Origin of the sequence: Streptomyces sp. NPDC091371 (assembly GCF_040684275.1) — a bacterium.
Taxonomy (GTDB): domain Bacteria; phylum Actinomycetota; class Actinomycetes; order Streptomycetales; family Streptomycetaceae; genus Streptomyces.
In genome coordinates, this window is the sequence record NZ_JBFBFP010000038.1 from 1 (window position 1) to 55,059 (window position 55,059).

General features: G+C 72.4%; 54 protein-coding genes (1 of these 54 only partly in view). 18 read left to right on the plus strand and 36 right to left on the minus strand.

Annotated elements, in window-relative coordinates; genetic code table 11:
* The first annotated feature begins 258 nt into the window (after positions 1-258).
* Positions 259-1,065 (plus strand): enoyl-CoA hydratase-related protein, encoded by an 807-nt coding sequence (locus AB0O21_RS30285; protein WP_365176040.1) that lies wholly within the window; start codon positions 259-261, stop codon positions 1,063-1,065.
* 36 nt (positions 1,066-1,101) lie between these two features.
* Here AB0O21_RS30285 and AB0O21_RS30290 read toward each other — a convergent pair whose 3' ends face one another.
* Together AB0O21_RS30290 and AB0O21_RS30295 are read right to left on the minus strand one after the other, a co-directional pair.
* Positions 1,102-1,896: a VOC family protein gene (locus AB0O21_RS30290; RefSeq protein ID WP_365176041.1), complete on the minus strand. Its 795-nt coding sequence runs from the start codon at positions 1,894-1,896 to the stop codon at positions 1,102-1,104.
* Between the two features lie 144 nt (positions 1,897-2,040).
* On the minus strand, positions 2,041-2,940 hold the full coding sequence (locus tag AB0O21_RS30295; RefSeq protein WP_365176042.1) for a hypothetical protein: 900 nt from the start codon (positions 2,938-2,940) through the stop codon (positions 2,041-2,043).
* A 140-nt stretch (positions 2,941-3,080) separates the two neighbouring features.
* Here AB0O21_RS30295 and AB0O21_RS30300 point away from each other — a divergent pair, with 140 nt between their 5' ends.
* Together AB0O21_RS30300 and AB0O21_RS30305 are read left to right on the plus strand one after the other, a co-directional pair.
* Positions 3,081-3,713, plus strand: a complete 633-nt coding sequence (locus tag AB0O21_RS30300) for a flavin reductase family protein (protein ID WP_365176043.1) — start codon at positions 3,081-3,083, stop codon at positions 3,711-3,713.
* 165 nt (positions 3,714-3,878) lie between these two features.
* Positions 3,879-4,811 carry a D-alanyl-D-alanine carboxypeptidase gene (locus AB0O21_RS30305; RefSeq protein ID WP_365176115.1) on the plus strand — a complete coding sequence of 311 codons (933 nt, stop codon included), beginning with the start codon at positions 3,879-3,881 and terminating at the stop codon, positions 4,809-4,811.
* 85 nt (positions 4,812-4,896) lie between these two features.
* Here the strand turns inward: AB0O21_RS30305 and AB0O21_RS30310 are convergent, their stop codons facing one another.
* Genes AB0O21_RS30310 through AB0O21_RS30320 form a run of 3 tightly spaced genes read right to left on the minus strand, consistent with a single transcriptional unit; the run spans position 4,897 to position 8,091 of the window.
* Positions 4,897-5,964 (minus strand): Zn-dependent alcohol dehydrogenase, encoded by a 1,068-nt coding sequence (locus AB0O21_RS30310; RefSeq protein WP_365176044.1) that lies wholly within the window; start codon positions 5,962-5,964, stop codon positions 4,897-4,899.
* Positions 5,961-7,166 (minus strand): acyl-CoA dehydrogenase family protein, encoded by a 1,206-nt coding sequence (locus tag AB0O21_RS30315; protein ID WP_365176045.1) that lies wholly within the window; start codon positions 7,164-7,166, stop codon positions 5,961-5,963. The genes AB0O21_RS30310 and AB0O21_RS30315 overlap by 4 nt, the downstream gene beginning before the upstream one ends.
* Positions 7,167-7,179: 13 nt before the next feature.
* Positions 7,180-8,091 (minus strand): SDR family NAD(P)-dependent oxidoreductase, encoded by a 912-nt coding sequence (locus AB0O21_RS30320; protein WP_365176046.1) that lies wholly within the window; start codon positions 8,089-8,091, stop codon positions 7,180-7,182.
* A gap of 117 nt (positions 8,092-8,208) precedes the next feature.
* Here AB0O21_RS30320 and AB0O21_RS30325 point away from each other — a divergent pair, with 117 nt between their 5' ends.
* The gene (locus tag AB0O21_RS30325) at positions 8,209-9,135 is read left to right on the plus strand and encodes a cyclase family protein (RefSeq protein WP_365176047.1); all 927 of its coding nucleotides are present in this window, start codon (positions 8,209-8,211) and stop codon (positions 9,133-9,135) included.
* 22 nt (positions 9,136-9,157) lie between these two features.
* Here the strand turns inward: AB0O21_RS30325 and AB0O21_RS30330 are convergent, their stop codons facing one another.
* The gene (locus AB0O21_RS30330) at positions 9,158-9,448 is read right to left on the minus strand and encodes a hypothetical protein (protein WP_365176048.1); all 291 of its coding nucleotides are present in this window, start codon (positions 9,446-9,448) and stop codon (positions 9,158-9,160) included.
* Between the two features lie 282 nt (positions 9,449-9,730).
* Here AB0O21_RS30330 and AB0O21_RS30335 point away from each other — a divergent pair, with 282 nt between their 5' ends.
* Entirely contained in the window at positions 9,731-10,438 is a 708-nt protein-coding gene (locus tag AB0O21_RS30335) for a hypothetical protein (protein WP_365176049.1), read from the plus strand.
* A gap of 108 nt (positions 10,439-10,546) precedes the next feature.
* Here AB0O21_RS30335 and AB0O21_RS30340 read toward each other — a convergent pair whose 3' ends face one another.
* The 6 genes from AB0O21_RS30340 to AB0O21_RS30365 form a co-directional block, all read right to left on the minus strand.
* Entirely contained in the window at positions 10,547-11,008 is a 462-nt protein-coding gene (locus tag AB0O21_RS30340; protein ID WP_365176050.1) for a hypothetical protein, read from the minus strand.
* Between the two features lie 86 nt (positions 11,009-11,094).
* Positions 11,095-11,508: a VOC family protein gene (locus AB0O21_RS30345; protein WP_365176051.1), complete on the minus strand. Its 414-nt coding sequence runs from the start codon at positions 11,506-11,508 to the stop codon at positions 11,095-11,097.
* A gap of 282 nt (positions 11,509-11,790) precedes the next feature.
* Entirely contained in the window at positions 11,791-12,267 is a 477-nt protein-coding gene (locus AB0O21_RS30350; protein WP_365176052.1) for an ATP-binding protein, read from the minus strand.
* 326 nt (positions 12,268-12,593) lie between these two features.
* Entirely contained in the window at positions 12,594-13,517 is a 924-nt protein-coding gene (locus AB0O21_RS30355) for an acyl-CoA dehydrogenase family protein (RefSeq protein ID WP_365176053.1), read from the minus strand.
* Positions 13,518-13,522: 5 nt separating this feature from the next.
* Positions 13,523-14,677 carry an acyl-CoA dehydrogenase gene (locus AB0O21_RS30360; RefSeq protein WP_365176054.1) on the minus strand — a complete coding sequence of 385 codons (1,155 nt, stop codon included), beginning with the start codon at positions 14,675-14,677 and terminating at the stop codon, positions 13,523-13,525.
* Entirely contained in the window at positions 14,677-15,885 is a 1,209-nt protein-coding gene (locus AB0O21_RS30365; RefSeq protein ID WP_365176055.1) for an amidohydrolase family protein, read from the minus strand. Before AB0O21_RS30365 ends, AB0O21_RS30360 begins: the two co-directional genes overlap by 1 nt.
* Positions 15,886-16,033: 148 nt before the next feature.
* On the opposite strand from AB0O21_RS30365, the gene AB0O21_RS30370 reads away from it, so the two are divergent.
* On the plus strand, positions 16,034-17,614 hold the full coding sequence (locus AB0O21_RS30370) for an AMP-binding protein (protein ID WP_365176056.1): 1,581 nt from the start codon (positions 16,034-16,036) through the stop codon (positions 17,612-17,614).
* Between the two features lie 685 nt (positions 17,615-18,299).
* Here AB0O21_RS30370 and AB0O21_RS30375 read toward each other — a convergent pair.
* From AB0O21_RS30375 to AB0O21_RS30390, 4 genes are all read right to left on the minus strand, one after another.
* Positions 18,300-18,779, minus strand: coding sequence for a hypothetical protein (locus AB0O21_RS30375; protein ID WP_365176057.1), 480 nt, complete (start codon positions 18,777-18,779; stop codon positions 18,300-18,302).
* 85 nt (positions 18,780-18,864) lie between these two features.
* Positions 18,865-19,512 carry a hypothetical protein gene (locus AB0O21_RS30380; protein WP_365176058.1) on the minus strand — a complete coding sequence of 216 codons (648 nt, stop codon included), beginning with the start codon at positions 19,510-19,512 and terminating at the stop codon, positions 18,865-18,867.
* Positions 19,513-19,605: 93 nt separating this feature from the next.
* Positions 19,606-20,844, minus strand: coding sequence for a helix-turn-helix transcriptional regulator (locus AB0O21_RS30385; RefSeq protein WP_365176059.1), 1,239 nt, complete (start codon positions 20,842-20,844; stop codon positions 19,606-19,608).
* A complete protein-coding gene (locus AB0O21_RS30390) occupies positions 20,841-21,161 on the minus strand; it encodes an antibiotic biosynthesis monooxygenase (RefSeq protein WP_365176060.1) in 321 nt (106 codons plus the stop codon). The genes AB0O21_RS30385 and AB0O21_RS30390 overlap by 4 nt, the downstream gene beginning before the upstream one ends.
* A 161-nt stretch (positions 21,162-21,322) precedes the next feature.
* Here AB0O21_RS30390 and AB0O21_RS30395 point away from each other — a divergent pair, with 161 nt between their 5' ends.
* Positions 21,323-21,490, plus strand: coding sequence for a hypothetical protein (locus tag AB0O21_RS30395; protein ID WP_365176061.1), 168 nt, complete (start codon positions 21,323-21,325; stop codon positions 21,488-21,490).
* Positions 21,483-21,740 (plus strand): hypothetical protein, encoded by a 258-nt coding sequence (locus tag AB0O21_RS30400; protein WP_365176062.1) that lies wholly within the window; start codon positions 21,483-21,485, stop codon positions 21,738-21,740. The genes AB0O21_RS30395 and AB0O21_RS30400 overlap by 8 nt, the downstream gene beginning before the upstream one ends.
* Before the next feature lie 583 nt (positions 21,741-22,323).
* On the opposite strand, the gene AB0O21_RS30405 is transcribed toward AB0O21_RS30400, so the two are convergent.
* Both AB0O21_RS30405 and AB0O21_RS30410 read right to left on the minus strand, forming a co-directional pair.
* A complete protein-coding gene (locus tag AB0O21_RS30405) occupies positions 22,324-23,571 on the minus strand; it encodes a zf-HC2 domain-containing protein (RefSeq protein ID WP_365176063.1) in 1,248 nt (415 codons plus the stop codon).
* On the minus strand, positions 23,568-24,149 hold the full coding sequence (locus AB0O21_RS30410) for a sigma-70 family RNA polymerase sigma factor (RefSeq protein ID WP_365176064.1): 582 nt from the start codon (positions 24,147-24,149) through the stop codon (positions 23,568-23,570). Before AB0O21_RS30410 ends, AB0O21_RS30405 begins: the two co-directional genes overlap by 4 nt.
* Positions 24,150-24,471: 322 nt before the next feature.
* Here AB0O21_RS30410 and AB0O21_RS30415 point away from each other — a divergent pair, with 322 nt between their 5' ends.
* Complete coding sequence (locus AB0O21_RS30415; protein WP_365176065.1) at positions 24,472-24,990, plus strand: EF-hand domain-containing protein; 519 nt, start codon at positions 24,472-24,474, stop codon at positions 24,988-24,990.
* 264 nt (positions 24,991-25,254) lie between these two features.
* Here AB0O21_RS30415 and purU read toward each other — a convergent pair whose 3' ends face one another.
* Positions 25,255-26,163, minus strand: a complete 909-nt coding sequence (gene purU, locus AB0O21_RS30420) for a formyltetrahydrofolate deformylase (RefSeq protein WP_365176066.1) — start codon at positions 26,161-26,163, stop codon at positions 25,255-25,257.
* A 14-nt stretch (positions 26,164-26,177) separates the two neighbouring features.
* Positions 26,178-26,624 carry a hypothetical protein gene (locus tag AB0O21_RS30425; protein ID WP_365176117.1) on the minus strand — a complete coding sequence of 149 codons (447 nt, stop codon included), beginning with the start codon at positions 26,622-26,624 and terminating at the stop codon, positions 26,178-26,180.
* 196 nt (positions 26,625-26,820) lie between these two features.
* Between AB0O21_RS30425 and AB0O21_RS30430 the strand changes: the two genes are divergently transcribed.
* Positions 26,821-28,110 carry an ABC transporter substrate-binding protein gene (locus AB0O21_RS30430; protein ID WP_365176067.1) on the plus strand — a complete coding sequence of 430 codons (1,290 nt, stop codon included), beginning with the start codon at positions 26,821-26,823 and terminating at the stop codon, positions 28,108-28,110.
* Positions 28,111-28,117: 7 nt separating this feature from the next.
* Here the strand turns inward: AB0O21_RS30430 and AB0O21_RS30435 are convergent, their stop codons facing one another.
* The gene (locus AB0O21_RS30435; protein WP_365176068.1) at positions 28,118-29,302 is read right to left on the minus strand and encodes a hypothetical protein; all 1,185 of its coding nucleotides are present in this window, start codon (positions 29,300-29,302) and stop codon (positions 28,118-28,120) included.
* Between the two features lie 231 nt (positions 29,303-29,533).
* Positions 29,534-30,922 (minus strand): transcriptional regulator, encoded by a 1,389-nt coding sequence (locus tag AB0O21_RS30440; RefSeq protein ID WP_365176069.1) that lies wholly within the window; start codon positions 30,920-30,922, stop codon positions 29,534-29,536.
* A 214-nt stretch (positions 30,923-31,136) separates the two neighbouring features.
* Here AB0O21_RS30440 and AB0O21_RS30445 point away from each other — a divergent pair, with 214 nt between their 5' ends.
* From AB0O21_RS30445 to AB0O21_RS30460, 4 genes are all read left to right on the plus strand, one after another.
* The gene (locus AB0O21_RS30445; protein WP_365176070.1) at positions 31,137-31,823 is read left to right on the plus strand and encodes a bifunctional DNA primase/polymerase; all 687 of its coding nucleotides are present in this window, start codon (positions 31,137-31,139) and stop codon (positions 31,821-31,823) included.
* 139 nt (positions 31,824-31,962) lie between these two features.
* On the plus strand, positions 31,963-32,805 hold the full coding sequence (locus AB0O21_RS30450) for an ABC transporter ATP-binding protein (protein ID WP_365176071.1): 843 nt from the start codon (positions 31,963-31,965) through the stop codon (positions 32,803-32,805).
* A complete protein-coding gene (locus tag AB0O21_RS30455) occupies positions 32,802-34,454 on the plus strand; it encodes a transporter (protein ID WP_365176072.1) in 1,653 nt (550 codons plus the stop codon). The genes AB0O21_RS30450 and AB0O21_RS30455 overlap by 4 nt, the downstream gene beginning before the upstream one ends.
* Before the next feature lie 106 nt (positions 34,455-34,560).
* Complete coding sequence (locus tag AB0O21_RS30460) at positions 34,561-35,478, plus strand: hypothetical protein (protein WP_365176073.1); 918 nt, start codon at positions 34,561-34,563, stop codon at positions 35,476-35,478.
* Positions 35,479-35,510: 32 nt separating this feature from the next.
* Here AB0O21_RS30460 and AB0O21_RS30465 read toward each other — a convergent pair whose 3' ends face one another.
* Positions 35,511-36,494 (minus strand): helix-turn-helix domain-containing protein, encoded by a 984-nt coding sequence (locus AB0O21_RS30465; protein ID WP_365176074.1) that lies wholly within the window; start codon positions 36,492-36,494, stop codon positions 35,511-35,513.
* A 111-nt stretch (positions 36,495-36,605) separates the two neighbouring features.
* On the opposite strand from AB0O21_RS30465, the gene AB0O21_RS30470 reads away from it, so the two are divergent.
* The gene (locus AB0O21_RS30470) at positions 36,606-37,559 is read left to right on the plus strand and encodes an NADP-dependent oxidoreductase (RefSeq protein WP_365176075.1); all 954 of its coding nucleotides are present in this window, start codon (positions 36,606-36,608) and stop codon (positions 37,557-37,559) included.
* A 168-nt stretch (positions 37,560-37,727) separates the two neighbouring features.
* On the opposite strand, the gene AB0O21_RS30475 is transcribed toward AB0O21_RS30470, so the two are convergent.
* The 3 genes from AB0O21_RS30475 to AB0O21_RS30485 form a co-directional block, all read right to left on the minus strand.
* Entirely contained in the window at positions 37,728-38,249 is a 522-nt protein-coding gene (locus AB0O21_RS30475; protein WP_365176076.1) for a hypothetical protein, read from the minus strand.
* 120 nt (positions 38,250-38,369) lie between these two features.
* Complete coding sequence (locus AB0O21_RS30480) at positions 38,370-39,248, minus strand: alpha/beta hydrolase (RefSeq protein WP_365176077.1); 879 nt, start codon at positions 39,246-39,248, stop codon at positions 38,370-38,372.
* Between the two features lie 286 nt (positions 39,249-39,534).
* Positions 39,535-40,227 carry a metal-dependent transcriptional regulator gene (locus AB0O21_RS30485; RefSeq protein ID WP_365176078.1) on the minus strand — a complete coding sequence of 231 codons (693 nt, stop codon included), beginning with the start codon at positions 40,225-40,227 and terminating at the stop codon, positions 39,535-39,537.
* 218 nt (positions 40,228-40,445) lie between these two features.
* Between AB0O21_RS30485 and AB0O21_RS30490 the strand changes: the two genes are divergently transcribed.
* Positions 40,446-41,201 carry an SIS domain-containing protein gene (locus tag AB0O21_RS30490; RefSeq protein ID WP_365176079.1) on the plus strand — a complete coding sequence of 252 codons (756 nt, stop codon included), beginning with the start codon at positions 40,446-40,448 and terminating at the stop codon, positions 41,199-41,201.
* A gap of 69 nt (positions 41,202-41,270) precedes the next feature.
* On the opposite strand, the gene AB0O21_RS30495 is transcribed toward AB0O21_RS30490, so the two are convergent.
* Both AB0O21_RS30495 and AB0O21_RS30500 read right to left on the minus strand, forming a co-directional pair.
* Positions 41,271-42,587 carry a PAS domain-containing protein gene (locus AB0O21_RS30495; protein ID WP_365176080.1) on the minus strand — a complete coding sequence of 439 codons (1,317 nt, stop codon included), beginning with the start codon at positions 42,585-42,587 and terminating at the stop codon, positions 41,271-41,273.
* Positions 42,588-42,713: 126 nt separating this feature from the next.
* The gene (locus AB0O21_RS30500; protein ID WP_365176081.1) at positions 42,714-43,316 is read right to left on the minus strand and encodes a PH domain-containing protein; all 603 of its coding nucleotides are present in this window, start codon (positions 43,314-43,316) and stop codon (positions 42,714-42,716) included.
* A 60-nt stretch (positions 43,317-43,376) separates the two neighbouring features.
* On the opposite strand from AB0O21_RS30500, the gene AB0O21_RS30505 reads away from it, so the two are divergent.
* A complete protein-coding gene (locus AB0O21_RS30505) occupies positions 43,377-43,685 on the plus strand; it encodes an RRXRR domain-containing protein (RefSeq protein ID WP_365176119.1) in 309 nt (102 codons plus the stop codon).
* 600 nt (positions 43,686-44,285) lie between these two features.
* On the opposite strand, the gene pdxH is transcribed toward AB0O21_RS30505, so the two are convergent.
* Entirely contained in the window at positions 44,286-44,948 is a 663-nt protein-coding gene (gene pdxH, locus AB0O21_RS30510) for a pyridoxamine 5'-phosphate oxidase (RefSeq protein ID WP_365176082.1), read from the minus strand.
* A gap of 200 nt (positions 44,949-45,148) precedes the next feature.
* Here pdxH and AB0O21_RS30515 point away from each other — a divergent pair, with 200 nt between their 5' ends.
* Positions 45,149-46,255, plus strand: a complete 1,107-nt coding sequence (locus AB0O21_RS30515) for a citrate synthase 2 (protein WP_365176083.1) — start codon at positions 45,149-45,151, stop codon at positions 46,253-46,255.
* A gap of 61 nt (positions 46,256-46,316) precedes the next feature.
* Here the strand turns inward: AB0O21_RS30515 and AB0O21_RS30520 are convergent, their stop codons facing one another.
* From AB0O21_RS30520 to AB0O21_RS30550, 7 genes are all read right to left on the minus strand, one after another.
* Positions 46,317-46,922: a TetR/AcrR family transcriptional regulator gene (locus AB0O21_RS30520; protein ID WP_365176084.1), complete on the minus strand. Its 606-nt coding sequence runs from the start codon at positions 46,920-46,922 to the stop codon at positions 46,317-46,319.
* The gene (locus tag AB0O21_RS30525; protein WP_365176085.1) at positions 46,910-47,650 is read right to left on the minus strand and encodes an enoyl-CoA hydratase family protein; all 741 of its coding nucleotides are present in this window, start codon (positions 47,648-47,650) and stop codon (positions 46,910-46,912) included. Before AB0O21_RS30525 ends, AB0O21_RS30520 begins: the two co-directional genes overlap by 13 nt.
* A gap of 414 nt (positions 47,651-48,064) precedes the next feature.
* Complete coding sequence (locus tag AB0O21_RS30530) at positions 48,065-49,225, minus strand: acyl-CoA dehydrogenase family protein (RefSeq protein WP_365176086.1); 1,161 nt, start codon at positions 49,223-49,225, stop codon at positions 48,065-48,067.
* The gene (locus tag AB0O21_RS30535; protein WP_365176087.1) at positions 49,222-51,141 is read right to left on the minus strand and encodes a biotin carboxylase N-terminal domain-containing protein; all 1,920 of its coding nucleotides are present in this window, start codon (positions 51,139-51,141) and stop codon (positions 49,222-49,224) included. Before AB0O21_RS30535 ends, AB0O21_RS30530 begins: the two co-directional genes overlap by 4 nt.
* A gap of 5 nt (positions 51,142-51,146) precedes the next feature.
* On the minus strand, positions 51,147-52,745 hold the full coding sequence (locus AB0O21_RS30540) for a carboxyl transferase domain-containing protein (protein WP_365176088.1): 1,599 nt from the start codon (positions 52,743-52,745) through the stop codon (positions 51,147-51,149).
* Positions 52,742-54,652, minus strand: a complete 1,911-nt coding sequence (locus tag AB0O21_RS30545; protein WP_365176089.1) for an acyclic terpene utilization AtuA family protein — start codon at positions 54,650-54,652, stop codon at positions 52,742-52,744. The genes AB0O21_RS30540 and AB0O21_RS30545 overlap by 4 nt, the downstream gene beginning before the upstream one ends.
* On the minus strand, positions 54,649-55,059 hold the 3' portion of the coding sequence (locus AB0O21_RS30550; RefSeq protein WP_365176090.1) for a TIGR03084 family metal-binding protein. Its footprint extends 399 nt past the window's final position; 411 of the gene's 810 nt are visible here — the last part of the coding sequence; the start codon falls outside the window, past its right edge — the gene reads right to left on this strand; it ends in the stop codon at positions 54,649-54,651. Before AB0O21_RS30550 ends, AB0O21_RS30545 begins: the two co-directional genes overlap by 4 nt.

Genomic DNA, 55,059 nt, shown 5'->3' on the forward strand with positions numbered 1-55,059 from the left:
AGCAGGAGCAGGGCGAACTCCTCGAGGAGGGAGGGGAGTTCGGTCCGCTCGTTGGGCTGGATTTCGCTGATGCCGCCTGGCGGCATCAGCCCGTCCGGCGTTTGAGGGCGGGGGTACCCCCGGACGGAGTCTGGGGGAGGGTCCGGGCGGAGCCCGGGGAACGGAGGAAGGGCGGGGCGGGGAGCAGCTCCGCGCAGCGGCACCCACCCGCACCCACCACCCCACCGACCACCACCACCCCCGAACGGGAGTTCAGCAATGACCGAGGCCCCGGACACAACGATCCTCCACCGCGTGGACAGCGGCGTCTCCTGGATCACCCTCAACCGCCCCGACGCCATGAACGCCGTCACCTGGGACCAACGCGAACGCGTCATCGCGCTCCTCGCGGACGCCTCCGCCGACCCCGCCGTCCGCGCCGTCGTCATCACCGCCACCGGCAAGGGCTTCTGCGCGGGCGCGGACCTCCGCGGAGCGGCCCCCGCGCAGGCCGGCGAGCGCGTCGCCGGGGACGTGGCCCGCATGATCCGCCTCGGCGCGCAGCGCCTGATCACGGCGGTCCTCGACTGCGAGAAGCCGGTCATCGCCGCCGTCAACGGCACGGCCGCCGGCATCGGCGCCCACCTCGCCCTCGCCTGCGACCTCGTGATCGCCGCGGAGCCGGCCCGCTTCATCGAGGTGTTCGTCCGGCGCGGCCTGGTCCCCGACGGCGGCGGCGCGTACCTCCTGCCCCGCCTCGTCGGCCCGCAGAAGGCGAAGGAGCTGATGTTCTTCGGCGACGCCGTCCCGGCCGCGGAGGCCGAGCGCCTCGGGCTGGTCAACAAGGTGGTGCCGGCCGGGGAGTTGGAGGCCACCGCCCGCGCCTGGGCCGAGCGCCTCGCCCAGGGCCCGACCCGGGCCATCGCCATGACGAAGCAGCTGGTGAACGCCTCCCTGGACGGTGACCGGGCGGCCGCACTGGCCGCCGAGGCCACCGCTCAGGAGATCAACATGACCACCACCGACGCGAACGAGGGCGTGGCGAGCTTCGTGGAGCGCCGCACGCCCAAGTACCTCGGCCGCTGAGGCAGGCAGGCCAGCAATCAGGCAAGCAAGCAGCCCCTACATCTCCGCGCTCGGCTTCAGCAGCGCGAACACCGCCCCCGCCGGGTCCGCGGCCCACGCGATGCGGCCGACGTCCGGCACGTCGGCCGCCGGCATGAGCACGGCACCGCCGTTGCCCTCGATCGCGGTGACGGCGGCGTCCACGTCGCCCACGTTGAAGTACGGCACCCAGCGCGGCAGCATGCCCGACGCCCCGCCCGCGCCCTCACCCTGCGGCGCGATCCCCCCGAAGGACGTCTGCTGCTTGTCGCCGTCGGCCGTGCTCAGCACCCGGTACGTCATGCCGGGCGCTTCCATCTCCTCGTGCCGCCAGCCGAAGAGGTCGTAGTAGAAGGCGATGGCCGCGACGGGGTCGGGGACGTGCAGCTCCGCCCACACCAGGGTGTTCACGGCGGAGGTCAGCTCCAGCCCGGCGGTCTTCCCCGGCTGCCAGCACGCGAACTGGGCGCCCTGCGGGTCGGTGAACTGTCCCATCCAGCCCTCGCCCATCACGTCCATGGGCTCCACGCGCACGGCCCCGCCCTTGTCCCTGACGGCCCGGGCGGTGGCCTGGATGTCGGGGGTCATGAAGTAGTGCATCCACGAGGAGGTCGCGCCCTCCTCGCTGAGCGGCCCGATCGCGGCCACGGTCTTCCCGGCGATCTGGAAGAACCCGTACCCGCCGGCGTCGGGCCCGGCGGAGACGAAGTCCCAGCCGAAGACGGACCGGTAGAAAGCGGCGGCCGCGTCGATGTCGGGGCTGCCGAGGTCGAGCCAGTTGGGTGATCCGGTACGGAAGTCGGTGCCGAGCATGGGCGGGGTCCTCCCTGGAGTACGGCGGTACGGCGATACGGCGATACGGCGGTACACGATGCCGAGACCTGGTGCCGCGGCGGGTGTGCGGCCGCCCTGCCGGGCCGGGGATTCACCCGTCCGGGTGTATCAGCGCGCCGGCTTTCAGGAGGCTCCCTCGCGCGACAGGATCCGCAGCACTCCCGAGTCCGGGTCTCCGACGATGTGGAACAGCTCGGGCCGCCGCACGCTCCCGGCCACTTCCCAGCTCTGCTCCCAGCCCGGGCAGCCGGGTACCTCCAGCTGCACCCCCGCCCGCGTCCGGCTCCCGGCCGGCCGGTACCTCCAGGTGCCGGCGCCGGTGCAGCGGCGCTCCCCGGCCCCGCCGTCCACGTCCACCGACACGCCCTCGACCTCGACCGTGCCGCCCTCCCGGATGCGGACCGTCCCGCCTTCCTCCCCGTGCCAGTCCCCGATGTACGCCGCACGACTCAGCCGGGGCGGCTCGTAGCCCACCACGCCGAGGCCGTCCAGGACGGCCCCGCCCGCCAACGCGACCAGCGCGAGCAGGCCGGCGCCCTTGCCCAGCGCCTTCACGGCGGCCCCGTACCCCCGTCCAGTGCGCAGCGCCCAGCGCGCCAGGAGCAGGGGCGGCAGTCCGATGGCCGCGATGCAGGCCCAGGCGACGGGGAACGAGGTCCCGTCCCGCGCGGTGACCAGGGCGCAGCCGGCCGAGGCGGCCAGCAGCCAGGCCGGTGCGGCCCATTCCCGTCCGGTCCGGCGGGCCAGGGCGAGGGCGGGGCGGGTGACGAGGAGGGCGTGCAGGAGGACGGTGACGAGCATCGCCGGGACGCCGAGCACGACGATGACCGCGAGAAAGAAGCCGCTGAGGGGACCCCATGCGGGCAGGCCGTAGTCATCAGTCGTGTTCAACGAGACGACCAGGGCGGCCAGGAGGAACACCAGCTCCACGGCGACGGCCACTTCCGCCCCCGGCGCCGATGCCCACCAGCCCCGCCGTGCCGGGTCCGCCTCCGGGTCCGCCCCCAGGTCCACCTGCGTCATTTCCGCCCACCGCCCCCTGCTTGAACACGTTCAAGGCCAACTCGGGGCGAGACTACACCCCGACTTGAACATGTTCAATCAATCCCCTGCCCGCACACCTCTTCCTATCTGACGAACCGTCAGCTTCAATCGTTGGTGTGATGGGACATGCAGGGATGGCGGCCACCGTCGTCCGATACCTCAGGTCAGCCGGCTCCCCCACCTCCACCGCGGCGGGAGCCGAAGCCGTCGACGCCCTCCCGCGCCCCGATCTGCGGGCCGTCGGCGAGGACGAGCGCGCCCCCGTGAGTCCCGCCGAGTTCCGGGCCGTGCTCGGGAACTTCGCCAGCGGGGTCACCGTCATCACCGCGCCGTCCGGCGAGGACGAGGACGAGGACGGGCCGGCCGGCTTCGCGTGCCAGTCGTTCGCCTCGCTCTCCCTCGACCCGCCCCTGGTCACCTTCATGGTGGCCCGTACGTCGACCACCTGGCCGCGGATCGCCCGCGCCGGGGTGTTCTGCGTCAACATCCTCGGCGCCGAACAGGGTGAGCTGTGCCGGTCCTTCGCGGTCAGCGGAGCCGACAAGTTCGCCGGGGTGGGCCACAGCCCCGCCCCCGCCACCGGGTCGCCGCAGCTCGACGACGTGCCCGCGTGGATCGACTGCCGGATCCACGCCGTCCACACCGGCGGGGACCACCTCATCGTCGTCGGCCGGGTCGAAGCCATGGGCGCGGCCGGCGAGGACGGACCGCTCCTGTTCCACAAGGGCCGCTTCGGCCGCCTGGCCGACTGACCACGCCGCCCGCCACCCGCCGCCCGACATCCCAGACCGGCGCGACCGGCGCGGCTACTGCTGCGTAAGCTCCCACGGGGGCTGAGACGCCTCGGGATTGTCCCGCCCCCTTCGGACCGTTCGACTTGTCCTGTCTCAGGGGGATTTGACTTGATTTTGAAGATGATGCGCCGCGCCCGCGGCGCAGTCGCCGTCACCGTCGCGACGGGGGCCCTGCTCGTGGTCTCCGCGCCGGCCTCCTCGGCCGCGGCGACGGCCGCGCCCCCCACCACCGCCGCCGGCATGATGCTGATCGACGGCACCACCGGGACCACGCTCGCCAGCAAGTCCCCCGACACCCGGCGCCAGGGGGCCAGCACCACGAAGATCATGACCGCCACGGTCGTGCTCCGAACGCCGGGCCTGGACCTCAACAAGAAGGTCACCGTCAAGCAGGAGTACCTGGACTACGTCGTCCGGGAGGGCGCGAGCTCGGCCCACCTGAAGGCGGGCGCCACCCCGACCGTCCGCCAGCTGCTGTACGGGCTGATGCTGCCGTCGGGCTGCGACGCGGCCTACGCGCTCGCCGACACCTTCGGCAAGGGCACGACCAGCGCGGCACGCACGGCGGACTTCATCGCGCAGATGAACGCCAAGGCGAAGGCGCTGGGCATGAGCAAGACGGTCTACGACTCCTTCGACGGCATCTCGCCGACCGGCAACAACCTCACGACCCCGCGCGACCTCGCGAAGCTCACCAAGTACGCGATGAAGGGTGCGAACTTCTCGAAGATCGTGAAGGCCACGACGTACAGCACCGGCGGCACCTCCACCGACGCGGCCTGGGGCAACAGCAACCTGCTGATCCGGGAGCGCCCCACGGGCTACGCCTACCCGGGTGCGATCGGCGTCAAGACCGGCACCGGCACCGCCGCCGGCAAGTGCCTCGTCTTCTCCGCGACCCGTGACGGCAAGACCGTCATCGGCGTCGTGCTGAACGACGAGGAGCGCTACGCGGACGCGATGAAGCTCATGGACTGGTCGCTCGGCGCGAGCACCGGCTCCGGGGCGGCGATCCAGCGCAGCGACACCGAGCCCGTCCCCGACGTCCTCGACTGACGGTAGCGCCGGACGCCGCGTTCGCGGTGTCCGGCGTCGCCGGGCCCGACCACCCGCCGACGTCGGACACCGCACCGCCCGCCGGTCAGAACGTGAGCACCCCGCGCGCCACCCGCCCGTGGTGGGCGTCGTCCACGGCCTTGGCGAAGTCCTCGACCGGGTAGACCTCCGTGACCAGCTCGTCCAGCAGCAGCTTGCCCTGCCGGTAGAGCTCGGCGTAGAGCGCGATGTCGCGCTGCGGGCGCGAGGACCCGTACCGGCAGCCCATGATGGTCTTGTCCAGGTACATCGAGGAGACCTGGAACGACGCCTCCTCCTGGAAGCCGGGCACGCCGAGCAGGACCGCCTGCCCGTGCCGGTCGAGGAGGTCGATCGCCTGGCGGATCAGCTTGACGTTGCCCACGCACTCGAAGGCGTGGTCGGCCCCCGTCTGGAGGATCTCCTTCACCGCGGCCGAGGAGTCCGCCACCGCGGACGCGTCGATGAAGTGCGTCGCCCCGAACTGCCGGGCCGCCGCCTCCTTCGCCGGGTTCGCGTCGACCGCCACGATGGTGGTGGCGCCCGCGATCCGGGCCCCCTGGAGCACGTTGAGCCCGATCCCGCCGGTGCCGATGACGACCACCGACTCGCCCCGGTCCACCCGGGCCCGGTTCAGCACCGCGCCCACCCCCGTCAGGACCCCGCAGCCGATGAGCGCCGCCGAGGTCAGCGGGATGTCCGCCGGGATCTTCACCGCCTGCACGGCCTTGACGATGGTGCGCTCCGCGAAGGCCGAGTTCGAGGCGAACTGGAACAGCGGCTTCCCGCCCCGGGAGAAGGGCTGTCCCGGCATCCCGATCGCCTTGCGGCACATCGTGGGACGGCCGCGGTCGCAGTCGGCGCAGGCCCCGCAGTTGGCGAGGGTTGACAGCGACACGTGATCGCCCGGCGCGACGTGCATGACACCGGAGCCGACCGCCTCGACCACCCCCGCGCCCTCGTGGCCGAGGACCACCGGCGGCGGGAAGGGGATCGTCCCGTCGATCACCGAGAGGTCGCTGTGGCACAGCCCGGCCGCCGCTATCGCGACCAGCACCTCCCCCGGCCCCGGGTCCCGGATCTCCAGGTCGTCGACCACCTGGGCCTGCTTGCCGTCGAATACGACGCCTCTCACCGCGACTCCTTAGGCAGGCCGAGCACACGCTCGGCGATGATGTTCCGCTGGATCTCGTCCGAGCCGCCGTAGATGGTGTCGGCACGGGTGAACAGGAACAGCCGCTGCTCCTCGTCGAGCCCGAGTTCGTACGGGAGCCCGGGCGCCCAGGCCGTGCCCGCCGGCCCGGCCGTCGCCGCCGCGCCGCGGACCTCGACCGCGAGTTCGCCGAGCCGTTTGTGCCAGCCGCCCCACAGCAGCTTGGCCACGCTCGGAGCGCCCGGGTCCCCCTCGGCGCCCAGGGTGCGCAGGGCGTTCCACCGCATGGTGCGCAGCTCCGCCCACTGGCGCACGAGCCGGTCCCGCAGGACCGGGTCCTCCGCATGCGACGCGGCATACGAGGCCAGGACCCGCTCCAGTTCCGCCGCGAAGCCGATCTGCTGGACCAGCGTCGAGACGCCCCGCTCCAGGGCGAGCAGGCCCATGGCCACGGTCCAGCCCTCGCCCTCCGCGCCGACGACCTCCGCCGCGACCGCCCCGTCGAAGAAGACCTCGTTGAACTCGCTGGTCCCCGACATCTGGCGGATCGGCCGGACCTCGACCCGCCCCGGCTGGTCCATCCGCACAAGGAGGAAGGACAGCCCCCGGTGGCGGCGCGAGCCCGGCTCGGTGCGGGCCAGCACGAAGCACCAGTCCGCGTCCTGGGCGAGGGAGGTCCAGATCTTCTGGCCGGTGACCCGGTACAGCCCGTCGGCCGGGTCCCGGACCGCCGCCGTACGGATCGCGGCGAGGTCGGAGCCGGCGCCCGGCTCGCTGTAGCCCTGGCACCAGAGCTCCTCGCCGCGCGCGATGGCGGGCAGGAAGCGGTCCCGCTGCTCCTGGGACCCGTAGGCGATCAGCGTCGGCGCGAGGAGGTTCTCCCCGATGTGGCCGACCCGGCCGGGCGCGCGCAGCGCCGCGTACTCCTCGGCCCACACCACCTGCCCGGTCAGCGAGAGCCGCTGCTGCCCGTACGCCCCCTCCGGCACCTCCCAGCCCTGCCCGATCCAGCCGCCCCGGCCCAGCTCGCGCTCCCACGCGCGCCGGGCGTCGACGCCCTCGTGCTCGCTGCCCGGCCCGCCGAGGCCGACCGCCTGCGCGTACGGGCCCACGAGGTGCTCCGCCAGCCACGCCCGGGCGCGGCCGCGCAGCTCCTCGTCCTCGGCCCCGAAGCCGAAATCCACGGCGCTCCCCCCGTCAGGCGTTGGGGCGGTCCTTGGCGGCCGCCGCCTTGGCCATGGCCTCCAGCTGGGCCAGCATCGGCATGGGGTCCTTGCCGACGGTCCCGGGCAGGAAGTCGGCGATCTTCTCGGGGGTCCAGGCGCCCTCGGCGTAGCCGGCGCGCAGTTCGCGCGGCTGCGCCCAGACGGCGATCTTGGGGCCGGCGATCGTGTAGACCTGCCCGGTGATGTCCTCGGCCTTGGCGCGGTCGCTGAGCAGGTAGGTGACGAGCGCGGCCACGTCCTCGGGCTCGCCGATCTCCTTGAGCTCCATGGGCACGTTGGCCGACATGCGGGTCCGGGCGACGGGTGCGACGGCGTTGGCGGTGACCCCGTACTTGGCCAGGCCGAGGGCGGCGGAGCGGACCAGCGAGATGATCCCGCCCTTGGCGGCGCTGTAGTTGGCCTGGGCGACGGAGCCCTGGTGGTTGCCGCTGGTGAAGCCGATGAGCGTGCCGGTGCCCTGCTTGCGCATGACGGCGGAGGCGGCGCGGAAGACGGTGAAGGTGCCCTTGAGGTGGGTGGCGACGACGGGGTCCCACTCCTCCTCGGACATGTTGAAGAGCATCCGCTCGCGCAGGATGCCCGCCACGCACACGACCCCGTCGATGCGCCCGTACTGGGCGAGCGCGGTGTCGACGATGCGCTGGCCGCCCGCCATGGTGGAGATGTCGTCCGCGACGGCGACGGCCTCGCCGCCCGCGGCGAGGATCTCCTTCACCACGCTTTCGGCGATCTCGCTCGTGGGCTCGCCGCCCTCGATGCCCACCCCGTAGTCGTTGACGACGACCTTGGCCCCCTCGGCGGCCGCGGCGAGTGCCACGGCCCGCCCGATGCCCCGGCCGGCGCCGGTGACGGCGACGACTTTGCCTGCCAAGAAGTTCCCCACGTCCGGCCCCTTCCCGCGATTTCTGACGGACCGTTAGATTCTAGGGGCACGCCGATGCCGGAGCACAAGCCCTCGTTGCCTTCTCTACGTTCTCTACGCAAGGAGCTGTCGACGCCCATGACCCTGCCCGCCGAGTTCCACGACATCGCCAAGCGCGTCAACAACTGGGGCCGCTGGGGCGCCGAAGACGAGATCGGCACCCTCAACCTCATCACCGACGAGGTCGTCCGGGCCGCCGCGGCGGAGATCCGCACCGGCCGCCGGATACCGCTCGCCCTCCCCCTCAAGGAGGACGGGGTCCAGGCCGGCATGATCCCCGGCCGGATCAACCCGCTGCACACGATGGTGCAGATCAACCAGGAGATCTTCGGCCCGGGCACGGTGGCGTGCAGCGACGACGCCGTGACCATGGGCCTCCAGTCGGCCACCCACTGGGACGCCCTCACGCACGTCTCCCACTCGGGCCGGATCTACAACGGCCGCCCGTCGTCCTCGATCACCGCGCACGGGCGCGCCGAGTTCAGCGGCATCGACAAGGCGGGCCACATCGTCTCGCGCGGGGTGCTCCTCGACGTGGCCCGCGCCAAGGGGCTCGACCGGCTCCCGGGCGGCCACGCCGTCACCCCCGAAGACCTCGCCGAGGCGGAGGAGTTCGGCGGGGTGACGGTCCGCGCCGGCGACATCGTCCTGGTCCGCACCGGCCAGATCCAGGTCTACCTGGCGGGCGACAAGCACGGCTACGGATTCCCGTCCCCCGGGCTGTCGGTCCGTACGCCGGAGTGGTTCCACGCCCGGGACGTCGCGGCGGTCGCCAACGACACCCTGACCTTCGAGATCTTCCCGCCGGAGATCGAGAACCTCTGGCTCCCGGTCCACGCCCTCGACCTCGTCGAGATGGGCATGCACCAGGGCCAGAACTGGAACCTCGAAAAGTTGTCCACAGCCTGTGCAGAGGAAAACCGGTACGCCTTCCTCCTCTCGGCGATGCCGGAACCCTTCGTCGGCGCGGTGGGCACCCCGGTCGCCCCGGTGGCCGTCCTCTGACCCGCGCGCCGGGGCCGCGCGTTCAGCGCGTCGCGCTCCACCCGCTGCGCGCGCACAGCGACCGCTTCTGCTCGCCGGTCAGCGCGACACCCGGATTCGCCCGGTCCAACTTCGCGACACCGGCCACCGAACCGTCCGGCCCGTAGCAGGTGACCGACTCGCTGTCCGCGCCGGCGGCCGTGGGCTGGGCCGCCGGGGCGGGCACGGACGACACCACGGCCGCCGGGGCCGGTGGGGCCGATGCGCCGCCGGCGCACCCGGCGGACAGCGCCGCCAGCACGACCGCCGCCGGCACAACCACGTAACGCCGCATGACGACTCACCTCGGTCCGATCGCTGCGAAGACCGCCGTGCGCCCACGGTGCGGCGGCGGGCTGCCGACCGTAGCCACGCCTCCGCCGGAGCGGCCAGAGGCGGCGCGGCGAGGCGGCCGGATCCCGCCGGGGCAGGGCCGATTCCGGGCGCCCGCTCCCCCAGATGCGTTCAGGGGCCACCGTCATGCGCGCTCCCCGCACCTGGAACCATGAGGTGTCCATGACGCGTCACCGTTCGCGCGTCATACCCCCGGTCCCAACCGCCACCCCCAGGAGGAGCGATGGCAAACCCGTACCAGGCATACCCACCCCCGCCGCCCCCGCCCCCGGCCCGCCGCTCGGGCAACACCGTCGCCACCATCGTGGTCATCGGCCTGATCATCGCCGGCCTCTACGGCGTCTCCAGGCTCTTCGTCTCGGACGGCTCGGACAACAAGCCCTCGGTGTCGGCCTCCAGCCCGGCCATCCCCTCCGCCAAGACCTCCGACCCCGGAAACCCGGAGTCCTCCTCCGACACCTCCAGCGCCTGGAAGGTCGGCGACTGCGGCGGCCCGGACCCGAAGAACCAGCCCGACGGCTACCGGGCGCAGAAGTGCGACGCCGCCGGCGCCACCTTCAAGGCCATCGACATCAAGGACGCCAGCCTCTTCCCCGGGTCGATCCAGTGCCCGGCCGGCACCGACCTGATGATCGAGGTGAGCATCTCCTACAACGGCGGCAAGAGCAGCGGCATCCCCACGAACACCGTCTGCGGCCGCAACCTGTCCGGCGACCACCCCGGCGACGCGGGTGCCGGCGGCGGCCAGCTGGTCCAGGGCGACTGCGTGACCGACCAGGCCCAGGAAGTCCCCTGCGCCGGCGGCGGCAAGAGCTACAAGGTGCTCGGCCTCGTCAAGACGAAGAGCGAGTGCCCGTCGGGCACCACCGAGCCCATGGAGCTGACCATCGCGGTCGGCCGCCCGTACAACGTGATCTGCACCAAGGGCTAGGCCACCGGCACCGGGAGGGGTGGGCAGGGCACGGTTCGGCCGGGCCCTTTCCACCCGGCCCGGCCCGGCCCCGGCCCCGGCCCGAGCGCCGGGGCGTACGAAGCAGCCCTACCGGTCGCCGCCGGTCCCCGACGCCCCTTCGGCGGGCGCCCCGGCGCACCACGCGGCGACCCGGTCCCTGAGATTGATGATCGAGTCATCGAGCTCCGTCCGGACACCGCCACCGGCGCCATCGCCGTCGCCGGCATCAGGCCCGAGGAACACGGCCAGGAACGGCCACGGCCCCTCGATGTGGCACACGTAGGCCTCCGTGTCGTCGGTCAGCACGGCCACGCGCCCGCCGTCCAGGGTGACGACCCAGTACACGACGTCGTCGTCATCGCCACGGAACACCTGTATCCGGTCCGCGGCCACCCCCGCCCTCAGCAGTGCGCCGGCGACCCCGTACCGATGGGCGAGGTCGTAGGGGGTCGGCGTCTCCTCCCAGATCACCCTGACCGCGTCGGACGGAAGGTGCTCCGCCCAGGCGAGCCCCGGGTCGGCGCGGCCGACAGCGTCTCCCACGGGCATGCGGAGGACCTCCTCGTCGCGGATGCACCACAGCGGACCCACCACCCTGCCGTACGGATCGCCCGTCCCGCCAGGGGCCGGGACGCTCAGGCGTCCGCCGCGCCCGTCTCCCCCAGGACCTCCAGGTAGTGCGCGTTGTACATGACGCCCAGGACGTTCCCGAAGGGGTCGACGACCGAAGCGGTGACGAAGCCGGGCCCGCGCTCCACCGGGCCCTCGTACTCCTTCGCCCCCATGGCCAGCAGCTTGTCGAAGGCGGCCTGCACGTCGTCGACGTGCCAGTAGACGACGGCCCCGCCCGGCCCGGCCGCCGCCCCGCCTCCGGCGGGCGCGTACCGGCTGTCGATCAGGCCCAGTTCGTGCTGGTAGTCCCCCAGCCGGAACTCGGCGTACCCCGGGCGCTCGAAGTAGGGCTCGGCGCCGAGTAGTTCGGAGTACCAGCGCTTCGCCGCCGCCAGGTCGGCAGCCCAGAAACTGACGGTGGTGAGTCCTCGCAACATGCCTGCCCGCTCCTTCGCCGCCGTGGAAACACGATCCCGGCCGCGTCGCACGCCCACGGCACGGCCGAGCCCGACTGTAGCCAGCAAGCAGGCCAGGACCTGACCTACTTCAAGCGTGTTGCTCCGTCATGCGGGTGGCGGCGGCGCGCATGCACGCCCCGAGCGCGGCACGGCAGCCGCCACCCCGCGACCCGCACTCGTCAAGGCAGGCCCTTGGCGTCCCCTCGCGTCGAATCGCTCCACACCAGGGTGATCAAGATGTGACAGATCGTCAATATCTCGTTAGAGGTACACGCGCGGTTCCCGCACCGGAGTGTGAATTTCCGACGGTCCGTCCGAAGGCCCGCACGAAGCCCCGTCCGAGGACGCCTTCTCCGCACGGTCGACCTCGCACCAGATCCGCTTGCCCGCGCCCTCGCGCTGCCAGCCCCAGCGGTCCGCCAGGCCGTCCACCAGCTCCAGGCCGCGGCCGTTCGTGTCGTCCCCGGCGGCCTGCCGGCGGTCCGGCGCCCGGTCACTCGCGTCCGCGACCTCGACCCGCACCCCCGGCCCCCCGAACAGCATCCGCAGCACGGCCGGACAGCCCGTGTGCACGACGGCGTTCGTGACCAGCTCGGAGATCAGCAGGATCAGCGTCTCGGCGAGCGGCTCGTCGTCCCCTATGCCCGACCCCGCCAGCCGCGACCGCGCCCACCGGCGGGCCCGGCCGACCTCGGCGGGGTCCGGTCCTACCTCCAGCTGAACCTGAAGCACCTGCACCGCTCACACCATCCGAACCGGCGGCAACTTCGCCTCGCGACAGGATGGGATCACCCACCGTGATCCCCTTGCCGAGCAGCATGGTTGACATACAGTCACCACAACAAGCGCTTCGGGCATATTCCCGCGCGAAGGAGTGGGCGTGGTGCATACTGTGCGGCGCCAGCGCCGCTCAACCGCTCGCATCGTGGGAGCGTACCGGAGCAGGGTCGTGACTCCGGGCCGTAAGAGGGCGGGCGAAGGACACAAACCGATATCAACTCTCTGTAATCGGACATGCGTCCCCCGCCGTCCCACCCGTGCCTTCCGTGACAGCCAGCTACCGGCTACAGCGCCGCGGACGACAGCAGCAGTTCCTCCGCCAGCAGCTCCTCCGCCTCCGCCGCCGTGCGCCACTGCTCCGCCCGCACCCACGCCCGCTTCAGGTGCAGGTGCACGTCCGCCTCCCAGGTGAAGCCCATCCCGCCGTGCACCTGCAGGCAGTCCCGGGCACCCCGCACCGCCGCCTCGTCCGCCAGCAGCTTCGCGGCCGCCACCTCCCCCGGGTCCGCCGTCACCGCCGCCGCGTACACCGCCGTCCGGGCCACCTCAGCCCGTACCAGCATCTGCGCGCACAGGTGCTTCACCGCCTGGAACGCCCCGATCGGCTGCCCGAACTGCTCGCGCTCCTGCGCGTACCGCACCGCCAGCTCCACCGTCCGCAGCGCACTGCCGACCTGGAGCGCCGCCGTGAGCAGCGCTCCCTCCACGGCGTACGAGGTCACGTCCGGGCAGGAAGGGACGTGGTGCAGCGGTGTCAGCGGGTCCGCCGAGCGGACGGCGGTGCCCGAGACCGCCCCCGGGGCGCCCAGCACCGCATCCGCCTCCCGCAGGTACGGAACCAGGCCTCCGCCCAGGTCGCCGGCCGTCACCACCGCCGTCCCCTCCGCCGCCCCCGGGACCGCCCCGGCCGCCAGGTGCGTGGCCACCAGCGGCCCCGGCAGCAGTACCCGCCCGGCCTCCTCGAAGACCATCACCGCCTCCGGCAGCCCGAGGCCGACACCCCCGGCGGACTCCGGGAGGCGGAGCGCGAAGAACCCCGCCTCGCCGAGCTCCCGCCACAGGGCGCGGTCGACCACGGCCGCCCGTGTGTCCGCCGAGTCCGCCGAGTCCACCGACGCCCGCAGCGCCTCGCGCCCGTACCGCCCCTCCAGGAGCTCCCGTACGCCCGCCCGCAGATCGCGCTGGTCCTCGGTCGGCTGGAAGTCCATGCCCCTCACCGGCCCTTCGGGAGGCCGAGGATCCGCTCGGCGACGATGTTCTGCTGGATCTGCGAGGTGCCCGCCGCGATCGTGTAGGAGAGGGAGGAGAGCCGGTCCAGGGTCCACTCCTCCTCCAGGGACAGGGCGAGCGGCCCCAGCACCTCCGCCGCCGCCTCGTACAGCTCCTGCCGCGCGTGCGAGTACGCCAGCTTGAAGACGGAGCCGCCGATCCCGGGGACCCCGCCGGCCCGCTGCGCCTCGCTGACGTTCCACTGCGTGAGCCGCCACAGCGCGCCGAACTCCCCGTACAGCCGGCCCAGCCTGCGCCGCAGCACCGGGTCGTCCCAGCGGCCGTTCGCCTTGGCCGTGCGGGCCAGCTCGCCGAGCGTCCGGCGGCAGGCGACGACTTCACCCACGAAGGCCGTCCCCCGCTCGAAGGACAGCGTCACCATGGTCACCCGCCAGCCGTCGTTCTCCGCGCCGACGCGGTTCGCGACGGGGACCCGTACCTCGTCGAGGAACACCTCCGCGAACTCCGTCGACCCGGCGAGCGTGCGCAGCGGCCGCACCGTCACCCCCGGCGCGTCCATCGGCATGGCCAGCCAGGAGATCCCCCGGTGCTTCGGCGCCGCCGGGTCGGTGCGGACCAGCAGCTCGCACCAGTCGGCGACCTCCGCGTGCGAGGTCCAGATCTTCGACCCCGTGATCACGTACTCGTCGCCGTCGCGGACCGCGCGCGTGCGCAGCGAGGCCAGGTCGGAGCCCGCGTCGGGCTCGCTGAAGCCCTGGCACCACACCTCGTCGCCGCGCAGCACGGGCGGCAGCCAGCGCGCCCGCTGCTCCGCCGTGCCCTCGGCTGCGATGGTCGGGCCGGCGTGCAGCAGCCCGACGAAGTTCGCGCCGACGTACGGGGCTCCCGCGCGCTCGGTCTCCTCCAGGAAGATCAGGTGCTGGGTGGGGGTGGCGCCGCGTCCGCCGGCGTCGGTCGGCCAGTGCAGTCCCGCGTACCCGGCCTCGTACAGCCTGCGCTGCCAGCCGAGGTCGTAGGCGCGCCGGCCCGGCCAGTCGTCGGGGGACGGCTTGGCGGGCAGCTCGGGGAGCACCTTGCCGAGCCATTCGCGCAGCCGCGCCCGGAAGTCCTGCTCCTCCTCGGTGTAGGTCAGGTCCACTACTTGGCCCGGTCCTTGTCGAGGTCGAGGCCGAGCATGCGGATGGCGTTGCCGCGCATCAGCTTGTAGATCGTCTCGTCGTCCAGGCCCTTCACGTGGTCGAGGGCGACCTCCTTGGTGTGCGGGAAGGTCGAGTCGACGTGCGGGTAGTCGGTCTCGAAGGTCGCGTTGTCGCGGCCGACGACGTCCAGCGAGGCGATGCCGTGCTTGTCGCGGAAGAAGCAGCAGAACATCTGCCGGTAGTAGTACGTCGACGGCGGCTCGGGGATCAGGTCGCGCACCCCGCCCCACGCCCGGTGCTCCTGCCAGACGTCGTCCGCGCGCTCCAGGGCGTACGGGATCCAGCCCATCTGCCCCTCGCTGTACGCCAGCTTCAGCGTCGGGAACTTCACCAGCACCCCGCTGAAGAGGAAGTCCATCATCGAGGCCATCGCGTTGTTGAAGCTGAGCGAGGCCTGCACGGCGGGCGGCGCGTCGGGGGAGGCGGCGGGCATCTGGGAGCTGGACCCGATGTGCATGTTGACCACCGTGCCGGTCTCCTGGCAGACGGCGAAGAAGGGGTCCCAGTAGCCCGAGTGGATCGACGGCAGCCCGAGGTAGGTGGGGATCTCGGAGAAGGTCACGGCCCTCACCCCGCGGGCGGCGTTGCGGCGGATCTCGGCGACGGCCAGGTCGATGTCCCAGAGCGGGATGATGCAGAGCGGGATCAGCCGGCCGCCGCTGTCACCGCACCACTCCTCGACCATCCAGTCGTTGTAGGCGCGCACGCAGGCGAGCGCGACCTCCTTGTCGTGGGCCTCGGCGAAGGTCTGCCCGCAGAAGCGCGGGAAGGTCGGGAAGCACAGCGAGGCCTCCACGTGGTTGAGGTCCATGTCCGCGAGCCGGGCCTTGGGGTCCCAGCAGCCGCGCCGCATCTCCTCGCGCGTGATCCCCTCCAGCGTCATGTCGTCGCGGTCGAAGCCGACGGCGGCGATGTTGCGCTTGTACGGGAACTTCAGGTCCTCGTAGATCCACCAGTCGGTGGGCGGGCCGTCGGGGTCCATGGTGATCACGTACTTGCCGCCGGTGTACTCCAGCTCGCCGATGCCGGCGGTGAGGGCCTTGGGTCCTCGGTCGCGGTACTTGGCGGGCAGCCAGACGTCGAAGAGGTGGGCGGGTTCGATCACGTGGTCGTCGACGCTGATGATCCGCGGCAGTTCCAGTCCCATTGGCCGTCTCCCCATTCCCGTACACGCATCGCATCAATCTGATGGATCGTCAGAAACAAGCTAGCCCCGCCACCCCTGGACCGACAAGCGTCAGCGCTCTACGCTCTGCGCTTGATCTGACTATCCGTCAGCTATGGGGAGGTCTGGGATGACGGACGCGGCCACCAACACCGGCGACACGGCCACCGCGACGGAACTGAGCCGTTCCGCGACCCTCTGGGAGCTGATCACCCGCCGGGCCGCGCTCACCCCGGACGCCACCGTCCTCATCGAGGCCGCCGAGGACCCCGCCGCCGACCGCACGCTCACCTTCGGCGAGCTCCGCGACCGCGCCGAACGCGTCGCCGCCGGCCTGTACGACATGGGCGTACGCCGCGGCACCGTCGTCGCCTGGCAGCTCCCCACCCGCATCGAGACGGTGCTGCTCTCGGTCGCCCTCGCCCGGCTCGGCGCCGTCCAGTCCCCCGTCATCCCCTTCTACCGGGACCGCGAGGTCGGCTTCGCGCTGCGCGAGTCCAAGGCCGAGTTCTTCGCCGTCCCCGGCACCTGGCGGGGGTACGACCACACCGCGATGGCCGCCCGCCTCGGCGCGCGGGGCGTCTTCGAGGCGTACGCGACCCTCCCCGACGGCGACCCGTCCGTACTCCCCCCACCGCCCGCCTCCGGCACCGACATCCGCTGGATCTACTGGACCTCCGGCACCACCTCCGACCCCAAGGGCGTACTGCACACCGACCGCTCCCTGATCGCCGGCGGCTCCTGCCTCGCGCACGCCCTGCACCTGACCCCGTCCGACGTCGGCTCGATGGCCTTCCCCTTCGCGCACATAGCCGGGCCCGACTACACGGTGATGCTGCTGCTCTACGGCTTCCCGGCCGTCCTCTTCGAGAAGTTCGCGATGCCCGACGCCCTGGACGGCTACCGCCGCCACGGGGTCACGGTCGCCGGCGGCTCCACGGCCTTCTACTCGATGTTCCTCACGGAGCAGCGCAAGGCCCCCGACACCCCCCTCATCCCCACCCTCCGCCTCCTGGCGGGCGGCGGCGCCCCCAAGCCCCCGGAGATCTACCACGCCGTCGTACGCGAGCTGGGCTGCCAGCTCACCCACGGCTACGGCATGACCGAGGTCCCGATGATCACCATGGGCGCCCCGGACGACACCGCCGAGAACCTCGCCACCACCGAGGGCCGCCCCCCGGAGGGCATGTCCATCCGCATCACCACCCCGGACGGCACCGCACTCCCGCCGAACACGGACGGGGAGGTGCGCCTGCGCGGCGAAGCGGTCTGCCAGGGCTACCTCAACAGCGACCAATCGGCATCGGCAGAGGTCTTCGACCAGGACGGCTACCTCATCACGGGCGACCTGGGCCACCTCACCGAAGACGGCTACCTGGTCCTCACGGGCCGCAGCAAGGACGTCATCATCCGCAAGGGCGAGAACATCTCGGCGAAGGAGATCGAGGACCTCCTCCACCAACTCCCCGCAGTGGCCGACGTAGCGGTCATCGGCCTCCCGGACCCGGAACGCGGCGAACGCGTCTGCGCGGTGGTGGAACAACCCCCGGGCGCATCCCCGTTGACCCTCCCCCAGCTCACGTCCTACCTCCGCGCCCAGGGCCTGTCGACGCACAAACTCCCGGAGCAACTGGAACTCCTGGACTCCCTGCCGCGCAACGAGGCCTTGCGCAAGGTCCTGAAGTACAAGCTGCGGGAGCGGTACGCCTGAGGGTGGGGTCGGGTGATGGCGGGGTCCGAGCGGACCGGAATCAGAGAGGTCTTGGGGGTTTCCCGTCAGTCTCATCGTCCTTCCGCGTCGGGCCGCCCTGTCAAGGGCGCTCACTTCGTTCGCGTCGCTGCGCGACGGCCTTCGGCCGCCCTTGACAGACCGTCCCGCCACGGAAAAACGAAGACTGCCGGGAAACCCCCAAAAGAACGGGCCGGTCCGAGGACAAGGGACGGGTGTGTCAGCGATGTCCGGCCCCCTCCCAAGGGGGCAGGCCCTGGCCCGGGCCCTCCCGGCCCGCCACCGGGGCCGGGCAGGCGGCCAGCCACCGCCAAACCTCGACCACAAGGGCCTCAGCCCCCGACAGGCGCATCAAATCGCTACGCGCTCCTCATCAATGGCGTCCAACGGCCCTCTCGGGCTGGTCTAGGCGCGATAGATCGCTACGCGCTCCTCGATGACGGCGTCTGCGGGTCGTCTGGGGCCCTCAGTGACTGTCCGTGGCTCGCGGGTGTCCGATACCTGCAAAGGTGATCCAGCAGGTGTCACGGGCAGTGTCCACGAGCTACCAAATTCGGCCGCCCCCAGTCACCTCATTCCCAACCCTTGGCCGATGCCGCGTCGGCGAAGCGGACTTCCCAGTGCCCTCCTGGCGCCGGAGGCGCGGCGCGGTCACCGCGGCCCGCGGTCAAGGGATGTCGCCTGGGTTGGGTACCGGACCGTAGTCCGTGCCGTGATCTCTGGTCAGCGCAGCCAGAAGGACGGGATCGGAATGGACCTCGGCCGTGTGCTGCCAAGCGGTGAGCATCTGGGCAACGGAGGCGCTGTTGCCGATCGAGTCGGCTGCACGCATGGTGTCGACCAGTTCGACAGCGAAGGCATGGACATCGGGCTCGGGCAGGAAACGAACCCAGGGAAATGCCTCCGGCAGTATGTCGAGGAGCAATTCCATGCTGCCGGGCTCACGCCTCGCCATGGCCGCCAGCATCCGCGTGGCGGCCGACACTACTGTCTGGTCCTGCTCGGCCCTGGCAGCAGTGGTGAGGACCAGGTCCTCGCCGTCTCTACGGTGCAGCAGCAGTCGTGGTGATTCCTTGAGCCGGGCCAGTGTCTGCTTGTTCTTGTTGACCAGCTCGGAGAAGTTCACGGCGGCGTTCTCGGCGCTCACGACTTTGAAACTACTTCGAAATCCATTCAATCGCCATCGCCCGTGGGAGGGACACGCCCCCACCCAGACCCGTCCGGCGCCGAGCTCAGGATGTGGGCGCGTCCAGCTGCGGCTCCAGGCGCACCTCGGTCACGCTCACTCCGTCCGGCGCGCCAAAGGGCTCGACCATCACGCCCAGGTAGGGACTGCTGATCTCCAGAGCCAACTGCTCGGCCCCCACACGCAGGTCGAGCCTTGCCACGGGCTTGCCCGCGAAGTCCGGCATGCGGTGGATCCGCGCCGCCGGGTAGTTCAGGCTCGTCAGCTTCTCCCGCATCTCCTCGTACGTGGCCACGTTCGTGCCTGAGAACGCCTTGCTGATGCCCAGTACGTGCCTCTCGGCGGCGCATTCCTCTTCCGTGGTCAGCGGTACCTCATCAACCAGGATGGGCATGGTTGAGTCGGGGGCCGGCTCCGCTGCCGTGGTGTCGGCCGTGGACGCCGGCGCCAGATCATCGGCTGTGCTGGAGAGGTCCGGAGCGCAGCTCTGCGAGATGAGGTCCGCCAACTCAAGGAACCGCATCTCTGCCTCGTCATCGCTCACCGCGGCGACGCTGACCATAGAGGTGTGATCGGCAGCGGCGTTCTGCGCGCCGAAGCCGGCCAGGACGACGACGCCGCCGAGGGTCGCGGCCAGCAAGGACTTCGGGAGGAATATCGATCGCATGCCCGTACCTTGCAGGCTGCTGACCACCGCCCACATGAGTACCCGTACTCAATCCATCAGTGGGTCCGTGGGCAAGGTCCGTGCAACTTCCGCCACATGCACGCCGGATGGGCTTCCACGTCAACCGAGACTGTCGGTGCGCTCGGCCAGTGCGCGGAGTTCGTCCGTCGCGGACCGGCCCGCGACGAGGACGAGGTCCCGTACCACTGCCCGGGCTGCCACATGGGTGTGGATCATCTCGGGAGCCAGTTCCTCGGCGCGCAGCAGGCAGTGCAGCGACTCGGCGTACTGGCGTCGTTGTGCGTGCGCTCGGCCCACATCCAGCAGCAGGCGCGCCTGCCGCTCGGAGGACAGGCCGTCCGAACGGAGCCCTTCGGCGAGGTCGAGTGCCTCCCCGGCGTCGCCGAGGTCGACTGCGGTCGAGACGGCCTGGATCTCCACGTTCGTGGGGCCGAATTCGAGGTTGAAGTCGTTGCGGTCCTCCCCCAGCCGTCGGCCGACGGTTCGAGCAGCCTCGATCTGCTGCCGCGCGGACGATCTCTCGCCCGCGCGGGCGTGTACGAGTGCCAGCATCAGGTGGAGTGACCCCAGTACGGAGAGGTGTTGGGGTGTGGGTTCGTTGCCCTCGACGTGGTGCTGGAGGGCACTGACCGCCGTCGCGGCCGCGTGCTCCGCCTGGTCGAGGTGCTTCAGGCGGACGAAGACGTGGCAGAGGCGGTAGATCCCGGCGAAGACACCGAGCGGGTCGCCGGAAAGCTCAGCTTCGCGGATCGCCCGGTCCGCCGCGACCCATGCGGCATCCGCCTCGTTCTGGCGAACGAAAGCCGCAGCCAGGGCCTGATAGGTCGTGGCCAACAGCTCGTGCAGTTCGCGCACGCACTCGTCCGCCGCCGTCCGGACGCCTCTCTCCAGCCGTGAAACCAACGGACCGATCGATGCACTCAGTTCGGCGAACTGGCCGCTGTGAGTGAGTTCCCAGATCCTGTCCACCGATGTTCGGAGGTCGGGCATCGTGTCCGGCCGGAAGTCCTGGCGGAGGCCCAGGAGGACATCCGGCGCCGAGTGTCCGGAGAGCACCAGACGGGCTTGATCGAGGTCGTTCGTTTCCGCCTCGGGCGCCGGCACGGCCTCGACCACGGGTGGGGCATCGGGCTGGAGGGCCTGGAGCGGCACGCCGAGGCCGTCCGCGAGGAGCCGCAGCACGTCCAGGCGGTTCACCGGCTGGACGCCCCGCTCGACCTGGGACAGCCAGCTCGCCGTACGGCCGATGGCTGCGGCGAGTTCCCCCTGTGTCATGCCCTTCTGCTTCCGCAGATCGGCCACTCGCGCGCCGAAGACGCGCCGCTCCTCGGAACTCACTGCAGAGCTGCCGCCTTCCCGCCGATCACGTCGAGGAACGTGACCTCGACACCGGAAAGGTACTGCTCCCGCTCGGCGAGAAAGTGCTTCGTGTGCGACTGCGCCTCGTGGGCCTCGAATGCGGCGCGGTCCACGTACAGCTCATAGAACACACGCACCAGCGGCTCACCCTCCGGTACGTGCACCACGTACGTCAGCGTGCCCGGCTCGGCGCTCTTGATGCCCTCCAAGGTGGTCGCGCACAGCTCATCGAATGCCGCTGCGGCTTCCTGGTCGCGCAGCAAGAAGCGCACGACCAGGCCGAATCCCTCGCTCATACGTGCTCCTTTCGAGTCGCAGCCAGTCTCGCAGATACGCAGAGCTACTGCGAGTAGTAGATTTTCTTGACTCGCAGAAATCCTGCGACTAGCTTCGTAGTCATGCTGCTACCCGGCGTGACAGGAGGGCCGCTCCCCTGCTACGTCAAGGAGGCGCACGCATGCGTCAGATCCCCGTAGACACCTCGGCCGCCGAACCAGTGGGCGCCTCGGACACACCCCCGGTGGGGGTCGCCGCAGCGATCTCACCCAGCGCGGATCTACTCGACCGGGCACTGGTCGGCTGGGAGCGCTTCCTGGACACCTTCGAGGGAGCGTCCGATGAGTGAGCGCTACGAGTACGTCCCCCATCGGCTTCTGCGCCGCCACGTCCGTGACATCGCATCCGGCGCCGAGGGGGAGCTGATGGCCGTGATCAACGAGAACGTCTCCGACTCCGTCGCTCACGAGCATTGGATAAGGCTGGCGTACGTCCGGGGCGTGTCCGGCCGCGAATTCACCACCGCAGTCGCCAACATCGAGCCCGCCTCTGACCAGCCACAGACAGGTCGCGGACGCCGAGACGAGAAAAGCGCGTAGCGACCTGTGGCGGCTATGACCAGCCCCAGAGGCTTGCAGACGCCGTCATCTAGGAGCGCGTAGCGATTTGAAGCGCCCAACCTCCCCCGAGGGGCCTGTGGCCGAGGTTGGGGGGAGGTTGGCCGCCTGCCCGGTCTGGAAAGCGACTTGAGAGAGCCCGGGCTGGGGTCTGCCTCCTCGCGAGGGGGGCCGGACATCCCTGACGGGCCCGTCCATTCCCCTCGGACCGGCCCGTTCTTTTGGGGGTTTCCCGGCAGTCTCTTGTCTTTCCGTGGCGGGTCGGTCGGTCAAGGGTGGCCGAAGGCCATCGCGAAGCGACGCGACGAAGGAGCGCCCTTGAGGGACCGGCCCGACGCGGAAGGACTATGGGACTGCCGGGAAACCCCCAAGACCTCCCTGATTCCGCCCCGCTCGAACCCCGCCAACTCCGAAGCCCCCGCCGCACAGGACTGCCCGGCCCCGCCCGATGCCGGGGGGCGGGTGGGCAAACACCGGCCCGGAGCGGGGCTCGAGGGGGTGAAGGCCCCGCAAGCGCGTAGGCCCGTACAAGCCCCACCCGCGCCCAAGCCCCTACCCCCGCCCCCTACAGCCGACTCAGCGACGCCGCCGCGAAGAGGACGTCGCGGATGGCCTCGCGGTCGCCGTGCTGGCCTACCGCCGCTTCCTCCGGGGAGATGTGGCCCGCGGCCAGCTGGCAGAACTCCATGCCGTCCAGCGCGATCTCCGCCACCGTGTGCTCCGCCGACGGTTTCGCGCCCGGCGAGTCCAGGGCGATGTCCCAGCCGCCTCCGCCCGCGCCCTCGATCTCCAGGTGGAGCGTCCGGCCCGGGGTGCCCGCCGCGACCAGGCCGCGCGCCGGGGCCGCCAGGCCGGCGCGGCGGCGGTGGGCCAGGGCGCCGGGGAGGAGGCGTGCCGCCAGGTCGATCATGCGGTGGAGGTGGGGGCCGGACGGCGGCTCGTACGGGTAGTCCACCGCCTCCGCGATGTCCCACGCGTGCACCCAGCACTCGAAGGCCCGCTCCAGGAACGCGTCCCCGAGGGGGAGGGCGAACGAGCCGTAGTCGACCGACAGTTCCGCCACGCCCCGGCCCGCGAAGGACACCGTGCGCACCAGCGTGTGCCCCTGGTCCCGCCACGGCTCGCGGACGTGCCGCGTGGTCGGGTACGCCGACGCGTTCCAGAAGTGCTCGGTGCGGGCGGCCGGGCCGCCCGTGGGCGCGTCCGGGCCGAGCGGGTCGTCCAGGCCGAGGGCTCCGGCGATCAGCCCGTCGTCCGTCAGCAGGTGGCCGATCACCCCCGCCACCGTGGTCCGCCGCGTCCGCCGGCGTTCCTCCTCGAACCACTTCAGGCGTACCGGGGTGTGCCATTCCGAGTCCCCGAAGTCCTGGAGCAGTGCGTCCAGCCGCGCGGTCTCGGTGTCGTACGGGCCCGCCCACACCGGCACCGGGATGCGGGCCGGCCGCTTGCCCAGGCAGTCCTCCAGCACCCGCGAGCGCAGCAGTGGCTTGAGGTCGAGGTTCTCCTCCGGGTGCAGCAGCCCGACCGCGTCGCGCAGCCGCAGTGCCTCGTCCGCGCAGGGCGCGCACTCGGTGAGGTGGTCCTCGACGGCCTGCGTCTCCTCGGAGGAGCACACGGCCAGCGCCCACGCACCGAGCAGGGACTTCAGTACGGCGTGCGAGGGCGGCGGCTGCGGGAGGGGCTCGGGCGCGTGCCGCGGGTCCAGGTCGTCGGCGGCTCCGCGGGGTCCCGGTATCCGCGTCCCGCCGCCGGGTCGCTCCTGTGCACCGTGGCCGTCGTATGCGTCGTCGGGCGGTTCCGGGGGGCCGTTCATCGGGAGGTTCCGTATTCGCTCGGGCCGTATCCGGACGGGCCGGCCGTGTCGTCCTGCGGGAGGGCGTTGGCGGTCGACAGCAGCTGGAGGCCGAGGCGCAGCCGGCGGCGCGCCTCGTCCTCGCTGATCTGGAGGTCGGCGGCGGCCTGCCGGTAGTCGCGCCGCTTGAAGTACGCGAGTTCGAGCGCGGCGCGCAGCGGTGCGGGCATGGAGGTCACGATGTAGTCCGCGCGGGCGGCGGCGTTGGCGCTGCGCACCTTCTGCTCCAGCTCCTCCCGCGAGCCCCGGCCCAGTTCGGCCTGGCGCAGTCTGGCCACCGCCTGCCCCTGGGTGATCCTGGCGACCCAGGAACGCATGGAGCCCTGCTTGGGGTCGTAGGCGTCCGGGTTCTCCCAGATGTAGCCGAACACCTCGCGCGTGATGCGGTCCGCCGCCTGTTCGTCGCCCAGCACCCGGTTCGCCAGGCTGTGCACGAGCGAGGCGAAGCGGTCGTACAGCTCTCCGAGCGCGGCTGCCTCGCCGCGTGCGAGGCGCTGCTGCATGCGGCGGTCCCAGCGCGGTGGTACGTCCTTCGGCATAAGTGCCCCCAGCCGTGGCCTGGCCGTGTGTCGACCCGTCGAATGTAGTGGGCACGGAGCGGTTCGCGCCCGTTTTGGGAGAACCTCGCCCTGGAAGGATGCCCTCCGTGATAGAGCCGTGGCCGGGTGTGAACGGTGGTGAACAGTGCGACGGGTGGCGGCACATGGGCACAGGCGTACGCGCCCCACCGCGCTCCCCGTGCGCGGGTTCGACGCCGCCACCTCCTTGACCGCTTCGCTTAACGCGCAGGCCACGTAGGCCTTACGCTCCTGTCCTGTCTTGATCTGAACCCACCGCACACGTGAAGGCGGAACGCCGAATATGGACAGCGCAGAATACGAGCGCAAGATCGCCGCCCGATTCGCCACCTTCGACCAGGACGGGTCCGGCTATATCGACCGGGAGGACTTCAGCGCTGCCGCGAAGGCCGTCCTGGCCGAATTCGGTACCACCGCCCGGTCGGACAAGGGCCAGGCCGTCTTCGCGGGCGCCGAGGCGTTCTGGCAGGGGATGGCGGGCATCGCGGACGTCGACGGGGACCAGCGGGTGTCCCGCGAGGAGTTCATCACCGGGGCGGCGAAGCGGCTGCGGGACAGCCCGGAGCGGTTCGCGGAGATCGCGCGGCCGTTCCTGCGGGCGGTGATCGCGGTGGCGGACGAGGACGGGGCCGGCGCCACGCCGGCGGCGGCCGAGCGGGTGCTGCGGGTGCTCGGCACCGCGCCCGAGCTGGCCGCCCAGGTGGCGGCGGCCCTGGACCCGGACGGGGACGGCCGGCTCGCGGAGGACGACATCCTGACGGCGTTCGCGGCGTACTGCGGCGTGGAGGCGCCGGACGCCTGACGGCCGGCCGCGGGGGCTTGGCGGGGCCGCGCCGGGGCCGCGCCGGGGCCGGGGCCGCGCCGGGGCCGAGGTCGCACCGGGGCCGAGGTCGCGCCGGGGCCGAGGTCGCGGGGTCCGTGCGGACCGGCTGCCGGGGCGCTGCCCCGGACCCCGCTCCTCAAACGCCGGAGGGGCTGATTCTGCCCCCGGCGGGGCCCGATGGGGGACTCGGGACACCTCTCAGCCGGAAGGGCCGGGTTTGCCCCGGGCGGAGCCCCAGCGGGCCTACGCGAAGACCACCGTGCGGGAGCCGTTCAGCAGGACGCGGTGTTCGCTGTGCCACTTCACCGCGCGGGCGAGCGCCTGGCACTCCACGTCGCGGCCGATCGCGACCAGCTGGTCGGGGGTCACGTCGTGGCCCACCCGCTCGACCTCCTGCTCGATGATCGGCCCCTCGTCGAGGTCGGCCGTCACGTAGTGCGCGGTCGCGCCGATCAGCTTCACGCCGCGCGCGTGCGCCTGGTGGTACGGCTTCGCGCCCTTGAAGCTCGGCAGGAACGAGTGGTGGATGTTGATGATCCGCCCGCTCAGCTCCTTGCACAGGGTGTCCGACAGCACCTGCATGTAGCGCGCGAGCACCACCAGCTCGACGTTCTCGGCCCGGACGAGTTCCAGCAGCTGGGCCTCCGCCGCCGCCTTCGTGTCCTTCGTCACCGGGATGTGCACGAACGGCACGTCGTACGAGGCCACGAGCTCGGCGAAGTCGGTGTGGTTGGAGACCACGGCCGCGATCTCGATCGGCAGGGCCCCGATCCGTGCGCGGAACAGAAGGTCGTTCAGGCAGTGGCCGAACTTCGACACCATCAGGATGATCCGCATGCGCTCCTCGGAGCGGTGGATCTGCCAGTCCATCCTGAACGAGTCGCCGATCGCGGCGAAGCTCGCGCGCAGCTTGTCGACCGTCACCTCGGGCTCGGCCTCGAAGTGCACCCGCATGAAGAAGAGCCCGGTCTCCCGGTCTCCGAACTGCTGGCTGTCCACGATGTTGCAGCCGGTCATGAACAGGTAGCTCGACACGGCGTGCACGATGCCCTGTTTGTCGGGGCAGGACACGGTCAGAACGTACTGGGGCAGGGGCTCGGTGCGGGCCTTGGCCGCGGCCTCGGCCTGGGGCTCGGTGTGCGGGTCGCTCATGACCGCACAGCCTTTCACACCGCGCGCGTGAGGATCTTCAGTATCTCTATCGATGTCGGCCGTACGTCCGGGTCGTCCCCGTCCGCCGCGGCCAGTCGTACGTGGGCCTCGCGCGCGGCGCGCACGGCCTCGGGCCAGGCGTGGTGCTCCAGGTAGGCGGAGACGGGGGCGTCGGGGCCGACCTGGTGCATGATCCGGAGCACGCGCAGCACGGCGAGGTCGACCAGGGCCGCCTCCTGCGAGTCGCGGAAGATCGTGCCGACGTACTTCTCGGCGGACCAGCTGTCGAGCCAGGTGTCCTCGACGAGCCGGTACACGGCGTCGGTGACGTCCCCGTACCCTTCGGCGCCGGTGAGCCAGGTGTCCTCGTGGAAGGCCGGATCGGAGAGCATGTGCAGCGCCGAGCGCACGTTGCAGCGCCAGCGCCACCACGGCATGTCGTTGAGGGGCATGCCGCCCATGGTGGAGGAGCGGCCGCCTCGGCGGGAAGGGTTCTTCGGACCTTGGGCGAATGTCACGCTTTCGATCGTACGTTCCCGTTGAGTGCGATCTTGAAGCGCATGCGCGGGACGACACCCCTGTAATTCACCTCGGCGTCACCCGATGTTGTGTCCATCTCACTCGCGAGTTACCTCCGGGGCGGAATGGTGCATGGACATGACCATCTCGCGACGCGCTGTATCCCTCTCCCGCACCTTCGCGGCCACGGCGATGGGTGCGTGCCTCGTCGCCGGGTGCGGGGTGATCCCGGGTGGCTCGGGGGGCTCCGGGGACACCATCACCGTCATGACCTTCGCGCCGGAGGACACCAAGGCGACCAACATGCCCGGAATGACCGGCATGGCCAAGGCGTACGAGCGCTGGGTCAACGCCAAGGGCGGTATCAACGGCCGCAAGCTCCGCGTCCTGACCTGCAACGAGAAGAACACCGCGAGCGGCGCCGCCGAGTGCGCCCGCAAGGCCGTCAAGGAGAAGGCCGTCGCCGTCGTCGGCTCCTACAGCCAGCACGGACGCGCCTTCATGGCCCCGCTGGAGGTGGAGGGCATCCCCTTCATCGGCGGGTACGGGGTCTCCTCCGAGGAGTTCCAGTCCACGCTCTCCTACCCCGTCAACGGCGGCCAGCCCGTCCTCATCGCCGGCGCCGGCCACCAGCTGGGCCGCGCCTGCGAGAAGGTCGCCCTCGTCCGCCCCGACACCCTCGTCGGCGACACCCTGCCGGTGCTGCTCAACGCCGGTCTGCGGGCCAACCAGATGGCCGACGCCTCCGACATCCGGGCCGCCGAGGACTCCGCCGACTTCGTCCCGCAGGCCCGCGAGGCCCTCGCCCACACCACCGGAACCGGCAAGGACAAGGACAAGAACAACGGCTGTGTGACGGCCGTCCTCGGCGAGCGCACCGAGACGTTCTTCGACGCCTTCCGCCGCACCGACCCCCAGCGCAAGAAGCCGCAGATCTCCTCGGTCCTGGGCAGTGTCAGCCAGTCCCTGGTCGACCGGACCGGCGGCAAGGAGAGCCCGTTCGAGGGCGCGTACATCACCAGCTGGTACCCGGTGGCCGGCGATCCCCTCTGGGACCCGATGCGGAAGGTGATCAACGACTACGCCTTCGGCGACGACACCGTCGACGCCGACGACAGCGGGGCGCAGACCACCTGGATCGCGTACACGGTGCTGGGCGAGATCATCAAGGGCATCAAGGAGGACGACGACATCAGCGCGCGCAAGATCTCCCGCGCGCTGAACCAGGCGCAGGCCGTCAAGACCGGCGGCCTCACCCCCGACCTGAGCTGGCGCTACCAGGACATGCGCGCCGTGGCCGGCTTCCCGCGCATCGTCAACGGCCGGGTCACCTTCCAGATCGTCCGGTCCGGCCGCCTCGTGGCGCAGCCCGGAGAGCAGTCCCTGGACATGACCCCGACCCTGGAACAGGCTCCCCGCGCCGCGTAGCCACTCCCTACAGCTGGGACTTGTCGCGCTTGGTGAGCCCGTACTTGGCCGCGATCGTGTTCCACAGGGTCGCGGCCTGCTCCTTGGCCTTCGTCGCCTCGCCGCTCGACCTGTTGCCGTCGGCGGCGTTGGACGAGTTCTTGGCCTTGCCTTCCTTGCACTTGTCGTCGTCGACGTCGTCCGCCCACGCCGCGTAGCTGTTGTCGGCGTCCGCGGAGGCCTGCCAGGCCTTGGTGAGGGCGGCGGTCAGGCGGGCGTTGTCCGGGAGCTTGTCCACCTTCAGCTCCTGGAGGCGGGTGATCAGTTCCTCGCGCTGGCGGGCCGCGTCGCGCAGGTCGGAGGCGGCCTGGTCGAGGTTCTTGCAGCCCTTGATGTCCTCCACGGCCTTGATCACCGAGGCCCGGCTGTCGTTGCTGTCCGCGAGGAGCTTGTCCAGCTGGACGGCCTGCGGGCGGCCCGCGTCGACGGGGGCCTCGCCGGGCGCCGTCGAGCCTCCGGCGGTGGCGGCGGGGACCACCGCGCCGGGGTCGTTGTTCTGCGGCTTGCCGTTGCCGAGCAGCGAGCCGACGCCGAGGCCGACGACCACCAGGCCGATGACCACGGCGGCGATGATCCCGGGCGACAGCTTGCGGCCCTCCTCCGGCGGGGGCGGCGGGGCGTACTGCGGCTGGGGCTGCTGGTAGTGGGGCTGCTGGTACTGCTGCTGCCGCTGCGGCGGATAGGGCCGCTGCGGCGGGCGGCGCAGCACCGGCTCCTGGATCGGCGGCAGCTGCTGGGTGTGCCCGGCGTCCTCGCCGCGGAACAGCCCGTCGAACCCGTCGGTGGCGGAGACCGGGGCCGCCGGCACGGGCGGTATGAACTGGGTCGCGGCCTCTTCGTGCGCGGGGGCCGCGGGCACCGGCGGGATGAACTGCGTCGCCGCCTCCTCGTGCGCGGGAGCGGCCGGTACGGGCGGGATGTACTGGGTGGCGGCCTCCGGCAGCGGCGGATAGCCGTAGCCGTGCGGATCGCCCGGCCCCTCGTACCCGGGCCCCACGACGTGCCCGGGCGCGGCCTGCGGGTCGGGATAGGCCTGCGGATAGCCGTACGCGGGCCCGCCCGGCTCCTGCGCCGGGTACGCCGGGTACCCGGACGGGTCCGGACCCCACGGGGCACCCGGCTGGGGGGCGCTCCCTTGTCCGTTCTGCGTCACCGGGACTCCTTCTCCGACGTGCCGGAAACCTGCGCAACCGTCAGGCCACGCTACCCGGTCCCCCCACACCCCCGGCAGCCCCATCCGGCCACAGCCGGTCCGCCGCCTCCCACGCGCGCCGCCGCTGCGGGGGGCTCCGCCCCCGAACCCCCGGGCGGAGCCCCGGCGGCCGGCCCGCACGGCACGGCGGCCCGCACGCCCGCACCGCCCGGCCCGCCGCGAGGCTCCCGGCTAGGCGACCCGGGCCGCGGAGTCCAGCTTCGCCGTGAAGGCCCGGGCCGGGGCCTCGTCGCGGTACGGGTCCAGGCGCGCCCGGAAGTCCTCCAGGTACTCCGCGCCCCGGTTCGAGCGGAGCCCCGCCAGGAGGTCCGCTGCCTCCCCGGCCGTCCGGCACGCCTCCTCCACCTCGCGCTGCTGCACCCGCGCCGCCGCCAGCAGCAGCATCCCGATGGCGCGGCGGCGGGCCTTGCCGGCCGGCAAGCCCCGCAGCGCCTCCTCGGCGCGCTTGACCGCCGCGTCGCCCTGCCCCAGGTCCCGGTGGCAGTGCGCCAGCTCGTCGGCGAGGTACGCCCGGTCGAAGTGGCCGATCCACACCGGGTCGTCGCCGGACTCCGGCTCGGCCCGCTCCAGCGCGGTCACCGCCCGCGAGGACAGCACCGCCGTCGCCCGGGAGTCCCCCAGCAGCGCGTGCCCGCGGGCCTCGGCGGCGTAGAACATGGCCTCCACCCGCGGGGTGACCTGCCCGCGGGTGCCCTCCTGGGCGGCCCGCGCGAGCTGGGCGATCTCCCTCGGGTTGCCCAGCTCGGCGGCGAGGTGGCTCATGGACGCGGCCAGGACGTAGCCGCCGTAGGCGCGGTCCCCGGCCGCCTGGGCCAGGCGCAGGGCCTGGATGTAGTAGCGCTGGGCCAGTCCGGGCTGGCCGGTGTCGACCGCCATGTAGCCGGCGAGTTCGGTCAGCCGCGCCACCGCCGCGAACAGGGCCCGGCCCACCGGCTCCCGGTAGGAGCCGCCGATCAGGCCGGAGACCACGGAGTTGAGGTAGTGCACCACCACGGGCCGCACGTGCCCGCTGCCGAAGCGGTGGTCGAGGTCCTTGAGGGCCTCAGTGGTGGCCCGTACGGCCTCGACGTCGGACATGCCGACGCGTGAGCCGCCGGTGCGGGCCACTTGCGTATCGGCGCCGGTGATCAGCCAGTCGCGGCTCGGCTCGACCAGCGCGGAGGCGGCCACGCTGGAGCCGGCCAGGAAGTCGCGGCGGCCGACGTCGCTCCGCCACAGCTCGCTGACCTGCTCGATCGCGCCGATGACGGTCGGGGAGAACTGCAGGCCGACGCCCGAGGCGAGGTTCTTGCCGTTGGCCATGCCGATCTCGTCGATGGTGACGGTGCGGCCGAGTTTGCGCCCGATCGCCTCCGCGATGATCCCCGGGGCCCGGCCCCGTGGCTGCTGGCCGCGCAGCCAGCGGGCCACGGAGGTCTTGTCGTAGCGGAGGTCGAGGCCGTGTTCGGCCCCGCACATGTTGACCCGCCGGGCGAGCCCGGCGTTGGAGCACCCGGCTTCCTGGATGAGCGCCTGCAGCCGTTCGTTCGGCTGGCGGGCGACGAGAGGCCTGGCTGCCATGAAAACCCCCTGAGGCCGCGGGTGATCGTTGGAATGATCACTTCCCGCCTGATGTGCGGAGAATCTTCCGCTCTGCGTCGTGTCGCTACCCAACTCCGGCGCCCCGGGCTCCCACGCGCCCCCACGCGTGCATCGGTGCGCCCCGTATGCAGGATCGATGCTCCGCCCACCGGCTGGTTTACGCCCGTAACCCCGGGTGACCCGGGCAGTTGTGATGGGCGTGGAAGAGACCATCGGAGTCACGGAGACCGCACCCATCCCCAAGCAGCGCGGCGAGCAGCTGCTGGACCATGCCGTGCGGTACGCGGAAGAACGGCACTGGGATGTCTTCGCCGGCACCTGGCTGGAGCCCGGGGACGGCCGGGAGCTGTGCTCCTGCGGGGCGGCGGACTGCGTGGCGCCCGGCGCGCACCCCGCGGTGAAGGACTGGGCGGCGCAGGCCACCGGGAGCGCGGTGCAGGTCCGGCGGATCTGGGCGAGGCACCCGGAGGCCTCGATCCTGATGCCGACGGGCCGGACCTTCGACGCGCTGGACGTGCCGGACTCGGCCGGGTTCCTGGCGCTGGCGCGGCTGGACCGGATGCAGCGCAACATCGGGCCGGTCACCCTGACGCCCGACCACCGGATGCTGTTCTTCGTACTGCCGGGCGCGGGCGCGAAGGTGGCCGACCTGGTGCGCAAGTCGGGCTGGTCGCCGTCGGGGCTGGACCTGGTCGCGCGGGGCGAGGGCGAGTACGTGGCCGCGCCGCCCACCCGGTTCGGCGGCCGGGGCTCGGTGCAGTGGGCGCGGCGGCCCACGCCGGCGAACCGGTGGCTGCCGGACACGGAGGAGCTGATCGACGCCCTGGCGTACGCCTGCGGCAGCGAGGCGGCGGCGGAACGCAAGCGCCGCCAGGGATAGCCGCCGGGCGGGCGGTCCCATCGCGGGAACTCATGACATACGTAACTGCTCACGCCTCTCCCCCTCCTCCTATGGTGAGGAAAGAACGACCAGTACGACCAGTACGACCAAACGGGGACGTGGAGAGAGGCAGGCGCACATGCCGGACCAGGCAGTTGCGACGGGTGGGACGTACGGGACGGACGGCGCGCGATCCGCGCCGTCCGCCGTGCGGGTGGAAGGTCTGTGGAAGCGGTTCGGGGACCAGGTGGCCGTCGCCGGCGTCGATCTGGAGCTGCCCGCGGGCAAGTTCATCGGTCTCGTCGGCCCCAACGGCGCGGGCAAGACGACGACGCTGTCGATGGTGACCGGGCTGCTGCGCCCGGACATGGGGCGGGTTCTCGTCGCCGGCCTCGACGTGTGGGCGGACCCGGCCGAGGTGAAGTCGCGGATCGGCGTCCTGCCCGAGGGGCTGCGGCTCTTCGAGCGGCTGTCGGGGCGTGAACTGCTCGGCTACATGGGCCGCTTGCGCGGCCTGCCGGGCGAGGAGACCGACAAGCGGGCGACGCAGCTGCTGGAGGTCCTCGACCTCGCGGGCTCGCAGCACAAGCTGGTCGTGGACTACTCGACGGGCATGCGGAAGAAGATCGGCCTGGCGGCCGCCCTGCTGCACAACCCCGAAGTGCTGTTCCTGGACGAGCCGTTCGAAGGTGTCGACCCGGTGTCGGCGCAGACCATCCGAAGGGTGCTGGAACGTTACACCTCGTCCGGCGCCACGGTCGTGTTCTCCTCCCACGTCATGGAGCTCGTCGAGTCTCTGTGCGACTGGGTGGCCGTGATGGCCGCCGGCCGGATCCGCGCCGCGGGCCCGCTGGCCGACGTACGGGGCTCCGCGCCCTCCCTCCAGGCCGCCTTCCTCGAACTCGTCGGCGCGCACGGGCGCGACGCGGCCGGGGACTCGCTGGACTGGCTCGGCGGCGGCTCCGGGACGGCAGCGCGATGACCGCCACCGCCGCACCCGTCACGTCCACCGCGTCCACCGCTCCCGCCGCGCCTGCCGCTCCGGTCCCACTGACCCCGATCTTCATCCGGCTCAAGCTGTCGCTGCTGCGCAACGGGCTGAAGGGGAACTCGAAGCGCAAGGCCGCCTGGTTCGGCACGCTGGCCTTCACCCTCGTGGTCGGCTTCTTCGTCACGCTCGGCCTGGCCCTGCTCCGCGGCCACGCCCACGCCGGCACGGTCGTCGTCCTGCTGGCCGCGATCCTGGCGCTCTCCTGGTCCGTCATGCCGCTCTTCTTCCCGACCGGCGACGAGACCCTCGACCCGAGCCGGCTGGTCATGCTGCCGCTGCGCCCGCGTCCCCTCGTAGGGGCCCTGCTCGCCTCCTCGCTCGTCGGCATAGGACCGCTGTTCACGCTGTGCCTGGCCATCGGCTCGGTGGTGGCGGTCGCACGCGGCGGCGCGGGCATCGCGGCCGCCGTGCCGGCGGTCCCCCTGCTGATCGTCGGGTGCGTGGCGCTGGCCCGCGCGGTGGCCACGGCGAACGTGCGGCTGCTGACCAGCCGCAAGGGGCGCGACCTGGCGCTGCTGAGCGGCCTGCTGATCGCGCTGGGCGCGCAGCTGGCCAACTTCGCCAGCCAGCGCCTGTTCCAGTCGGGCGGCCTGAGCCAGCTGGAGCCGGTGGAGGCGGTCGTGCGGTGGCTGCCCCCCGCGACGGCCATCGGCATGGTGGACTCCGCGAGCGAGGGCTCGTACGGCGTCGCGGCGGCCCAACTCGCCCTGACGCTGGCGGCGCTGGCCGGACTGCTGTGGTTCTGGGAGCGCAGCCTGACCAAGCTGATGGTCACCCCGGACGGCTCGACCATCGCGGCCGCCAAGCCCGAGAAGGACCGCGGCACGGGAGCGGGCCTCTGGTCGCTCCTCCCGGGCGGGCGCACGGGCGCGGCCATGCAGCGCACCCTGCGCTACGTCGTACGGGACCCGAAGACGAAGTCCGCCTGGGTGACCGCGCTGGCGATCGGCCTGATCGTCCCGGTCTTCAACGCCCTCCAGGGCACCGGCTCCGTCTACCTCGCCTGCTTCGGCGCGGGCATGCTGGGCGTCCAGATGTACAACCAGTTCGGGCAGGACACCTCCGCCTTCTGGATGGTCGCGCAGACCATCTCCACCCCGCGCGACGCGTACGTGGAGCTGCGCGCCCGGGCCGGCGCGCTGGCCCTCGTCACCGTCCCGTACACGGTCTTCGTCGCGGTGGTCACGGCCGCCCTGGTCGGCAACTGGAACGGCTTCCCGGCCGCCCTGGGGCTGGCGCTGGCCCTGCTGGGCGCGATGCTGTGCACCGGCGCCCTGGCCTCGGCGCGGTTCCCGTACTCGATCCCGACGGACGGCGCCTTCAAGAACGTCGCCCCGGGGCAGGGCGGGCTCGCCTGGAGCGGCATCTTCGCCGGGCTGGCCGCCTCGGCGCTGATCTCCTCCCCGGTGATCGCGGCGACGATCTGGATCGCCGTGACGGACCAGCCGTCCCTCGGCTGGCTCCTGCTCCCGGCGGGCACGGCCTGGGGAGCCCTCGTCGGCTGGGCGGGCCTGCGGCTGGCGGCGCCGACGGTGGCGCACAAGCTGCCGGAGATCCTGCTGGCGGTCAGCAAGGGCTGATGCCCCGTCCCGCCGCCCGGAGCCGGGGCTCCGGGCGGCGGGACCGGCCGGTAACGTGGGGATCTTCGGGCGGCGCAGGCCCCCGGAGTCCCGAAGGCGAATGCCCATGACGATCGACGACCTGCCCGTCGCGTGGCGGCTGTCCCCCGAAGAACACCAGGCGGGGTGGCGTGCCCTGTGGTGGACCGTGGGCCCCGACGGCGAACTCGCCGTGATGCTGGTCCAGCGCCGGCACCTGAGCCGCGACAAGTACCCCCGCGGCTGGATCGGCCGGCGCGCCGGGACCCCGTTCGACGGCGAGTTGGTCATCGCCTCCGGCGAGGCGCAGCGGCGCGTCCCGGTCGAAGGCATCGGCACGCGGCCCAGCCACCTCGCCCTGCTCCCCGGCTCCCGCTTCCTCCTCACATCGGGCCGTACCTTCCCGGACGCGGAGGGAGCCTGGCAGCGGAACGCCGTCGTGTACTCCCCCGACGGCCGGCCGGAGCACTCCCTCTGCCTCGGTGACGACATCCAGGCCCTGGTCACCGACCGCAGCGGCGGCATCTGGATCGCCTACGGCGACGAGGGCATCTACGGCGGCCACCCGGAGTCCGGCGCCGGACTGGCGGGCTGGAACAGCGAAGGCGTCGCCGACTGGGCGCCGGCCGGACGGCTTCCCGACTGGCCGCTGGAAGGCTGCACGGCCGCCACGGAAGGCGACTCGGTGTGGCTTGTCTGGTACAGCCCCAAGGGCACCTTCCTCACCCGAATCACTCCGTCCACCGGCGAAGTGACCAGCTACCGCAGCCCGGTGAGGGATCCGGACGGGTTCGCCGTACGCGGCACACGCGTGGTCCTGACCAGCCGCGACCACTACAAGCGCACGGTCACCGTCACCCGCGCGGAGCTGGTCGGCGACACGTGCGTGGAAACCGGCCGGGAGCGGGTCCGCGTGCCCGGGCGGGTGGTCATGCGGTGCGGTCAGGGCCGCGACGGCACCCTGTGGCTCCGCGCGGGCCGGACCTGGGTGCGCATCGAGGCCTAGGGCCTGTCCGGCGGATCAGGGTCGGACAGGCCCTAGGGCGTCCGTCGTCCCGGGACGTTCGCGAAGGCCCGCCGGTAGGCCGTCGGGGAGACCCCGATGGCCGCCGAGAGGTGCTGGCGCAGGGAGACCGCCGTACCGAAGCCCGCCTGGGCGGCGACCTGGTCGACCGGCAGGCCGGTGGTCTCCAGCAGCCGCCGCGCGTGGTCCACGCGCCGCTGCGCCAGCCACTGCCCCGGCGGCATCCCGACCTCCTCCCGGAAGCGCCGGCAGAAGGTCCGTACGCTCATCCGCGCGTGCTGAGCCAACTCCGCGAGGGGCAGCGGCCGGTGGAGCTGCCCCAGGGCCCAGGCGCGGGTCGCGGCGGTGGTGGCGGCCTCAGGCTCCGGCATGGGCCGCTCGATGTACTGGGCCTGCCCGCCCTCCCGCCACGGCGGGACCACGCACAGCCGTGCCACCCGGTTGGCGGTCTCGCTGCCGTGGTCGAGGCGCAGCAGGTGCAGGCACAGGTCCACCCCGGCGGCGACCCCGGCCGCCGTGAACACCCGGCCGTCCTCGACGAAGAGCACGTCCGCGTCGACCTCGACCTGCGGGAACATCCGCTGGAACTGCGCGGCCTGCTTCCAGTGCGTGGTGGCGCGGCGGCCGTCGAGGAGCCCCGCGGCGGCGAGTACGTAGGAGGCCGAGCAGATCGAGACGATGCGGGCGGTCTCCGGCAAAAGGGCGAGGGCGCCCGCCAGGTCGCCGGGCAGCCAGTCGCGGGCGTCGTCGGAGTCGCAGGTGAACGGCGGGATGACGAGGGTGTCCGCGGTGCGCAGGGCCTCGCTGCCGCGGGAGACGGCGATGGTGAAGTCGCTGCCGGTGGTCACCGGGCGGCCGTCGAGGCTGCACGTGGTGACCTCGTAGAGGGGTGCGCCGTCGGGTCCGGCGGCCGATCCGAAGATCTTCGCGGGGATGCTCAGCTCGAAGGGGTACACGCCTTCGAGGGCCAGGACGACGACACGGTGCACGGCACGCATGGCAAGATCCTTTCACATGCTGGCATTCTTGCCACTCGTTCCGGTCTTCCCCGTGCGGAAATCTTGGTCCCGCCGGGCCGCCAAGGGGCCCACCGAGCAGGGGGAATGACGATGGCGCAGACCATGCGGACCATGCGGGCGATCGGCCAGGACGGGTTCGGCGGTCCCGAGGTGCTCAAGGTGGTCGAGGCCGAGCGTCCGGAGCCCGGGGTCGCGGAGGTCCTCGTACGGGTCCACGCGGCCGGCGTGAACCCGACCGACTCCTGGCACCGGGCCTCCGGCGGCCTCGGCGGGAAGGTGATCCGGCTGGGCTGGGACCTCTCCGGCGTGGTCGAGGCCGTCGGCATCGGGGTCACCACCCTCGCGCCCGGCGACGAGGTGTTCGGCATGCCGCGCCACCCGCTTCCGGCGGGCACGTACGCGGAGTACGCCACCTCCCCCGCCCGGCACCTGGTCCGCAAGCCCGCCGCACTGAGCCACGTACAGGCGGCCGCGCTGCCGCTGGCGGCGATGACCGCCTGGCAGGCCCTGGTGGACACCGCCGGCGTACGTCCCGGGCAGCGCGTGCTGGTCCACGCGGCGGCGGGCGGGGTCGGGCACCTCGCCGTGCAGATCGCCAAGGCGCGGGGCGCCCATGTCATCGGCACCGCGCGCGCCGCCAAGCACGAGGTGCTGCGCGGCCTCGGGGCGGACGAGCTCGTGGACTACACCGAGGCCGCGTTCGAGACGGCGATCGACCCGGTGGACGTCGTACTCGACACCATCGGCGGGGAGTACGGGCCGCGCTCGCTGCGCGCCCTGCGCCCCGGCGGCATGCTGGTCTCGCTCGCCTCGCCGGCCGAGGCGTACCTGGCGCGGGAGGCGGGCCCGTTGGGGCTGCGCGCCGGCTTCATGGCGGTGGAGGCCGACCAGGCGGGGCTGCGGGAGGTCGCGGCCCTGGCGGAGGCGGGGCTGCTGCGGCCGGAGATCGACACCGTCCTGCCGCTGGAGCTCGCGGGCAAGGCCCACGGGCTCTCCGACAGCCGCCGCACCACCGGCAAGATCGTGCTGACCGTCACCGGATGAGGGCCGGCTAGTGCTGTGGCCGGAAAGGTTCACCGGGTCACGGCGCCCGGCACGGCACCTCGCTGCGTTGTCGGGCCGCGCAAGTACGTCCAGTACGAGGCGCGGCCCTCCGCCTTGCGATGCACCGCACCGGACACCGCGACCCGGCAAACCTTTCCGGCCACAGCACTAGTTGGCGGCGAGCAGGGCGAGGACGGCGAGGGAGCCGGCGAAGACGACGACGTGGCGGAGGTTCTGCAGGTAGGGCATGACCCAGCGGGGGAAGCCCCGCTCCGCGGCGCCGAGCATGGACTTGACGTCGATGCGGGCCAGTTCGGGGTCACCGGACTTCGCGAAGGCGGCCGTCACGGAGGGCACGGCGGTCAGGTTGCTGTAGAGGATCACGCAGTTCACAAGCAGGACGAGCGGCTGGACGATCCACGCGAGGGTCCCGCTCCAGCCCAGCCCGGCGAAGGTGACCACGGCCGAGAGGGTCAGGGCGGAGGCGATGCCGACCGGCGCCCAGGTCTCGTGACCGCCCGCGTCGACGCGCATCCCGTTCTCGGCCATGACCGTGGTCCGCACGCCCTGCCGGGCCAACTCGGCCTCGACGGAAGCCTGGGCGCGGGCCCCGTAGCGGCTGCGGACGAGCGGGATGCTCAGGAAGGCGAGTGCGATCAGGATCTGGAGGGCGGCGGTCGTGGCGTTCATCGGGGGCCTCGTTTCGGGGTTCCTGCTGGGCGACGACGTCACCATGACGCCACCGCCTGACAGCACCCGAACAGCTCGCTGACAGAGCCCTGACAGGCCCTCGTCGGCCCCTGACCGCCGTCAGGGCGCGGCGGCTCTGACGCCCTCGAGGAACGGCTCCAGGGCCGCGCGCCAGGCGGCCGGCTGGTCGTAGTGGAGGTAGTGGCCCGCATCGGGGATTTCGGCGTACCGGCCGGCGGGGAGCACGCGGACCATTTCCTGGGCCTCGGCGCGGCCCAGCTCGCCATCGAGGCCGCGGACCACCAGGGTCGGGCAGCGGACCTGCGCCAGCTCCTCCCAGTGGGCGTCGTGGACCCAGGTCTCGCGGGCCGTCAGCATCTGGCGGCGGGAGAAGAGGGGGCGCCAGCCGTCCGGGGCCTGGTGCATCACCTCGGCGAAGAAGGCGCCGCGGCCCGGGTCGGGGCGTTCCACGCGGGGGTCGTCCTCGCCAAACCAGCGGCGGGCGGCATCCTGCGTGGGGAAGGGCAGGGGCCAGCGGGTGAACCAGTCCTCCCACTCCCGCTGGGAGGCTTCGCCGAGGGCCGAGGCGCGCATGTCGCAGATGACCAGGGCTTCGACGAGGTCCGGGCGGCGGGCGGCGAGCTGCCAGGCGGTGAGGGCGCCCATGGAGTGGCCGATCAGGGTCACGGGGGCGAGGCCGAGCTGCTCGACGACGGCCTCGGCGTCGGCCACGAAGGCCTCGCGCGTGTACGTGGAGGGGCCGGTCGGCGGGCGCTCGCTCTGGCCGTGGCCGCGCTGGTCCAGGGCCACCACGCGGCGGTGTTCGCCGAGCCAGCGGGCGGTGGAGGCCCAGTGGAAGGCGCGGCCCATCAGACCGTGGAGTAACAGCACCCCGGGCCGGGAGTGCTCCTCGGGGACCGTCCCGGCGGCCGGTTCGCGGAACTCCCAGGCGGCCAGGCGCACGCCGTCGGCCCCTGTCACATCGATGCGCTGTACCACCGCAGATGCACCCCCTTCGCTCCCGGCCAGACTATCGAACCCGTATTCGAAAACGGGCGTCTCGCCGACAACACCGCTCTTTCGAGTGACCTTGCTCAAGGATTGGCCGCCGCTGCCGATGGAGATCCTTTCAACAGGGAGGCGGGCCGCTCGGGGAAGACGGTCCGAAGGGGAAGACCTTGAGAGCTCGGGGCTCCAGGTCACATGGGGAGGGGTCGGTCCCGGCGCCGCAAGGCGCCGGGACCGACCACACACACCACACCACACCATGCCAAAGGCGTCGGCGTCAGCGCTTCGCGACGAACACGTGCGAGGCGATCTCCGCCTCCAGTTCGGCGGCCTCGCCGCCGCTGCCGACCAGCACCCCGCCCGGGGACTCCGTCACGCTGACCACCGAGCCGGGCTGCACGCCCGCCCGCCGCAGCGTGTACATCAGCTGGGCGTCGGTCTGGATCGGCTCCCCGATCCGCCGCACGACCACGGTCTTGCCCTCGGTGCCCGGGTCGAGCTCGGACAGGCTGACCATGCCGTCCTCCAGGAACGGGTCCGCCTCGGCCTTCTCCCCCAGCTCCTCCAGCCCCGGGATCGGGTTCCCGTACGGCGACTCGGTCGGGTGGCGGAGCAGCTCGAGCACCCGCCGCTCCACCGCCTCGCTCATCACGTGCTCCCAGCGGCAGGCCTCGGCGTGCACCTGCTCCCACTCCAGGCCGATCACGTCGACGAGCAGGCATTCGGCCAGCCGGTGCTTGCGCATCACGCGCGTCGCCAGCCGCCGGCCCTCGTCGGTCAGCTCCAGGTGCCGGTCGCTCGCGACGGCCACCAGGCCGTCGCGCTCCATGCGCGCCACCGTCTGGCTCACCGTCGGGCCGCTCTGGTCGAGCCGCTCGGCGATCCGGGCGCGCATGGGGACCACACCTTCCTCTTCAAGCTCAAGGATGGTGCGGAGATACATCTCCGTGGTGTCGATCAGTCCGGACATTCGTGCCCCTCGGATTGCGTGCGCTGGCCCTGCCCCCAATTCTGACGCATCGGGCCGACAACCGTCCCGTATCGAGCGTCAAGGCCCGTCCCGGACATGTCCCCGACACGTGGCGGCCCCTGGATTGACGCCCGTATTGACACGCCCTTGGTCCAGACCGCACGGTGAGCGGCGAACACGGACGACCCACCGCCATCTCTTGGAAGGGCCATCGGCGTATGAGCGAGAGCAAGCTGGCCGGTCAGTTCTTCGACGCCGCCATCGGCCTGCTGGAGCGGGTACGGGACGAGGAGGGCTCGCACATCGCCGAGGCCGGCTCACTCGTCGCCGACGCCGTCGCCGCCGGGAACCGCCTCTTCGCCTTCGGCGCCGGGCACTCCTCGCTGCCCGCCCAGGACGTGGTCTACCGGGCCGGCGGCCTGGCCCTGATGAACTTCCTCGCCGTCCCGGGCACCGCGGGCATCGACGTCATGCCGGCCACGCTCGGCAGCGCCCTGGAGCGGGTCGACGGCCTGGCCGGCGCCGTCCTGGACAGCAGCCCCGCCTCCGACGGCGACGTCCTCGTGATCATCTCCCTCTCCGGGCGCAACGCCCTGCCCGTCGAGATGGCCATGAACGCGCGCGCCATCGGCCTCAAGGTCATCGGGGTGACCTCGGTGGCGTACGCGACCGGGACCAAGTCGCGGCACGTCTCCGGCACCTTCCTGAAGGACCACTGCGACGTGGTCCTCGACAGCAAGATCGCGGTCGGCGACGCCGAACTGAGCCTCGACGGCATCGACGCCCCCTTCGCCCCCGCCTCCACCGTCGTGACCAGCGCGATCATGCAGGCGGTGATGGCCGCGGCGGCCGGCGAGCTCGTGGCCCGCGGCGTGGAGCCGCCGCTGCTGCGCTCGGGCAACGTGGACGGCGGCCACGAGTGGAACGGCCGCGTCATGCAGGAGTACGGCGACCGGATCTTCTTCCGGCACTAGCCGCCGGCTGTCAGCGGGGGGTGCGGCCCGGGCCCTCGACTGCGGTCGGGCTTCCCGGGGCTCCGCGCCTCAATCGCCGGCGGGGCCGGGGTTCGCCAGGTCCAGGTCCGCCGCGACCCTCGCCGCCACTTCCTCCGCGTACGAGGCGTCCGCGCGCTCGAACGCCGGACGCGAGGGGCCCCGCAGGAAGGTCAGCACCCCGAGGGTCCGCCCGCGGCTGCGCAGCACCGTGCACAGCCCGTGCGCCGCGCCCTGCGGCCACTGGCGGGCCCGCGCCCACTCCGCGTCCGCCTCCCCGCGCGGGGCGCCGGCGCGGACCGAGCCGATCCGGTCCAGCGCCTGCAGCGCCGGGTGGCCGGCCTCGTACCGGACGGGGATCGATCCGGGCCCCGGCAGCTCGGGCGGCGACGCGGCCGACCGTACGAGCCTGCGCCGCTCCAGGCCGGCCGAGGAGTCCAGTACGTCCAGCAGCGCGTGCTCGGCGAAGCCCGCGAGGGCGAAGTCCAGCCGTACGGCGGCCGCCTCCGCCGGGTCCTCGCACTCGGCGGCGGCGCGGGCCGCGCGGTGCAGCTGGTGGGAGCGGAACCGCAGCTGCGCCGTGTCCAGCTGGGCCTGACGGGCCTCGGTGACGTCCTGGAACAGCCAGCCGACCCCGAGCGGTACGGGCTCCTCCGCGAGCGGCGAGGCCAGCCGCAGGAAGCCGCACCGCCAGCACCGCCGCCGCACTCCCTCGGGGGTGCGCACCGAGACCCACAGCTCCACGGGCGCGGGCGGCGCCCCCTCGGCGAGCACGTGCTGGAGGGCGCCCTCCAGCTCCTCCACGCCCTGCGTCAGCAGCTCCCCGAGGGGCCGCCCGAGCAGCACGGTGCGGCCGGTGCCGAAGGCGCGGGCGGCGTGCGCGTTGACCACGGCGGGCCGCAGGTCGACGTCGACGAGGACGACGCCCCACGAGGCGTCCTCCATGAGGGCCTCGCTGAGCGCGATGGACCGCTCCAGGTCGATCTGCGCGTGCACCTCGCTGAACGCGCAGTACACCCCGGCGGGCTTCCCGTCCGCGCCCGGCACCCCGGCGGACTGGGTCCGTACGAGCACGCGCCGGCCGTCCTTGGTCAGCAGGGCGAACTCGTTCACCTGCCGCCCGGGCGCGTCCTGGGCGGACATGAGTCTGTCCTGCACGTCCTGGGCGTCGGCGGCCCGTACCGCCCACCCCTCGAACCCCTTGCGCCCCACGGCCTCGGCCGCCGACCAGCCCAGGATCCGCTCGGCCTCGCGGTTCCAGTGGGTGATCACGCCGTCGGAGTCGAACGCGCACAAGGCGGCGTCCATCCCGTCCAGCAGCGCTGCGAGCAGATCGTCGGCGGTCTCGTTACGTCCGGAAGCACTCACCTGGCACCCCCTGCAGGTGTTCGCGTGTGCGGCACGTCAGATCATTGAACGCGAACGTGACGCAGCACACACCCCGTTCCCCCGAATACCCCGTAATGATCCGATTCGGCCGGAGGTGGGGGCGCGTCAGTCCCCGGCGGCCAACACCACGACGACCACCAGGGAGATGACGATGCACATCCCGACGATGCCGCCCGCCACGGCCAGCCGGCGCGCCTCCCGGGCGTCCTGCCGCCCGATCCGCTGCCACACCTCGGCCCGGTACTCCCAGCCCGCACCGCGCAGCTCGGTCCAGGCGGCCCGGATCGCGTCGATCTCGCGCTCGACGGCGACGTGGATGTCGTCGACGAAAATCAGCGGCACGCGTTTGCCGCTCGTGTCGTAGGCGTACGAGATGACCTTGGGCGCGTGGCGCGAGGCGGCCGCGTTGGGTACGGCCCGGATCTCCTGGATGTCCTCCCAGGCCAGCCGCCGCGTGCCGCCCAGGGTCCGGACCTGGATCCCCTTGAGGTCCACGGTGGTGGCGCAGTTGCGGATGCCGGACAGGAACCACCCGAAGAACGCCAAGACCACCCCGCTGACCAGCAGCTTCACCCAGCCGGGAATGTCCTCGTCGGTCCACAGGGGCGAGAGCGCGGCGAAGCTCCCCACCCCCATGCCACCGAGGACCGCGGCCGTCCTGCCGGCCTTGCTCCGATACTCCCGCGGCAACGAGTCCTGTGCGCTCATGCGGCTACCCCCCTGGGTTTCGGGCGCCCACCTTATGGGCGAACTCCCTTCCAGGGCAGCCTGGTTGCGGGACGAGGTGACTCAGGCGTCAGGAACCGCCGAAGGCGCTCGGCGAACCTCCGGTATCGGGCACCTCGACACGACAACCGATCCCGGCCGGACGGCTGGCTTCCCCCGTCCTTGCGTCATCGCATCGACTCCACCATGTCCCTCGTCTTGCGGCTGAGCCGATACGCGCCAGTAGCCGAGATCCACGTGGAGCAGGTCGCGTTCGACACGACCGCATTCGCGGGAGTCATGTCGTCCGGCACACAGGGAAACCCCGAGTCGATTTCCTCTCCAACCGGCCCGATCGCCTGGAAAGCGTGATCACCCAACTGAGGAGACCGCTCCATGACGTAGCTGCCATGAACGCCACCAGGCTCCGGCTCGTGAAGGTTCTCGCGACCCTGGGTGTGCCCGTGCATCCATGGTCGGGCGGCCGCACCCGCTGGAACCGCTTCGCGATGGGGTTGCCGAAAGCCACACGATCGATGCCCTCGTTCCCAAGGGGAAGTGGGTCGGCAGCTGGGTGGGGCGCATCGCAGTCCGGAGCAGTGGCCGGCATCGCATCACCACGCTGACCAGCCGCTTTGATGTCTCGCACCGGAATTTGCGGCTACTCCAGAGGGCCGACGGATACACCTGCGGATTCGCCGAGGAAATTCGATTGAGCGGACGGCACGAGGCTGCTTACAGTGGTCGCACACTGAAAGGAGGTGATCCCGGAAATGTACGAACTCCGGACGCGTGAGGTGGCTGCGGGCTAAGCGCCCGTCGTCGCACGCACCCAGTGCGGTGCCCGGCGGGATCGCCTGGCGCCAATCCACAGCAGTCACCCGACCCGCGGGCTCGCCGGTACGTCCGGCCGGCTTCTCCCACTGCAGGGGAGAGACCCGAGCCCGCGGGTCGTCTGTTTTTCCGGCGCCCCTACGGACAGAGCCGCTCGACGCGCCACTTCTCCGCGTCCAGGACGTACCGCAGGCGGTCGTGCAGGCGGTTCTCGTGGCCCTGCCAGAACTCCACCTCGTGCGGGACCACCCGGATGCCGCCCCACTGCGGCGGGACCGGGACCTGTTCGCCCTCCGGGTAGCGGGCGGCGAGCTCGGCGTAGCGGCGGTCCAGTTCCGCGCGGGAGGCGATCACGCTGGACTGGTCGCTGGCCCAGGCGCCCAGCTGGGAGCCGTGCGGGCGGGAGCGGAAGTACGCCGCCGTCTCGTCGCGGCCGATGCGGGCCGCCGTGCCGGTGACGACGACCTGGCGGGCGATGGGGTGCCAGGGGAAGAGCAGCGCGGCGTGCGGGTTCTCGGCGATCTCGCGGCCCTTGCGGGAGTCGTAGTTGGTGAAGAAGACGAAGCCGCGGTCGTCGAACTGCTTCAGCAGCACCGTGCGGGAGCTGGGGCGGCCGTCGGCCGTCGCCGTGGAGACGATCATGGCGTTCGGTTCGAAGACGTGGGCGTCGGCGGCCTGCTGGAACCACCGGGCGAACTGCCGCATCGGGTCCTCGGCGAGGCTCTCCTCCTCGACGATCTCCGAGCGGTACTGCTTGCGCATGGTGGCGGGGTCAAGGTCCTGGTCGGTCACGCGGGCCATCCTGCCGCAGTGGGACCGTCACCGGTGTGCCGTATGTCACGCTTCCGCAGTGCATCCGGAACGGACAAAATCTTGGGGCCGGTCCGACGGTCCCACACGGGTGACCATCGGCCGTGCCGGGCATCAACGGGGATGACCGCGCCGGACCGCGAATCACGCCGGGAACCGCGCGTGTTCGCACTATCTGAGGGAGCCGCCTGATGTCCGACTTCGTACCCGGGCTCGAAGGGGTCATCGCGTTCGAAACGGAGATCGCCGAACCGGATAAGGAAGGCGGTGCACTCCGCTACCGCGGTGTCGACATCGAGGACCTCGTGGGCCACGTTTCCTTCGGGAACGTCTGGGGCCTGCTGGTCGACGGTGCGTTCAACCCCGGCCTGCCCGCCGCCGAGCCCTTCCCCATCCCGGTCCACTCCGGTGACATCCGTGTCGACGTGCAGTCCGCGCTCGCCATGCTCGCCCCCGTGTGGGGTCTGAAACCCCTGCTGGACATCGACGAGCGGACCGCGCGGGACGATCTCGCGCGCGCCGCCGTCATGGCGCTGTCGTACGTCGCCCAGTCCGCCCGCGGGCAGGGCCTGCCGATGGTGCCGCAGAAGGAGATCGACAAGGCCGAGTCCGTCGTCGAGCGGTTCATGATCCGCTGGCGGGGCGAGCCCGACCCGCGGCACGTGAAGGCCGTCGACGCGTACTGGACCTCCGCCGCCGAGCACGGGATGAACGCCTCCACGTTCACCGCGCGGGTGATCGCCTCGACCGGTGCGGACGTCGCGGCCGCGCTGTCGGGCGCCGTCGGCGCGATGTCCGGGCCGCTGCACGGCGGGGCGCCGTCCCGGGTGCTGGGGATGATCGAGGAGATCGAGCGCTCCGGCGACGCCGTGGCGTACGTGAAGAAGGCCCTGGACAAGGGCGAGCGGCTGATGGGCTTCGGGCACCGCGTCTACCGCGCCGAGGACCCGCGCGCCCGCGTGCTGCGGCGTACGGCGAAGGAGCTGGACGCGCCGCGCTACGAGGTCGCCGCCGCGCTGGAGAAGGCCGCGCTGGAGGAGCTGCACGCGCGTCGCCCCGACCGGGTGCTCGCCACCAACGTGGAGTTCTGGGCCGCGATCATGCTGGACTTCGCGGAGGTCCCGGCGCACATGTTCACCTCGATGTTCACGTGCGCCCGTACGGCCGGCTGGTCGGCGCACATCCTGGAGCAGAAGCGCACGGGCCGCCTGGTCCGCCCGTCGGCCCGCTACACCGGGCCGAGCCGGCGCGACCCGCGCGAGATCTCGGGGTACGCGGACATGGCCGACACCGCCTGATCCCGTCCCCGCAGGCCAAGGGCGCCGTATCCCCCTCGTGGGGTGCGGCGCCCTCGCGCGTTCAGGCCAGGGTGGCGTCGATGATGCGGGACCACTGGGCCACCACGCGGGCCCGGCGGGCCGTGTCGTCGGTGAGGACGTTGGCCAGGCCCAGGCCGCGGGCCATGTCGAGGAGGCCCTGGACGGTCTCCCGTACGCCGGGCACGGACTCGTCGGCGCCCAGCAGCTCGACGGCGATGCGGTGGGTCTCGCGGCCGACGCGGGCCTCCAGTTCGGTGACGCGGGGGCGCAGCTGCTCCTCGTTGGAGGCGGCGACCCAGAGTTGGAGGGCGGCGCGGAAGAGGGTGCCGGTGTACAGGTCCACGATGGCCTCGACGGCCGCGGGGCGGGAGGCCGGGCCGGCCTGGAAGAGCTCGCGCAGGGCGGTGGAGCGCTCCTCGGCGACGTACTCGACGGCTGCGGTGAAGAGGTCCTCGCGGGTCGGGAAGTGGTGCTGGGCGGCGCCCCGCGAGACCCCGGCGCGCTCGGCGACGACGGAGACGGTGGAACCGGCCCAGCCGTGCTCCGCGAGGCAGGAGACGGCCGCTTCCAGGAGGTGGCGGCGGGTGACGCGGCTGCGGGCCTGTTTGGGGCCGGGACCGTGGTCCGTCGTGGTCACAGCACCCACGACGGGCTCCGGCGCTCGAAGCGGGCGGTGATGCCTTCGCGGGCCTCGTCGGAGGCGAAGAGTCCTGCGGACAGCCCGGTGAGGCGGGCGCCGTCGCGGGCGACGGCCTCGCGGACCGAGGCGGCGGTCAGCGACTTGGTGGCGGCCAGGGCCTGGGGGGCGGCCTTGCGCAGGCCGGCGAGGACGGGTTCGAGGGCCTTGTCGACGTCGCCGTCTTCGGCGTGCAGGGTGAGCAGGCCGATCCTGGTCGCCTCGGCGGCGTCGAACGCCTCGGCAGTGAGGAAGTAGCGGGCTGCGGCGCGGGGGTCCAGGCGCGGGAGCAGCGGGATCGAGATCACGGCGGGGGCGAGGCCGAGGTGGGTCTCGGTGAACGCGTACGTGGACTCCGGCCCGGCGGCGGCGATGTCGCAGACGCCGAGCAGGCCGAGGCCGCCGGCGCGGACGTGGCCGGTGACGCGGGCCACGACCGGCTTGGGGAGTTCGGCGATCTCGCGGAGCAGGGCGAGGAAGTCGGCGGGGTCGCAGGGCGACTTGAGGTCGGCGCCGGCGCAGAAGGTGGTCCCGGTGTGGGTGAGGACGACGGCCCGGACCTCCGGGTCCGCCGAGGCCGCGGCGAGCGCGGCACGCAGGGCTGCGACGAGGTCGGCGGAGAGCGCGTTGCGGTTGGCCGGGGAGTCGAGGGTGAGTGTGGCGACGCCGGTCGCTCGCGCGGCGTGGACGGGTGGCATGTCTCCTCCGGAGGGGTTGCGGGTGGGGCGGCTCCCCTGACGGGGGGTACTGCGGGGTCCCTGGCCGGAGCCCATGCCGGGTCCCGTGCCGGGGGCTCGGCAGTCCCCTGGCTGGGTCCCCTGGCGGGGTCCCGTGCCGGGCGCGGGGGCCCTGTGGGGCCGGGGACGGGGTGGGGTGTCATCCGGGACTCATGATTTATGGCGCCCTGGCCGGATCAGCTTGTACGAGCAGCGGATGCGCCACAAATCACGTTCTACGTCCCGGACAACACCCCACCCCGTCCCCGGCCTGGGAGTCCGGGCCAGGACGATCCAGCCTCGCCGGCGTTTGAGGCGCGGGGTCTGGGGCGGAGCCCCGGTTTCGGGAAGGGGCGGGGTGGGGGACGGCTCCGCGCAGCGGGACCCGCGCCCCGGCTAGTACGACTTGGGGAGGCCCAGGGTCTGGTGGGAGACGAAGTTGAGGATCATCTCGCGGCTGACCGGGGCGATCCGGGAGACCCGGGCCGCCGTGATCAGGGAGGCGAGGCCGTACTCGCGGGTGAGGCCGTTGCCGCCCAGCGTGTGGACGGCCTGGTCCACCGCGCGGACACAGGCCTCCCCCGCCGCGTACTTCGCCATGTTCGCGGCCTCGCCCGCCCCCATGTCGTCCCCCGCGTCGTACAGCGCGGCCGCCTTCTGCATCATCAGGCGGGCGAGTTCCAGCTCGATGTGGGCCGCCGCGAGGGGGTGGGCCACGGCCTGGTGGGCGCCGATGGGGTCCTTCCACACCTGGCGGGTCTTGGCGTAGTCGACGGCCTTGGCGAGGGCGTAGCGGCCCATGCCGATGGCGAAGGCGGCGGTCATGATGCGCTCGGGGTTGAGTCCGGCGAAGAGCTGGAGCAGGCCCGCGTCCTCGTCGCCGACGAGGGCGGAGGAGGGCAGGCGTACGTCGTCGAGAGTCAGCTCGAACTGCTTCTCCGCCGCCTGGAGTTCCATGTCGATGACCGTGCGGGAGAAGCCCGGGGCGTCGCGGGGGACGATGAACAGGCAGGGCTTGAGGCGCCCCGTTCGGGCGTCTTCGGTGCGGCCGACGATGAGGGTGGCGTCGGCGATGTCCACGCCGGAGATGAAGACCTTGCGGCCGGTGAGGATCCAGTCGTCGCCGTCGCGGCGGGCGGTGGTGGTGATGCGGTGGGAGTTGGAGCCGGCGTCCGGTTCGGTGATGCCGAAGGCCATGGTGCGGGTGCCGTCGGCGAGGCCGGGGAGCCACTCCTGTTTCTGGGCGTCGGTGCCGAAGCGGGAGATGACCGTGCCGCAGATGGCGGGTGAGACGACCATCATGAGGAGCGGGCAGCCGGCGGCGCCGAGTTCTTCGAGGACGATGGAGAGTTCGGCGATGCCGCCGCCTCCGCCGCCGTACTCCTCGGGGAGGTTCACGCCGAGGTAGCCGAGCTTGGCGGCGTCGGCCCACAGCTCGTCGGGGTGGCCGCCTTCGCGGGCGACGCGGGCGAGGTAGTCGCGGCCGTAGCGGCGGCCGAGGGCGGCTACCGCCGTGCGCAGGGCTGCGTGTTCTTCGGATTCGATGGTGTGGCTCATGCGTGCGGTTCCTCCTGGACTACGGCGAGCAGGGCGCCGAATTCGACCTGTTGGCCGGTGGCGGCGTGGAGCGCGGTGAGCGTGCCGGAGGCGGGGGCGAGGATGCGGTGCTCCATCTTCATGGCCTCCAGCCAGAGCAAGGGCTGCCCGGCGGTGACGGACTGGCCGGGGGCGAGGCCCTCGGCGACACGGACGACGGTGCCGGGCATGGGGGCGAGCAGGGAGCCCGGTTCGGTGCGGTCCTGGGGGTCGGCGAACCGGGGGACGGGGGTGAGGGTGTGGGCTCCGGTGAAGGTGGAGTCGACGTAGACCTCGGGCTTGTTCGAATTTTGTTTCACGTGGAACAGGCGGCGGATCCCGTCGACTTCGAGCGTGACGAGGGTGGGGGTGGCGGACAGGAGCCGGACTCCCGGGTGGTCGAGCGGGTGGTACGCGACCTCGTACTCGGTGCCGGCCGAGGTGTAGCGGCGGGTCTGCGGCTGCGAGCGGACGTTGCGCCAGCCGCCCAGGCGGGCGGCGAGGGAGGCGCCCGGGGCGGGGGCCGCCTCGGCGAGGGCCGCGGCGAGGGCTGCCAGGGTGGCGTCGGGGGCGTCTTCGGTGCGGGCGGTGAGGGCGGCGAGGTGGCGTTCGTAGAACCCCGTGTCGAGCTGCCCGGCGGTGAACTCCGGGTGGCGCAGGGACCGTACGAGGAGCTCGCGGTTGGTGGTGAGCCCGTGGATCCGGGCCCGGGACAGGGCGTGGGCGAGGACGCGGACGGCCTCGGCGCGGGTGGGCGCGTGGGCGACGACCTTGGCCAGCATGGGGTCGTAGTGGATGCCGATGTCGTCCCCGGCGGTGAAGCCGGTGTCCACGCGGACCTCGCCGGGGACGTCGAGGGTGTGCAGGACGCCGGTCTGCGGGCGCCAGTCCTGGGCGGGGTCCTCGGCGTAGAGCCGGGCCTCCACGGCGTGGCCGGTGGGGTGCGGGGGCGAAAGCGGCAGGGCCGCGCCCTCGGCGATCCGCAGCTGGAGGGCGACGAGGTCGATGCCGAACACGGCTTCGGTGACGGGGTGTTCCACCTGGAGGCGGGTGTTCATCTCCAGGAAGTACGGGCGGCCGTCGGCGGTGACCAGGAACTCGACCGTGCCGGCGCCCCGGTAGGAGACGGCGCGGGCGGCGGCGACGGCCGCCTGGTGGAGGCCCTCGCGCAGGCCTTCCGGCAGCCCGGGCGCGGGGGCTTCCTCGATGACCTTCTGGTGGCGCCGCTGGAGGGAGCAGTCGCGGGTGCCGAGCGGCCAGACGGTCCCGTGGGCGTCGGCGAGGATCTGCACCTCCACGTGGCGGGCCCGCTCGACGTACGGCTCGGCGAAGACCTCGCCGTCGCCGAAGGCGGAACGGGCCTCCGCGGCGGCGGCGTCCAGCTCGGCCTTGAGCTGGTCGAGGTCGCGGACCACCCGCATGCCGCGCCCGCCGCCGCCCGCCGCGGCCTTGAGCAGGAGCGGCAGGTCTGCGTGGGTGGCGGCGGCCGGATCGACGGGGGCGAGGAGCGGGACCCCGGCGGCCCGCATCAGCTCCTTGGCCCGGGTCTTGGAGGCCATGGCCTCGATGGCGGCCGGCGGCGGGCCGACCCAGATCAGGCCGGCGGCCTCGACCTCGCGGGCGAAGCCTGCGTTCTCGGAGAGGAAGCCGTAGCCGGGGTGGACGGCGTCGGCGCCGGCGGCGAGGGCGGCCTTGATGATCAGGTCGCCGCGCAGGTAGGTCTCGGCGGGGGCCGCGCCGGGCAGGCGCACGGCGCAGTCGGCGGTGCGGACGTGCAGGGCGTCGGCGTCCGGGTCGGAGTGGACGGCCACGGTGTCCAGGCCGAGGGCGCGGGCCGTGAGGAAGATCCGTACGGCGATCTCGCCCCGGTTGGCGACGAGGAGGGAGGTGATGGTCATCTGGCTCACATCCGGAAGACGCCGAAGCCGCCGCGGGCGCCCTCGACGGGGGCGTTGTGCACGGCGGACAGGCACAGGCCGAGGACGGTGCGGGTATCACGCGGGTCGATGACGCCGTCGTCGTACAGCCGCCCGGAGAGGAAGAGGGGCAGGGACTCGGACTCGATCTGCGCCTCGACGAAGGCGCGCATCCCGGCGTCCTGTTCCTCGTCGTACGGCTGCCCCTTGGCGGCCGCGGACTGGCGGGCGACGATCGAGAGCACCCCCGCGAGCTGCGCCGGTCCCATGACGGCCGATTTGGCGCTGGGCCAGGCGAAGAGGAAGCGGGGCTCGTAGGCGCGGCCGCACATGCCGTAGTGGCCGGCGCCGTAGGAGGCGCCGATGAGGACGGAGAGGTGCGGGACGCGGGAGTTGGAGACCGCGTTGATCATCATCGAGCCGTGCTTGATGATGCCGCCCTGCTCGTACTCCTTGCCGACCATGTAGCCGGTGGTGTTGTGGAGGAAGAGGAGGGGGATGTCGCGCTGGTTGGCGAGCTGGATGAACTGGGCGGCCTTCTGGGACTCGGCGCTGAAGAGCACGCCCTGGGCGTTGGCGAGGATGCCGACCGGATAGCCGTGGAGGGTGGCCCAGCCGGTGACCAGGCTGGGCCCGTAGAGGGGCTTGAACTCGTCGAAGTCGGAGGCGTCGACGATCCGGGCGATGACCTCGCGGGGGTCGAACGGCGTCTTGAGGTCGGGCGGCACGACGCCGAGGAGTTCCTCCGGGTCGTACTTCGGCTCCTCCCCCGGGGCCGGCTCCGGGTGGGCCCGGCGGTGGTTGAGCCGGGCGACGATCCGGCGGGCCCGGCGGATCGCGTCGTGCTCGTCGAGGGCGTAGTGGTCGGCGAGGCCCGAGGTGCGGGCATGCATGTCGGCCCCGCCGAGGGACTCGTCGTCGCTCTCCTCGCCGGTGGCCATCTTGACCAGCGGCGGACCGCCGAGGAACACCTTCGAGCGGTCCTTGATCATGACGGTGTGGTCGGACATGCCGGGGACGTACGCGCCTCCGGCGGTGGAGTTGCCGAAGACGACCGCGATGGTGGGGATGCCGGCGGCCGAGAGCCGGGTCAGGTCCCGGAAGATCGCCCCGCCCGGGATGAAGATCTCCTTCTGCGAGGGGAGGTCGGCGCCGCCGGACTCGACGAGGCTGATGACGGGGAGCCGGTTCTGCAGGGCGATCTCGTTGGCCCGCAGCGCCTTCTTCAGCGTCCAGGGGTTGCTGGCTCCGCCGCGGACGGTGGGGTCGTTGGCGGTGACCAGGCATTCGACGCCCTCGACCGTGCCGATGCCGGTGACCATGGAGGCGCCGACCGGGTAGTCGCTCCCCCAGGCGGCGAGCGGCGACAGCTCCAGGAACGGGGTGTCCGGGTCGAGGAGCAGCTCGATGCGCTCGCGGGCCAGGAGCTTGCCGCGGTCCCTGTGGCGGGCGGTGTACTTCTCTCCGCCGCCGGCGAGCGCCTTGGCGTGCTCGGCGTCGAGCGCGGCCAGCCGTTCGAGGGCGGCGGTACGGGCCTGGGCGTGCTCGGGGGCGTGGGGGTCGACGGTGGTACCGAGGCGGGTCATGGGCCGGTCCCCTCCGGGGTGGACAGCAGGTCTGTCGGGATGTCGAGGTGGCGGGCGCGGAGCCATTCGCCGAGGGCCTTGGCCTGGGGGTCGAAGCGGTGGCCGGAGGCGACGCCGTCGCCGAGGATGCGGCTGATGGTGAAGTTCAGGGCACGTAGGTTCGGGAGGGCGTGGCGGGTTACGGGGAGGTCCCGGGCTTCGGGGAGCAGCCTCTGGAGCAGTTCGACCGTGAGGGTGCGGTGCAGCCACTCCCAGGCGGCGTCGGTCCCGACCCACACGCCGATGTTGGCGTCCCCGCCCTTGTCGCCGCTGCGGGCCCCGGCCAGTGCGCCGAGCGGCGCGCGGGTGGTGTGCCCTGCGGGCGGCTCGTCCCCCACCCCGCCCCTTCCCGCAGTACCGATCTGCGGCTCCGCCGCGTGGGGGCTCCGCCCCAGACCCCGCTCCTCAAACGCCGGAGGGGCTGGAGTTTCCGCCAGGCAGATCTCAGCCTCGCCGGCGTTCGAGGCGCGGGGTTCGGGGCGGAGCCCCGACGGGGTCTGGGGCGGAGCCCCCACGCGGCGGAGCCGCATATCGGTACTGCCGGGAAGGGGCGGGGTGGGGGACAGGCCCCGCGCAGCGGCCCCCGGCACCGGCAGGTGGGTGCCGTCCGCCAGGACCGCCGTGTGGGGGACCGAGGACGCCGGGACGACGGCCGAGCTGAACACCCCGTACGGCTGCGCAGCGCCCGGTGGGGCCGTGACGTGGAACCCCGGGTAGCTCGCGAGCGCCAGCTCCACCGCCGCCGACGTGAGGCCCCGCCCCACGCGCTCCGGCGAGGCATCGCGGACCACCAGCCGCAGCAGCGCGCTGGCCGTCTCCTCCGTCGGGGCGTCCTCGTGGTCCGTGCGGGCCAGGGTCCAGGTCGCGTCGGCGACCCCGTCCAGCGCTTCGGACAGCTGCGCGCGGACCAGGGCCGCCTTGGCCTCGATGTCCAGGCCGGTCAGGACGAAGACCACCTCGTTGCGCCAGCCGCCGATGCGTGTGACGCCCACCTTGAGGGTGGGCGGCGGGGCTTCGCCGAGGACGCCCGAGATCCGTACCCGGTCCGGTCCGTCCCCGGTGAGCCGGAGCGTGTCCAGGCGGGCGGTGACGTCCGGGCCGAGGTACCGCGCGCCCTGGGTCTCGTACAGGAGTTGCGCGGTGACGGTGCCGGCCGTGACGGCTCCGCCAGTGCCCGGGTGCTTGGTGATCAGCGAGGAGCCGTCCTCGTGGATCTCGGCGAGGGGGAAGCCGGGCCGGCGGACGTCGTGGGCGGTGAAGAAGGCGTAGTTGCCGCCGGTGGCCTGGGTTCCGCACTCCAGGACGTGGCCCGCGACCACCGCTCCGGCCAGCCGGTCGTAGTCGTCCGGGGCCCAGTCGAACCACCAGGCCGCGGGGCCGCTGACCAGCGCGGCGTCGGTGACCCGGCCGGTGATGACCACGTCCGCGCCGGCCCGCAGGCAGGCGGTGATGCCCGCGCCGCCGAGGTAGGCGTTGGCGGTCAGGGCACCCTCTGAACCGGCGTACGGCATCAGGTCGTCGCCCTCGACGTGCGCGACGGTGACGGGGACGCCGACCTTGGCGGCCAGGGCCCGTACGGCGTCGGCGAGTCCGGCCGGGTTGAGGCCGCCCGCGTTCGTGACGATCCGTACGCCCCGCTCGTGCGCGAGGCCGAGCCCTTCCTCCAGCTGGCGCAGGAAGGTCTTGGCGTAGCCGTGGTCCGGGTTCTTCAGCCGGTCGCGGCCGAGGATCAGCATGGTCAGCTCGGCGAGGTAGTCGCCGGTCAGCACGTCGAGCGGGCCGCCGGTCAGCATCTCGCGCAGGGCGTCGAAGCGGTCGCCGTAGAAGCCGGAGGCGTTGCCGATGCGGAGCGGTGGCCTGCGGGTCATCGGGCGGCTCCCGGCTCGCGTCCGGCGCCCGCCGGGCCCGCGAAGGCCTGGGCGATGTCGAGCCAGCGGCCCGCGTCGGGGCCGGTCGCGGTCAGGGCGAGGTCGGCGCGGTGGGCCCGCTGGGTGACCAGCAGGCAGAAGTCGAGCGCCGGGCCCGTGATCCGCTGCGGGGCGTCCGCCGGCCCGTACGTCCACGTCCCGGAGCCGTCGGGGGCCGCCAGTTCCACCCGGAACTCCTCGGCGGGTGCGGGCAGTCCGCGTACGGCGTAGGCGTAGTCGCGGGCCCGTACGCCGATCCGCGCCACGTGCCGCAGCCGCGCGGTCGGGGTGCGGCGCACGCCGAGCGCGTCGGCGACGTCCTGGCCGTGCGCCCAGGTCTCCATCAGCCGGGCGCTCGCCATCGAGGC

What these genes read in the sequence shown, in the direction of transcription:
- AB0O21_RS30540 (WP_365176088.1), bottom strand. Translation starts at nt 52,745, where the DNA reads ATGACCCGCCTCGGTACCACCGTCGACCCCCACGCCCCCGAGCACGCC.
- AB0O21_RS30340 (WP_365176050.1), bottom strand. Translation starts at nt 11,008, where the DNA reads ATGCCCGTGGGAGACGCTGTCGGCCGCGCCGACCCGGGGCTCGCCTGG.
- AB0O21_RS30300 (WP_365176043.1), top strand. Translation starts at nt 3,081, where the DNA reads ATGGGACATGCAGGGATGGCGGCCACCGTCGTCCGATACCTCAGGTCA.
- purU (WP_365176066.1), bottom strand. Translation starts at nt 26,163, where the DNA reads ATGAGCGACCCGCACACCGAGCCCCAGGCCGAGGCCGCGGCCAAGGCC.
- AB0O21_RS30325 (WP_365176047.1), top strand. Translation starts at nt 8,209, where the DNA reads ATGACCCTGCCCGCCGAGTTCCACGACATCGCCAAGCGCGTCAACAAC.
- AB0O21_RS30545 (WP_365176089.1), bottom strand. Translation starts at nt 54,652, where the DNA reads ATGACCCGCAGGCCACCGCTCCGCATCGGCAACGCCTCCGGCTTCTAC.
- AB0O21_RS30355 (WP_365176053.1), bottom strand. Translation starts at nt 13,517, where the DNA reads ATGGACTTCCAGCCGACCGAGGACCAGCGCGATCTGCGGGCGGGCGTA.
- AB0O21_RS30490 (WP_365176079.1), top strand. Translation starts at nt 40,446, where the DNA reads ATGAGCGAGAGCAAGCTGGCCGGTCAGTTCTTCGACGCCGCCATCGGC.
- AB0O21_RS30470 (WP_365176075.1), top strand. Translation starts at nt 36,606, where the DNA reads ATGGCGCAGACCATGCGGACCATGCGGGCGATCGGCCAGGACGGGTTC.
- AB0O21_RS30450 (WP_365176071.1), top strand. Translation starts at nt 31,963, where the DNA reads ATGCCGGACCAGGCAGTTGCGACGGGTGGGACGTACGGGACGGACGGC.
- AB0O21_RS30290 (WP_365176041.1), bottom strand. Translation starts at nt 1,896, where the DNA reads ATGCTCGGCACCGACTTCCGTACCGGATCACCCAACTGGCTCGACCTC.
- AB0O21_RS30425 (WP_365176117.1), bottom strand. Translation starts at nt 26,624, where the DNA reads ATGGGCGGCATGCCCCTCAACGACATGCCGTGGTGGCGCTGGCGCTGC.
- AB0O21_RS30445 (WP_365176070.1), top strand. Translation starts at nt 31,137, where the DNA reads ATGGGCGTGGAAGAGACCATCGGAGTCACGGAGACCGCACCCATCCCC.
- AB0O21_RS30370 (WP_365176056.1), top strand. Translation starts at nt 16,034, where the DNA reads ATGACGGACGCGGCCACCAACACCGGCGACACGGCCACCGCGACGGAA.
- AB0O21_RS30335 (WP_365176049.1), top strand. Translation starts at nt 9,731, where the DNA reads ATGGCAAACCCGTACCAGGCATACCCACCCCCGCCGCCCCCGCCCCCG.
- pdxH (WP_365176082.1), bottom strand. Translation starts at nt 44,948, where the DNA reads ATGGCCCGCGTGACCGACCAGGACCTTGACCCCGCCACCATGCGCAAG.
- AB0O21_RS30400 (WP_365176062.1), top strand. Translation starts at nt 21,483, where the DNA reads ATGAGTGAGCGCTACGAGTACGTCCCCCATCGGCTTCTGCGCCGCCAC.
- AB0O21_RS30305 (WP_365176115.1), top strand. Translation starts at nt 3,879, where the DNA reads ATGCGCCGCGCCCGCGGCGCAGTCGCCGTCACCGTCGCGACGGGGGCC.
- AB0O21_RS30500 (WP_365176081.1), bottom strand. Translation starts at nt 43,316, where the DNA reads ATGAGCGCACAGGACTCGTTGCCGCGGGAGTATCGGAGCAAGGCCGGC.
- AB0O21_RS30525 (WP_365176085.1), bottom strand. Translation starts at nt 47,650, where the DNA reads ATGCCACCCGTCCACGCCGCGCGAGCGACCGGCGTCGCCACACTCACC.
- AB0O21_RS30415 (WP_365176065.1), top strand. Translation starts at nt 24,472, where the DNA reads ATGGACAGCGCAGAATACGAGCGCAAGATCGCCGCCCGATTCGCCACC.
- AB0O21_RS30295 (WP_365176042.1), bottom strand. Translation starts at nt 2,940, where the DNA reads ATGACGCAGGTGGACCTGGGGGCGGACCCGGAGGCGGACCCGGCACGG.
- AB0O21_RS30485 (WP_365176078.1), bottom strand. Translation starts at nt 40,227, where the DNA reads ATGTCCGGACTGATCGACACCACGGAGATGTATCTCCGCACCATCCTT.
- AB0O21_RS30530 (WP_365176086.1), bottom strand. Translation starts at nt 49,225, where the DNA reads ATGAGCCACACCATCGAATCCGAAGAACACGCAGCCCTGCGCACGGCG.
- AB0O21_RS30430 (WP_365176067.1), top strand. Translation starts at nt 26,821, where the DNA reads ATGACCATCTCGCGACGCGCTGTATCCCTCTCCCGCACCTTCGCGGCC.
- AB0O21_RS30285 (WP_365176040.1), top strand. Translation starts at nt 259, where the DNA reads ATGACCGAGGCCCCGGACACAACGATCCTCCACCGCGTGGACAGCGGC.
- AB0O21_RS30475 (WP_365176076.1), bottom strand. Translation starts at nt 38,249, where the DNA reads ATGAACGCCACGACCGCCGCCCTCCAGATCCTGATCGCACTCGCCTTC.
- AB0O21_RS30405 (WP_365176063.1), bottom strand. Translation starts at nt 23,571, where the DNA reads ATGAACGGCCCCCCGGAACCGCCCGACGACGCATACGACGGCCACGGT.
- AB0O21_RS30455 (WP_365176072.1), top strand. Translation starts at nt 32,802, where the DNA reads ATGACCGCCACCGCCGCACCCGTCACGTCCACCGCGTCCACCGCTCCC.
- AB0O21_RS30365 (WP_365176055.1), bottom strand. Translation starts at nt 15,885, where the DNA reads ATGGGACTGGAACTGCCGCGGATCATCAGCGTCGACGACCACGTGATC.
- AB0O21_RS30460 (WP_365176073.1), top strand. Translation starts at nt 34,561, where the DNA reads ATGACGATCGACGACCTGCCCGTCGCGTGGCGGCTGTCCCCCGAAGAA.
- AB0O21_RS30330 (WP_365176048.1), bottom strand. Translation starts at nt 9,448, where the DNA reads ATGCGGCGTTACGTGGTTGTGCCGGCGGCGGTCGTGCTGGCGGCGCTG.
- AB0O21_RS30390 (WP_365176060.1), bottom strand. Translation starts at nt 21,161, where the DNA reads ATGAGCGAGGGATTCGGCCTGGTCGTGCGCTTCTTGCTGCGCGACCAG.
- AB0O21_RS30395 (WP_365176061.1), top strand. Translation starts at nt 21,323, where the DNA reads ATGCGTCAGATCCCCGTAGACACCTCGGCCGCCGAACCAGTGGGCGCC.
- AB0O21_RS30440 (WP_365176069.1), bottom strand. Translation starts at nt 30,922, where the DNA reads ATGGCAGCCAGGCCTCTCGTCGCCCGCCAGCCGAACGAACGGCTGCAG.
- AB0O21_RS30535 (WP_365176087.1), bottom strand. Translation starts at nt 51,141, where the DNA reads ATGACCATCACCTCCCTCCTCGTCGCCAACCGGGGCGAGATCGCCGTA.
- AB0O21_RS30410 (WP_365176064.1), bottom strand. Translation starts at nt 24,149, where the DNA reads ATGCCGAAGGACGTACCACCGCGCTGGGACCGCCGCATGCAGCAGCGC.
- AB0O21_RS30345 (WP_365176051.1), bottom strand. Translation starts at nt 11,508, where the DNA reads ATGTTGCGAGGACTCACCACCGTCAGTTTCTGGGCTGCCGACCTGGCG.
- AB0O21_RS30465 (WP_365176074.1), bottom strand. Translation starts at nt 36,494, where the DNA reads ATGCGTGCCGTGCACCGTGTCGTCGTCCTGGCCCTCGAAGGCGTGTAC.
- AB0O21_RS30515 (WP_365176083.1), top strand. Translation starts at nt 45,149, where the DNA reads ATGTCCGACTTCGTACCCGGGCTCGAAGGGGTCATCGCGTTCGAAACG.